The 57,671-nt window shown below is 34.7% G+C and carries 41 protein-coding genes and 1 tRNA gene (1 of these 42 running past the window's edge); 23 read left to right on the top strand and 19 right to left on the bottom strand.

The window, feature by feature from the left end:
- The 4 genes from Q1A01_RS13655 to Q1A01_RS13640 all read right to left on the bottom strand — a co-directional run.
- Positions 1–2,884: the 5' portion of a VCBS repeat-containing protein gene (locus tag Q1A01_RS13655; protein ID WP_299681778.1), read on the bottom strand. 488 nt of this gene lie to the left of the window's left edge; the window shows 2,884 of its 3,372 coding nt (coding positions 1–2,884); it begins with the start codon at positions 2,882–2,884; its stop codon lies off the left edge, out of view.
- 6 nt (positions 2,885–2,890) lie between these two features.
- Entirely contained in the window at positions 2,891–6,190 is a 3,300-nt protein-coding gene (locus Q1A01_RS13650) for a VCBS repeat-containing protein (protein WP_299681776.1), read from the bottom strand.
- A 92-nt stretch (positions 6,191–6,282) separates the two neighbouring features.
- Positions 6,283–7,902, bottom strand: coding sequence for a RagB/SusD family nutrient uptake outer membrane protein (locus tag Q1A01_RS13645; protein WP_299681773.1), 1,620 nt, complete (start codon positions 7,900–7,902; stop codon positions 6,283–6,285).
- A gap of 17 nt (positions 7,903–7,919) precedes the next feature.
- Positions 7,920–11,069 (bottom strand): TonB-dependent receptor, encoded by a 3,150-nt coding sequence (locus tag Q1A01_RS13640; protein ID WP_299681770.1) that lies wholly within the window; start codon positions 11,067–11,069, stop codon positions 7,920–7,922.
- Positions 11,070–11,431: 362 nt separating this feature from the next.
- Here Q1A01_RS13640 and Q1A01_RS13635 point away from each other — a divergent pair, with 362 nt between their 5' ends.
- The gene (locus Q1A01_RS13635; protein WP_299681767.1) at positions 11,432–12,658 is read left to right on the top strand and encodes an NAD(P)/FAD-dependent oxidoreductase; all 1,227 of its coding nucleotides are present in this window, start codon (positions 11,432–11,434) and stop codon (positions 12,656–12,658) included.
- Positions 12,659–12,950: 292 nt separating this feature from the next.
- Here the strand turns inward: Q1A01_RS13635 and Q1A01_RS13630 are convergent, their stop codons facing one another.
- On the bottom strand, positions 12,951–13,427 hold the full coding sequence (locus Q1A01_RS13630; protein ID WP_299681765.1) for a TspO/MBR family protein: 477 nt from the start codon (positions 13,425–13,427) through the stop codon (positions 12,951–12,953).
- 93 nt (positions 13,428–13,520) lie between these two features.
- On the opposite strand from Q1A01_RS13630, the gene Q1A01_RS13625 reads away from it, so the two are divergent.
- Genes Q1A01_RS13625 through Q1A01_RS13615 form a run of 3 tightly spaced genes read left to right on the top strand, consistent with a single transcriptional unit; the run spans position 13,521 to position 16,497 of the window.
- Entirely contained in the window at positions 13,521–14,597 is a 1,077-nt protein-coding gene (locus Q1A01_RS13625) for a diphosphomevalonate decarboxylase (protein WP_299681762.1), read from the top strand.
- Positions 14,598–14,626: 29 nt separating this feature from the next.
- Entirely contained in the window at positions 14,627–15,565 is a 939-nt protein-coding gene (locus tag Q1A01_RS13620) for a mevalonate kinase (protein ID WP_299681760.1), read from the top strand.
- A gap of 26 nt (positions 15,566–15,591) precedes the next feature.
- Positions 15,592–16,497, top strand: a complete 906-nt coding sequence (locus tag Q1A01_RS13615) for a geranylgeranylglycerol-phosphate geranylgeranyltransferase (RefSeq protein ID WP_299681757.1) — start codon at positions 15,592–15,594, stop codon at positions 16,495–16,497.
- Positions 16,498–16,512: 15 nt separating this feature from the next.
- On the opposite strand, the gene Q1A01_RS13610 is transcribed toward Q1A01_RS13615, so the two are convergent.
- Positions 16,513–17,277, bottom strand: coding sequence for a TIGR03915 family putative DNA repair protein (locus Q1A01_RS13610; protein ID WP_299681754.1), 765 nt, complete (start codon positions 17,275–17,277; stop codon positions 16,513–16,515).
- 13 nt (positions 17,278–17,290) lie between these two features.
- Positions 17,291–18,574, bottom strand: a complete 1,284-nt coding sequence (locus Q1A01_RS13605; protein WP_299681751.1) for a putative DNA modification/repair radical SAM protein — start codon at positions 18,572–18,574, stop codon at positions 17,291–17,293.
- A 132-nt stretch (positions 18,575–18,706) separates the two neighbouring features.
- Here Q1A01_RS13605 and Q1A01_RS13600 point away from each other — a divergent pair, with 132 nt between their 5' ends.
- The gene (locus Q1A01_RS13600) at positions 18,707–19,672 is read left to right on the top strand and encodes a carbon-nitrogen hydrolase family protein (RefSeq protein ID WP_299681748.1); all 966 of its coding nucleotides are present in this window, start codon (positions 18,707–18,709) and stop codon (positions 19,670–19,672) included.
- Positions 19,673–20,190: 518 nt separating this feature from the next.
- Here the strand turns inward: Q1A01_RS13600 and Q1A01_RS13595 are convergent.
- Entirely contained in the window at positions 20,191–20,808 is a 618-nt protein-coding gene (locus tag Q1A01_RS13595; protein WP_299681745.1) for a biopolymer transporter ExbD, read from the bottom strand.
- 233 nt (positions 20,809–21,041) lie between these two features.
- On the opposite strand from Q1A01_RS13595, the gene Q1A01_RS13590 reads away from it, so the two are divergent.
- The 7 genes from Q1A01_RS13590 to Q1A01_RS13560 all read left to right on the top strand — a co-directional run bounded on the left by Q1A01_RS13590 (position 21,042) and on the right by Q1A01_RS13560 (position 27,365).
- On the top strand, positions 21,042–21,866 hold the full coding sequence (locus Q1A01_RS13590) for a pseudouridine synthase (protein WP_299681743.1): 825 nt from the start codon (positions 21,042–21,044) through the stop codon (positions 21,864–21,866).
- A gap of 43 nt (positions 21,867–21,909) precedes the next feature.
- Positions 21,910–22,629: a glycosyltransferase gene (locus Q1A01_RS13585; protein WP_299681740.1), complete on the top strand. Its 720-nt coding sequence runs from the start codon at positions 21,910–21,912 to the stop codon at positions 22,627–22,629.
- A complete protein-coding gene (locus tag Q1A01_RS13580) occupies positions 22,622–23,239 on the top strand; it encodes a lipid-A-disaccharide synthase N-terminal domain-containing protein (RefSeq protein ID WP_299681737.1) in 618 nt (205 codons plus the stop codon). The genes Q1A01_RS13585 and Q1A01_RS13580 overlap by 8 nt, the downstream gene beginning before the upstream one ends.
- Positions 23,232–24,881, top strand: coding sequence for a glycosyltransferase family 39 protein (locus Q1A01_RS13575; RefSeq protein WP_299681734.1), 1,650 nt, complete (start codon positions 23,232–23,234; stop codon positions 24,879–24,881). Before Q1A01_RS13580 ends, Q1A01_RS13575 begins: the two co-directional genes overlap by 8 nt.
- A gap of 18 nt (positions 24,882–24,899) precedes the next feature.
- On the top strand, positions 24,900–25,292 hold the full coding sequence (locus Q1A01_RS13570) for a hypothetical protein (RefSeq protein ID WP_299681731.1): 393 nt from the start codon (positions 24,900–24,902) through the stop codon (positions 25,290–25,292).
- Positions 25,292–26,179: an alpha/beta hydrolase gene (locus Q1A01_RS13565; protein ID WP_299681728.1), complete on the top strand. Its 888-nt coding sequence runs from the start codon at positions 25,292–25,294 to the stop codon at positions 26,177–26,179. The genes Q1A01_RS13570 and Q1A01_RS13565 overlap by 1 nt, the downstream gene beginning before the upstream one ends.
- 94 nt (positions 26,180–26,273) lie before the next feature.
- A complete protein-coding gene (locus Q1A01_RS13560; RefSeq protein WP_299681725.1) occupies positions 26,274–27,365 on the top strand; it encodes a hypothetical protein in 1,092 nt (363 codons plus the stop codon).
- A gap of 9 nt (positions 27,366–27,374) precedes the next feature.
- Here the strand turns inward: Q1A01_RS13560 and Q1A01_RS13555 are convergent, their stop codons facing one another.
- From Q1A01_RS13555 to Q1A01_RS13540, 4 genes are read right to left on the bottom strand one after another with little or no spacing between them, the layout of a single operon-like run.
- Entirely contained in the window at positions 27,375–28,763 is a 1,389-nt protein-coding gene (locus Q1A01_RS13555; protein WP_299681722.1) for a glycosyltransferase 87 family protein, read from the bottom strand.
- Positions 28,760–30,250 (bottom strand): cellulose synthase family protein, encoded by a 1,491-nt coding sequence (locus Q1A01_RS13550; protein ID WP_299681719.1) that lies wholly within the window; start codon positions 30,248–30,250, stop codon positions 28,760–28,762. The genes Q1A01_RS13555 and Q1A01_RS13550 overlap by 4 nt, the downstream gene beginning before the upstream one ends.
- Positions 30,250–30,942 carry a glycosyltransferase family 2 protein gene (locus Q1A01_RS13545; RefSeq protein WP_299681716.1) on the bottom strand — a complete coding sequence of 231 codons (693 nt, stop codon included), beginning with the start codon at positions 30,940–30,942 and terminating at the stop codon, positions 30,250–30,252. Before Q1A01_RS13545 ends, Q1A01_RS13550 begins: the two co-directional genes overlap by 1 nt.
- A 14-nt stretch (positions 30,943–30,956) precedes the next feature.
- Positions 30,957–31,439: a hypothetical protein gene (locus Q1A01_RS13540; RefSeq protein WP_299681713.1), complete on the bottom strand. Its 483-nt coding sequence runs from the start codon at positions 31,437–31,439 to the stop codon at positions 30,957–30,959.
- 158 nt (positions 31,440–31,597) lie between these two features.
- Between Q1A01_RS13540 and Q1A01_RS13535 the strand changes: the two genes are divergently transcribed.
- From Q1A01_RS13535 to Q1A01_RS13520, 4 genes are all read left to right on the top strand, one after another.
- Positions 31,598–32,722, top strand: coding sequence for an FAD-dependent oxidoreductase (locus Q1A01_RS13535; protein ID WP_299681710.1), 1,125 nt, complete (start codon positions 31,598–31,600; stop codon positions 32,720–32,722).
- A gap of 137 nt (positions 32,723–32,859) precedes the next feature.
- Positions 32,860–33,477 carry an HAD family hydrolase gene (locus Q1A01_RS13530; protein WP_299681707.1) on the top strand — a complete coding sequence of 206 codons (618 nt, stop codon included), beginning with the start codon at positions 32,860–32,862 and terminating at the stop codon, positions 33,475–33,477.
- An 8-nt stretch (positions 33,478–33,485) separates the two neighbouring features.
- Positions 33,486–33,944, top strand: a complete 459-nt coding sequence (locus Q1A01_RS13525) for a 3-oxoacyl-ACP synthase (protein ID WP_299681704.1) — start codon at positions 33,486–33,488, stop codon at positions 33,942–33,944.
- Positions 33,945–33,956: 12 nt separating this feature from the next.
- The gene (locus tag Q1A01_RS13520) at positions 33,957–35,036 is read left to right on the top strand and encodes a T9SS type A sorting domain-containing protein (RefSeq protein ID WP_299681701.1); all 1,080 of its coding nucleotides are present in this window, start codon (positions 33,957–33,959) and stop codon (positions 35,034–35,036) included.
- A 168-nt stretch (positions 35,037–35,204) separates the two neighbouring features.
- On the opposite strand, the gene Q1A01_RS13515 is transcribed toward Q1A01_RS13520, so the two are convergent.
- The 3 genes from Q1A01_RS13515 to Q1A01_RS13505 form a co-directional block, all read right to left on the bottom strand.
- Positions 35,205–36,419, bottom strand: coding sequence for a two-component regulator propeller domain-containing protein (locus Q1A01_RS13515; RefSeq protein ID WP_299681698.1), 1,215 nt, complete (start codon positions 36,417–36,419; stop codon positions 35,205–35,207).
- A gap of 251 nt (positions 36,420–36,670) precedes the next feature.
- Positions 36,671–41,308, bottom strand: coding sequence for a TonB-dependent receptor plug domain-containing protein (locus tag Q1A01_RS13510; protein ID WP_299681695.1), 4,638 nt, complete (start codon positions 41,306–41,308; stop codon positions 36,671–36,673).
- A 4-nt stretch (positions 41,309–41,312) separates the two neighbouring features.
- Positions 41,313–44,126 (bottom strand): carboxypeptidase-like regulatory domain-containing protein, encoded by a 2,814-nt coding sequence (locus Q1A01_RS13505; protein WP_299681692.1) that lies wholly within the window; start codon positions 44,124–44,126, stop codon positions 41,313–41,315.
- A 324-nt stretch (positions 44,127–44,450) separates the two neighbouring features.
- Here Q1A01_RS13505 and Q1A01_RS13500 point away from each other — a divergent pair, with 324 nt between their 5' ends.
- On the top strand, positions 44,451–45,026 hold the full coding sequence (locus Q1A01_RS13500) for a class I SAM-dependent methyltransferase (RefSeq protein ID WP_299681689.1): 576 nt from the start codon (positions 44,451–44,453) through the stop codon (positions 45,024–45,026).
- Here Q1A01_RS13500 and Q1A01_RS13495 read toward each other — a convergent pair.
- Together Q1A01_RS13495 and Q1A01_RS13490 are read right to left on the bottom strand one after the other, a co-directional pair.
- Positions 45,003–45,962: an ABC transporter ATP-binding protein gene (locus tag Q1A01_RS13495; protein WP_299681686.1), complete on the bottom strand. Its 960-nt coding sequence runs from the start codon at positions 45,960–45,962 to the stop codon at positions 45,003–45,005. The genes Q1A01_RS13500 and Q1A01_RS13495 overlap by 24 nt on opposite strands.
- An 81-nt stretch (positions 45,963–46,043) precedes the next feature.
- Complete coding sequence (locus tag Q1A01_RS13490) at positions 46,044–47,069, bottom strand: LacI family DNA-binding transcriptional regulator (RefSeq protein ID WP_299681683.1); 1,026 nt, start codon at positions 47,067–47,069, stop codon at positions 46,044–46,046.
- Between the two features lie 180 nt (positions 47,070–47,249).
- Between Q1A01_RS13490 and Q1A01_RS13485 the strand changes: the two genes are divergently transcribed.
- From Q1A01_RS13485 to Q1A01_RS13465, 5 genes are all read left to right on the top strand, one after another.
- Positions 47,250–48,560: a trehalase family glycosidase gene (locus Q1A01_RS13485; RefSeq protein WP_299681680.1), complete on the top strand. Its 1,311-nt coding sequence runs from the start codon at positions 47,250–47,252 to the stop codon at positions 48,558–48,560.
- A 166-nt stretch (positions 48,561–48,726) separates the two neighbouring features.
- Entirely contained in the window at positions 48,727–50,331 is a 1,605-nt protein-coding gene (locus Q1A01_RS13480; protein ID WP_299681677.1) for a sodium:solute symporter, read from the top strand.
- A gap of 10 nt (positions 50,332–50,341) precedes the next feature.
- Positions 50,342–51,469 carry a glycerate kinase gene (locus Q1A01_RS13475; protein WP_299681674.1) on the top strand — a complete coding sequence of 376 codons (1,128 nt, stop codon included), beginning with the start codon at positions 50,342–50,344 and terminating at the stop codon, positions 51,467–51,469.
- Positions 51,470–51,691: 222 nt separating this feature from the next.
- Positions 51,692–52,918 (top strand): metallophosphoesterase, encoded by a 1,227-nt coding sequence (locus Q1A01_RS13470; RefSeq protein WP_299681671.1) that lies wholly within the window; start codon positions 51,692–51,694, stop codon positions 52,916–52,918.
- 66 nt (positions 52,919–52,984) lie between these two features.
- The gene (locus tag Q1A01_RS13465; protein WP_089369633.1) at positions 52,985–53,284 is read left to right on the top strand and encodes a thioredoxin family protein; all 300 of its coding nucleotides are present in this window, start codon (positions 52,985–52,987) and stop codon (positions 53,282–53,284) included.
- Between the two features lie 7 nt (positions 53,285–53,291).
- Here the strand turns inward: Q1A01_RS13465 and Q1A01_RS13460 are convergent, their stop codons facing one another.
- Together Q1A01_RS13460 and Q1A01_RS13455 are read right to left on the bottom strand one after the other, a co-directional pair.
- Complete coding sequence (locus tag Q1A01_RS13460) at positions 53,292–53,957, bottom strand: polysaccharide deacetylase family protein (protein WP_299681665.1); 666 nt, start codon at positions 53,955–53,957, stop codon at positions 53,292–53,294.
- A 1-nt stretch (position 53,958) separates the two neighbouring features.
- Positions 53,959–57,270: a DUF2723 domain-containing protein gene (locus Q1A01_RS13455; RefSeq protein WP_299681662.1), complete on the bottom strand. Its 3,312-nt coding sequence runs from the start codon at positions 57,268–57,270 to the stop codon at positions 53,959–53,961.
- Between the two features lie 152 nt (positions 57,271–57,422).
- On the opposite strand from Q1A01_RS13455, the gene Q1A01_RS13450 reads away from it, so the two are divergent.
- Positions 57,423–57,495: transfer RNA gene (locus tag Q1A01_RS13450), tRNA-Gln, on the top strand.
- The last annotated feature ends 176 nt before the right edge of the window (positions 57,496–57,671 follow it).

The raw sequence follows: 57,671 nt of genomic DNA, 5'->3' as shown, positions 1-57,671 counted from the left end.
GTCCCGTAAGTTCTTTCTTTTGATGTAATGGATAATCCTTTCCATCTTTATGAAAGGTGGTGATTTGCTCTATGGTACCATTATTATCAAAGTCATTAATGTACATTTTCATAGGAGCCCCTTCTTCAGGTTTGTAATGAATATTGGTTCCTTCATTTCCTAATACTAGGTCAAGGTCTCCATCGTTATCAAGATCTGATGCCTCTAAGGTATTCCACCATCCGTGTACATCATCTAAAGAGCTTTTCATAGCGGTAAGACGTCTTCCATTATTTTTAAATATTTTGGTAGTTCCCCATTCTGAAGTAACCACAAGATCTTCTTTTCCATCCTGATCCATATCTGCCCAAAGTGCATCGGTAATCATTCCTGCATTTTTAAGAGGATATGCAATGCGCTCTGTTGCATTTGAGAATTCTCCATTTCCTCTATTTTCAAGGAAAAGGTGTTCCGGATCAATTCCATATACTGCAATCACACTTCGAGAGCCTACAAATACATCCATGTCGCCATCTTGATCAAAATCATAGGGTGCAATCACAGACATATTCTGATATGCAGAAGGGATGGTGTTTTCCGCTTTCGCGAAAGCGCCCTTACCATCATTTAGATATAAACGAAGACTATAATCTGTCTTCGTAGTCACTTCATTACCACCTGAGCCTACCATCAAATCTAAATCGCCGTCATTATCTGCATCAAAAAATGCTGCTGCCGAATCTTCATAATTAGCATCTTTTTTAAAGGCAGCATTCGTGGGTGCTTTGGTTAGTTTTCCATTTCCTTTATGTAGGTAAAGTGTTCCCGCTTGTTTTTTAGCTCCGCCTATAAATACATCTTCATGACCATCACCATTTATATCTCCGATAGCTAATGATGGACCTTCTTGAGATAGTTTTTTTGCAATGAGACCTTCGTAATCAAAGTCACTGTACTCATTTTCTTTATGAGTATCTAATGACGTATTTGAAATTTCATTAAAAAGTGTTTTTGCTTTTGTAGACGCAGGTACTTTATAGGTGTCAGTTGCTTCTGTAATTTGCAGTTGAAGCGTTTGGTTGACTGTAAGATTTTCAAAACGCTGTGTTTTTTCATTAGGCCAAATCACACGTAACGAATCTATCTTTTGAGAAGCTCCTAATCCTATGGTCATGGTATGTTCCATAGAAGATTGGAATCCTCTAGAAGGAACAAGTTCCTGGATATACGTTTGACCTCCATGATATAAGCGTACGGTAGTGCCTATTGCAAAAGGATTTTTCTCGGCGCCTTTAAATTTTAATTTAATATAGTTGTGATTTCTTTCTTTGTCGGTATTATTTCTATAAACAAACGATGGCATGTTTACATTATTTACGACAAGATCTAGATCTCCGTCATTATCTAAGTCACCATAGGCAGCACCATTAGACATACTTAAAATTTCAAGTCCCCAATCTTTGGCCTTGTTTTTAAAAGTAATGTCTTTTTGATTTTGGTAGGCATAATTAGAAAGTGGCTTTACAGGCATTTTATTAATAATAGTGTCTAATACTCTAGTTTCTCCTGTGGCTTTACTTTGAATAATCTCGTTAGCAAAAAAGTCTACAAAATCTAAGTCTGTAAGATCATGATTAATACCATTAGTTACATAGATATCGCGATACCCATCATTATCCATATCAAAGACCAATCCAGACCAACTCCAATCGGTGGCTTCTACACCACTATGATACGCTACTTCAGAGAAGGTGCCATTACCATTGTTTACTTGTAAGGTATTTTGAATAAACTGCTGGTAGAAATCGTTACGTTGTTTTCTCTTATACACATTATACCCGTCAAATTCCATGACAGATTTCACACGTTCTTCTCCATCAGGAAGCATGTCTGTAATAAAAATATCTTGCAGTCCGTCATTATTAATATCTGAAATATCAACGCCCATCGCAGAGAGTGATAGGTGAGAAGTCCATTTTTTTATTTCTTCAGTAAAAGTACCGTCTTGATTGTTAATGTATAAATAATCACGCTCAAAGAAGTCATTTGAGATGTAGATGTCTGGATATAAATCGTGGTTAATGTCTGTAACCATCACGCCTAATCCAAATCCAATAAGGGAGCCATAAATACCAGCTTCTTTGCTTACGTCTGTAAAAACCCCATTGTCATTACGCATGAGTAGATCACCAACCCCTCTAAACTGGCTATCTACATTTTCCCAGTCTTGAGCACGTTTGTCACGCTGTCCTTTGTTTCCTAAACTACTTACAGGAACATTACTGTTATTTAAGATATATACATCTAAATCTCCATCTTTATCATAGTCAAAAAAGGAGGCATGCGTAGAAAACCCCGAAGTCGCTAAGTTGTATTCTTTTGCTTTTTCTGTAAAGGTCAGATCTCCGTTGTTAATGTATAAATCATTATCATGGTTATCTGCCTCTAAATTTCCAGCATTACTCACATAGATGTCTAATAATCCGTCTGCATTTACATCGGCCATAGTTACTCCTGTAGACCATGCTTTGTTACCTTCAATACCTGCTTTTTCTGAAATATCTTCAAAAGTAAAATCACCTTTGTTTAAGTAAAGTTTATTTTTCTCCATATTGGCTGTGAGAAAAATATCAGGAAGTCCATCATTATTAATATCTCCAATAGAAACCCCACCTCCATTATAGAAGTTACGGTATTTGAAAATATTAAAATCTTTTTGGTTTTTTATGTTGTTTACAAAATCAATACCTGTTTCTTCTTTAGATAGAAGTGTAAATAAAGGATTTCCTTCTGTTGCAGTCTCTTGCTTTTCGTTTTCTTTTTCTTTGGTAGTCGAAGTACATCCTATGATGCATAGAGCGAGGAGTGCTCCGATAACGGTTTGGTATGTGAATTTAACTTGCATATGCTATTACTTCTCTTTTTTTAGAAATATAGGAGTATCGTTATTACGTCCTACGACATAAAAAGTACGATCTGTTATTTTAATTTTTTGGATACTTCGGGAAGCCCCGTTGATATCATAATTCTGATCAGAAAGTGTCGTGAATCCACCTTTTGTATCGTTTTTCAAAAATAAGCCATGAGAGCCATCTAGCCTACCTAATTGTGTACTTATTTCATAGTTGTTACCCACTAAAAGGGCATCTAAAAAGCCATCATTGTCAAAATCTTCAATCAGTATGTCTTGAACCGTAGAAACTTGTGCTAAGAATGGTAATTCATTTGCTTGGAAAGTATCGTTTCCTTTGTTTTCAAAATACATAGATGCAAATACATATGCTTCTTTTGTTTCTGACTCTTGTAACTTCTCTTTACCAAGTAGTTTTTCTATATCTGCTTTAGCGAAAGCGTTATAAGAAAGGTATTTTTTGTTAAGTAGAGGGAGCTGTTTTACGAGTTCATCTTTTGTAGCAATGGTGGTTTCTATCCCTTGATAGTAATAGGTGACGATAGGGTCTATTTGATTATTGTCATCAAAATCATTGCGATACAAAGTGACAGGTTCTTCTAACGTAGGTTGTAAACGCGTATTTAGACCCCAATTACCAGCGATGATATCCTGATCTCCGTCATTGTCAAAATCGGCTACTTTAATACTATTCCACCACCCATGTGTGCTTTCTAGTCCTTTTGTTTGTTGTAGCGTAAGGGAGGAGCCATCATTTATAAAGATGGAAATAGGCATCCAATGTCCTGCAACAATCGCATCTGGATATCCATTGTTATTAAGGTCTTTCCAAGTGATATCATATACATTGCCTATATTTTGAAAGTCTTTTGCATAGGCCATAGTGATATCTTCAAAATGTCCTTTTCCGTCATTTTTGAATAGATATTGTGTAGGGGTTTTTCCAAATTGATGCGGGACTACATTTGCTGTGATGGCAATATCCATATCTCCATCATTATCAATATCTATTGCAGTTACTTTAGAGGCGTTGATAAAAGTCTCTTTAAATTGCTCTTGATCTCTCGTAAGTATATTTTGTGATGTAATATATAATCGAGGTGTTAGTGGTTTTCCACGTTTAAATTCATTGCCACCGCTTACAATAAGTAGGTCATTGATTTGATCACCATTGGCATCAAAAATGACAGCATGTGTATCTTCGTGTATTTGTGTGTCTTTTGCGTCAGGCAATTCTTGTGATTGAAAAGCACCTGATTCGTTTTGTAACCAAATTTGTGATGACTGCCCTTTGGCACCTAATGTAATGATATCTTCTATTTGGTCATTATTAAGATCTCCTGTTGTTATATAAGGACCTGAATTGGTACTTGCATATGGAATTAAAGGTGTACGGGTAAATTCTATAGAAGTGGCATCACGGTGTTTAAAATCTATTGGAGAAGATGTATTTGTAATCAAAGAAGTTTGCGAATGTTCAGGGTATGTATATGTGTTTTCTTGTGAGTTTTCATAAGCGACTACAATACGTTGATTTGCTTTAATGTTTGTAAGTGTTTGACGTTTTTGGTCAGACCAGATTATTTCTAAAGAATCCACAAGTGTATGACTTCCTAAACCAACGAGTAGGCTAGGAGGGGTAGCAGAGAGATAACCTTCTGTAGTGTGGTTTTCAAAAAACTGTTTTTGTTTTCCTTTATATAGAATCACTTTAGCACCTATGCCTTGAGTATTTGTAGTACTTCCTTTGAAATGTATCTTTAAATAGTTGGTAGTACTACTGTCTTTACGTGTTGTATTTTCTAGAATGAATGCATTTTGATTGACGTTATTGACAACAAGGTCTAGATCTCCGTCATTGTCAAGATCTGCATAACTAGCGCCATTGCTAAAGGAGTTTTGTGCTACTTGCCATTGGTTACTTACATCTTCAAATTGTGCATTTCCAGTGTTTTTATAAAAGTAATTTGTTGTTTTCTTTTCGGGTAATTCGTCAATGAATTTAAGTTCTTCAGCACTCATACCTTGACCTAGTTTTTGTTGGATACTTTCATTTGAGATGAAATTGACAAAATCCATATCATTTGTTGCGCCTTGTATACCGTTTGTAATGTATATATCCTTATGACCGTCATTGTCAAAATCTGCAATAAGTGGTGACCAAGACCATTCTGTAGCAGAGACGCCACTTAGAAAAGCTGTTTCTGCATATTTGCCATTGCCTAAGTTAAGATGCAATGTGTTTTGCATAAACTGAGGTTCATATCCATTACGAAGCTGATTCTGAAATATAGGATAGTTATATTCTGCCCCAGAGACTTTTAATGTGTGTAAATCTTCTGGTAACATGTCTAGTGACATAATATCTGGATGTCCATCATTATTGATGTCGCTGATCGTATTTCCCATAGAAAAATGAGAACTATGACCCAATGTTGATTGTGTAGAGTTTACTTCTACAAAAGTTTTGTTTTTTTGATTGATGTAGAGGTAGTCATTTTCAAAGAAATCATTACCTAGGTATATATCTGGATAGCCATCATTATTTACATCTGCTATAGAAATACCTAATCCATACCCTAATCTGCTTTGAAAGATGCCAGAGGTATCTGTAACATCAATAAATTGACCATCTTGATTTTCTAGTAATTTATCGCCGTATAGAGAATCCTTTTTAGTACGTAGTGTTCCTTTTCCGTAATTACTATTAGGGTGTAAAGAATGATTTAAGATAAATACATCCAAATCTCCATCTGCATCATAATCAAAAAAAGTTGCTTGTGTTGCAAGACCTTTTAAGGCTAAATTATAATCGGCTGCTTGTTCTTTAAATGTAGGATTTCCATTAGTGTCATTTCCTTGATTTACATACAAAAGATTTGCTCCTTTTAAGTTTAGATGTCCATCTACTTTGGATATATAGATGTCTGTACGTCCATCATTATTAATATCTACTGTCGTAACTCCTGTTGTCCATCCTTGATCATTTTTAATACCTGAAGAAGTCGTGCTATTTTCAAACTGTAAATTGTCTTTATTGATATATAATTGATCGGCTTGTTGATTTGAAGTGAAATAAATATCATCTAAACCATCATTATTGAAATCAGCAATAGCGGTACCTGCTCCATTATAAAAATAGAGGTAGTTTAAGATATTAAGTTCAGGTTGGTTTTGTACAGTATTTGAAAAAGAAATACCAGAATTTTTCACTCCAATAAACTTAGGTTGAAGTGTTGTTTTTTCTTTACATGAAGCAAAGAGTACTACAGTGGCAAATATTAAAAATAGGGGTTTCAATACAATTCTAAAATACAATTTTACTAAAAGAAATAGAAATAAAAAAGAGGGTTGAAACAACCCTCTTTTTAAGCTTAATTCAAAATTTAGGTTTAGTAACCTGGATTTTGTGTCAAATTAGGGTTAAGAATAACTTGACTTGCTGGAATTGGGAATAAATTTAAGTTCGTGTCACCTACAGCATCTGGGCTCTTAAGTTCCCAATCTCTAGTAAATTGACCAAAACGAACTAAATCATTTCTTCTCCAAAATTCAGCGTATAATTCACGTCCTCTTTCGTCTAATAAATCTTGTTCAGTTACTGCTCCTAACGGTGCAGCTCCTCTAAGAATACGTAACTCATTTACTTCTGAAGTAGCGTCTCCACCACTACGTAACATTGCTTCAGCTCTCATTAAGTGAGCATCAGAAAATCTAAAGAATATCTCATGTCCAGTAAACCCTCCATAACGTGGGTTGTACTTTAACATACGAATACCTGTAACTTCACTGTTGTTAATTAAGCTAGAAGCTCCATTTCCATCTACGAAGTCTCTTTCGAAAGCTAATGGTGCTCCTCCTCTTTCAGAAAGAGGTGATCCATCAATTTCATATTGTTGACCAATTAAGAATCCAAATCCTATGTTTGATCCAGCTTCAAAACCTGGGAAGTTTCCAGACTCTGTAGTTCCAGCATCACCTGTAAAAGGTACACCTGCTGTAGGTACAAATCCACGACGCTCTTCTTGACCACTTCCTGGTACATTCGTGTTAGGATCTCCTTCAAATAAATCATAGTATTCAGCAAGTGTAGAGAATCCATTCCAACCACCTCCAGCAATTTCTGGTGCCATGTTGTAATGTAATCCGTTCCAAATTCTGTTTCCTACTCCAGTTGGGATAAACCAAATTGTTTCGTTGTCTAATTGCTCTCTGAAAATATCAAAGTATCCAGATACAAGTCCGTATCCTTCACCCTCAATATCGTTTACTAAAGAAACCACTCGGTTCATGTCTGCACTATCAGGCGATGTTCCAAGGTAAATATGCTTGTTTAATAAAACTTTTGCTAATAAGTAACGAGCAGCAGCTTTATTTGCTCTACTGTTTCCAGATCCTGGACCACCAGCAGATAAGTTAGCTATTGCAGCATCAAGATCAGATACAATCTGATCAACAGCTTCTTGTCCTCTTAATACGATAGGATCAACAAAGATGTCTAATTCTGGATCTCTTACTGGTACTTGCCCGAAGTTATCTAAAATAACCCACATTCCTAAAGCTCTTAGGAAATGTGCATCTCCTGCTTGCTCACCAGTTAAGGTTGTTAAAGGAGATAATAATTGTGCTCCTTGGAAATGTAGTGTGTTCCACTGATTCCATACATTAGTAATAAATGAATGCTCAGGTGTCCAATTGTGTTGGTGCAATTGTCTCCAGATACCATTATCTCCCCAGTCTGCTCCACGAGTAGGGATAAGATGTGCATCTGTAGTAACTTCACTTAGTGCAAACGTATTTGCTTGATCTCCAATAAGTCCATTTAAACTATTGTAAGAGTTTCCAATAAATGATGCTGGGTCTGTTACCCCTTGGAATCTAGAATCATTAGGGTCAATAATAAGTCCGTCTACACCTTCTACCTCTAGATCAGTACAAGAAATGACTGATACTAGGGCAAAAACTCCTAAGAGTACCTTAGGCAGATTTTTAAAGATTTTGTTTCGTTTCATACTTCTTTTTTTATTTGTTAAAATCTAGCATTTACACCTAGAGTAAATGTTCTTTGTCTTGGGAATGCTGCATAATCTATACCAGAACCTGGGATAGCTGAAGCATTAATAGTACCTGTGTTTACAGAGATTTCAGGATCTAATCCACTATAATCAGTAATAATAAATAAGTTTTGTCCTGTAAGAGATATTCTTAATGAATCAAAGATTCCATCTTCGCTCACTGGCCAATTGTATCCTAAAGATGCTGATTGTAAACGTACAAAATCTCCAGCCTCTAAGAATCTAGATGATACTGCTACTGTTGCTGCAGGGTTTTCTGCAGGGTTGGTAGCTGCTTGTGTTACGTTTTTACCAATTAATAATCCAGCTCTTGTAAAGAATGCGTTATCAGTAGCATTATATACAGAGAATCCAAATTGTCCATTAAAATATGTTGATAAGTCAAATCTCTTGTAACGAGCATTTAATGATAAACCTGAAGTTATTTCAGGAATAGCAGATTCTCCTACAAACGTTTTATCTGAATCTGGATCACCTACACCATCACCGTTTACATCTCTATATGTTGGGTTTCCGTCTCCGTCAAATCCTGTAAATTCAGCAAGGAAGAAAGAACCTAATGGCTCTCCAGCCTGTAAACGCTGAGCAAAAGCACCTGTTAAACCGTTACCGTTAATAGGACCTAAGTCTATTACTAAGTCTGTATCTTGAACTTCGTTCTTGTTAAACGCTACATTGAAACTAGCAGAAAAACCGAAATCATCTGTATCGAAGAAATCATAATTTAAAGCTACTTCAACTCCTTGGTTTAATACAAGACCATCATCTAAGTTACCAAAAATAACTGGTTGCGTTGCTGGTGCAGCAGGAGGTCTTGATAAAAGTAAATCTCTTGTTTCTTTACGGTATACGTTAACAGTACCATTGAAACGATCGTTATTAAATCCGAAATCTACTCCAACATTAAAGTCAGTAGTTTCCTCCCACTTTAAATCTGGGTTTGGATCTCCTTGGAAGAATGTACCAGGAATACTGTTACCATTACCTATAATAGTAAAGTCATTAGCAATACCTGCTCCTGCAAGTCTTTCTACTTGAATAAAGTTTGCAAAAGATAAACCTTCTTGGTTACCAACAATACCTGCCCCTAAACGTAATTTAAGAGTTGAAAAAGCATCTCCAATGAAATCTTCTTCGTGTAATTGCCATGCAAATGCTCCTGAAGGGAAATATCCATAACGCTCATTTTCACCAAACGTAGTAGAACCATCCGCTCTAAATGTTCCAGTAAATAAATATTTGTCAGCAATCGTATAGTTTGCTCTTACAAAGAAAGACTGAAGTTCATCTGTATTGTCAAAATTTCCACCTGTATATGCAGAGAATAAACGATTTACGCTAGGAAGTGTTTGTCCAGTTGTAAATGGATTTTCAGTATCGTTAGGATTAAATGTACTTAAGAATGTTCCGTCAGCACCATATCCGAAAGTTTGAATACCTCCAGGAGTTACTCCTTGGATTAAACCAAATTGATTCTCTAATTGACCTAAAGTTCCATCTAAGTTAGAAGAATTAAAACCAGCTCCTTGAGCAAAGAATCCTGAACGAGCAAATTCTTGATAAGAATAACCTCCAACAACACTTAAGTTTGAATTTGAAAATTCTTTGTTATAAGATAATGTTGCTTCTAATAATGAATTTTCCTGATCAAAAGTATTGAAGTTACCACGACCTATACCAGATACACCGTTTAATCCAATAACATCAGATCCGAATGCAGAAGTAGTCGTTGTATTATTTTCATCATAACCTACAGTTACTTTTGCGTCAAGTTCTTCAGTTATGGCATATGTAGCAGATAAGTTTCCTAAAAATCTATTAGATCTAGATCTTCCTAAGAAGTTCTCTAAAAGACTTACAGGGTTTAATACGTTACCTCCTGGTGTAAAGTCAGGATCAATAGGAGCTGTTGGATTCTGAGTAATAGATGCTCCAATTAAATCTCCAGTAGAACCAGCACCTCCAGATACAGGAGCAAATTGATCATTTACTCTAGCGATACTAAATTGACCACTTAATGTCAATTTATCATCAAGAAATTTGTGAGTTATGTTTAAACGACCAGCAATACGCTCTTGATCTGTATTTTCAACAACACCAAATGTGTTTGCATATCCGAAAGAAGCTCTTAAGTTTCCTCCTTGATAACTTTTAGAGTAACTTAAATCTGTTCTTCTAGAGTATGCAGTACGTGTATAAAAATCTTGGAAGTCAGAATCAGATCCGAAGTCAAGTGCAACAGGATCGTTACCTACTTCTGCGATATTTTCTAAAAATGCGTCTCTACCTAATAAGTCATACTCATTTGCAGTATTAGCAACACTTACAGATGTGTTAATGTCCCATATACCTTTACTAGCTCCACGACCAGCTTTTGTTTGAATGATAATTACACCATTTGCTCCACGAGATCCGTAGATCGCTGTAGCTGATGCATCTTTAAGAATAGAAATACTTTCTATATCATTTGGGTTTAAGAAACTAAGTGGGTTTCTTGAAGCTCCTCCACCAATTCCAGCTACGTTTACAGCAGGTGCTGCACCAGAAGTTAATGGTACTCCGTCAACTACAAATAGAGGGTTGTTTCCAGAACGTATGGAATTGTTACCTCTAATGTTTACTACAATAGCAGCTCCAGGCTCTCCAGATGTTTCTGAAATTTGAACTCCGGCAGTTTTACCTTGAATTAATTGTTCAGGAGATTGAATAACCCCTTGGTTAAATTCTTCGGAAGTAACTGATGCAACAGATCCTGTAGCATCTTTAACTGTAGTTGTACCATATCCAATTAATACCACTTCATCAAGCGCGTTATCTAAAGATAATGTTGCGTTTACAGTGCTTCTTCCTCCTACAGCAATCTCTTGCGTAGAATATCCTACATAACTAAATACGAGTATAGCATCACTTGCTACATTATTGAGAGTGTAGTTACCGTCAAAGTCGGTAGTAGCACCATTTTGGGTGCCTTTTACAATTACGTTTGCACCCGGCAGAGGACCATTATCCTCTGTCACTGTTCCAGAAACTGTCTGGGCAGTTGAAATTCCCGCAAAGAGAACCGCGACAAACAGCAGCATACTTTTAAGTAATACTTTCTTCATAAGATTCTTGTTTAAAATTAGTTTGCTTAGTTTAAAAAATTAGCGTTTATATCACTTTATAAGCGCCTAATTTATGTAAAATTTACGTTAACGCAACAAAAATACATCGTTAAAGTTACGAAAACGTTTTCGTGTTTAAAAGGCTTTTTGTATTGTTTTCTGTGAAAATTTTAGTGTTTTTTTTGATGAGTTCTTAAAAAAGAATAGTCTATAATATCAAATTTGTAATGAGTTATAGATTTATATAATATCAACGATAAATTATAGTAACATAATTTTCGTTAAAATAAACTTGATGTTTTTAAAAAAATAAATGGAGCTTATCTTCAAAATGGCAACGTATATTTGTGTAAAAAGTATTTTTGAAGACTACGGTATTGCATAAAGATATTATTATAATAGGAGGAGGTGCTGCAGGTTTTTTTACAGCCATTAATATTGCTTCAAGAAAACCAGATGTTTCTATTCTAATTTTAGAAAGAGGTAAAGAAGTATTAACAAAAGTTCGTATTTCTGGAGGCGGTAGATGTAATGTAACCCATGCCGAATTTGTTCCAAAAGAATTGTCAAAAAATTATCCTCGTGGAGAAAAAGAACTTTTAGGGCCTTTTCATACATTTATGACAGGTGATACCATTGCATGGTTTGAAGAACGAGGAGTGTTACTTAAAATAGAAGAAGATGGTCGTATGTTTCCAATATCTGATTCTTCTACCACTATTATAGATTGCTTTTTAAAAGAAGCAAAAAAATATGATATTGAAATCTATAAGAACCATTCCGTTCAAAAGATAGAAAAAAATGATATTCATTGGCTTTTAGAAACTTCTCAACACCCTTTTACATGTGATACATTAATTGTAACTACAGGTAGTAATCCAAAAATGTGGAAGCAATTAGAAACATTAGGACACACAATAACACCAGCAGTACCTTCCCTATTTACGTTTAATAGTAAAGATAACCGTATAAAAGATTTAATGGGGCTTTCTTCAGAAGCCTCTGTTAAGATTTTAGGAACAAAATTACAATCAGAAGGGCCTTTACTTATTACGCACTGGGGATTGAGTGGTCCTGGTATTTTAAAACTTTCTGCTTGGGGTGCTAGAGAGCTGGCTGCGATGAATTATCAATTTACTATTAAAGTTAATTGGTTGTTATATGAATCGCAAGATGATGTGATGGCTCTATTAAAAGAGTATAAACAGTCATTAGCAAGACAATCTCCTTATACCTATACGCAATTTGATTTGCCTAAAAGACTTTGGCAAAGCTTACTTACAGCTTCAACTATTAAAGAAGGAGCAAAGTGGGCAGATCTTACAAAAAGTCAATTACAATCTTTGAGCAAAGAACTTACTGGTGGTATTTATGAAATAAAGGGGAAGAGTACATTTAAGGAAGAATTTGTGACGGCAGGTGGAGTCAACCTTAAAGAAGTTAATTTTAAAACTTTTGAAAGTAAAGTGCAAGATCATCTTTATTTAGCAGGAGAGGTCCTTAATATCGATGCCATTACAGGAGGATTTAATTTTCAAAATGCGTGGACAGGAGGGCATATGATAGCAGAAGCTATTACAAATAAGTAATGTGTGATATACACTTTAACCCGCATTATGCAATAGAAAATCTATTCCGTCTTGAAACTGCTGTAAAATATATCACTGCAATACGTTTTTAAGTTTAACCATAGCGATGCTATGCTAAAACTCAGAAAATGCCATATTTTATTGCTGTTTCAACCCTCATCATGAAGTTTTATTGAATAATGCGGGTTTAATGCCACTCTCCTTATTAGTCATGAACCTGCCTGCCTGCTGGTCTCACAAGTTCGCTTTCGCGAAAGCGTATAAAGAAAATAAGCCAATTATTTTATACTATTTAATTCAATCTCCAAATCTCAAAGTTGAGCACTGTCGCAAAAGAAACCCAACAAGCATAAGGAATTAGTAAATAAGCAGCGCGCTTGTCTACCACTTTAAACCATTTAATGGTAAATAGTATCAATACAAACAACATCACAATATTGATGAGTGCCCATGATGGTTTTTTCATTCCAAAAAATAAAATACTCCACATCGCATTTAAAATCAATTGAAAACCAAAATGGTATAAAGCAGTTTGCACCCATTTATGATAAAACCCTTTATTCCATACTAAGGCAACTGCAATTCCCATCATAATATATAGGACTGTCCAAACGGGACCAAAAATCCAATTAGGAGGATTAAAACTAGGTTTGTTAAGTGTGACATACCAATCTGTAATACTAGATTGTGTAGCTACGGCACCAATACCACCTATGGAGAGGCAGACTATTACCGAAATTAAAATTCTTATGAGGAGGCGTTTTTTCATTTGGTTATACCAATTTATGAAAAAACTCCTAAAGATTTCCATACAAATAATAGAAAGACAACAGTTATCTTTGCCAAAACCTATATATAGTATATGTCTGAAGATTCTTTTGTTTTAAATTCAAATATTCCTGTAGTGTCTGCAGGTTCGGTGTGTTGGCAATCTCCTAGTAATATCGCTTTAGTTAAATACTGGGGAAAACATGGAGAACAACTACCTCAAAACGCTAGTATAAGTTTTACGTTAAGTAATTGTCATACCATCACAACCTTGGCATATACTCCCAAAGAAACGGCTGGATTTGAATTTGAAGTATATTTAGATGGAACTAAAGAAGAAGGTTTTGAGCCAAAGATTGCTAGCTTTTTTAAACGCATAGAAAAATACGTCCCGTTTATAACGAGTTACAGTTTTAAGATTGAAACATCCAATTCGTTTCCACATAGTTCGGGAATTGCCTCTTCTGCATCTGGAATGAGTGCGTTGTCCCTATGTATTATGGATATAGAACGCCAACTTTCTCCTGAAATGACAGAAAGCTATTTTATGCAAAAAGCTTCCTTTTTATCTCGGTTAGGTTCAGGAAGTGCTTGTCGAAGTTTAGAGGGGCCACTCATCGTTTGGGGAGCGCATCAAGATATTGCAAATAGTAGTGATCTATACGGTACAGAATACCCTTATGAAGTACATGCTAATTTTCAAGATTATCAAGACACGATCTTATTGGTAGATAAAGGAGAGAAACAAGTAAGTAGCACTGTAGGACATGGGTTGATGTATGGGCATGCTTTCGCGAAAGCGAGATTTAATCAGGCATACGACAATTTAGTTCAGTTAAAAACAGTATTGCAATCTGGAGATTTGGATGCCTTTATTGCTATTGTAGAAAGTGAAGCGCTCACATTACATGCCATGATGATGACGAGCCATCCTTACTTTATATTAATGAAACCTAATACACTAGAAATCATAAATCGCATCTGGGCATATAGAGAAAAAACAGACTCAAAAGTATGTTTTACACTAGATGCAGGAGCAAATGTACATGTGTTATATCCTCAAAAAGAAACTGAAGAAATACACCTTTTTATAGAAAACGAATTGTCAAAATTTTGCCAAAACAGCCACTATATTAATGATTGCGTGGGAAATGGAGCAAAAAAATTGTAAATTTGTATATACTAAGTTAACCTACAACTATGAAAGGCCCCTTATTTTATTCTAAAATTCTTCTTTTTGGAGAATATGGAATCATTAAAGATTCAAAAGGACTCTCAATTCCTTATAACTTTTACAACGGAGCACTTAAATGTGATGGTAACACATCAGAAGAAGCGCTAGATTCCAATGAGAAGTTAACTCAATTTGCGACACACTTATCAACATTATCACAGTCTGAAGATGTACTTGTTCAGTTTGATATTGAACGTTTGTCTCAAGATTTAGCCAAAGGAATGTATTTTGATTCTAGTATTCCACAAGGATACGGTGTGGGAAGTAGTGGTGCTTTAGTAGCCGCTATTTATGATAAATACGCTACTGAAAAAATTACAGTATTAGAAAACCTAACGAGAGAAAAACTTTTAAAGTTGAAAGCAGTTTTTGGAGCGATGGAATCTTTCTTCCATGGAAAATCTTCAGGATTAGATCCTTTAAATAGTTACTTAAGCTTGCCTATTCTTATCAATAGTAAAGATAATATTGAACCTGCTGGTATTCCTTCACAAGAACAAGAAGGAAAAGGAGCTGTGTTTTTATTAGATAGTGGTATTGTAGGAGAAACAGCTCCTATGGTAAATATCTTTATGGAAAACATGAAGCAAGAAGGTTTCCGTAACATGCTTAAAGATCAGTTTGTAAAACATACAGATGCTTGTGTAGATGATTTCTTAAAAGGAGATGTGAAATCGCTTTTTGGAAATGTAAAGCAACTGTCTAAAGTGGTTTTAAGTAACTTCAAACCAATGATACCAAAAGCATTTCATACGCTTTGGAAACAAGGTATAGAAAGTAATGATTACTATCTAAAACTTTGTGGTTCTGGTGGTGGTGGCTATATTTTAGGGTTTACCCAAGATATAGATAAAGCACGTAAAGCATTACATGCACACAAACTAGAAGTTGTCTATAATTTTTAACAGTACCCTTTACAAGGATTTTTTATATGCTTTCGCGAAAAAATAAACGAACACTTCTTAAGATGTTTAGTTTGTTTTCTGTCGTGAGAGGTTATAATATTTTGGTGATTGTACTTGCCCAATATCTTGCGTCTATATTTATACTATCCTCAGGTAGAACATTACGAGAAGTTGTTTTTGATTTAAATCTTTTTATGCTTGTTATTGCTTCTGCGGCAACCATTGCTGGAGGCTATATTATTAATAATTTTTACGATTCAGAAAAAGATTTCATTAATAGACCACGTAAAACAATGTTAGATCGATTGGTAAGTCAGAATACCAAACTCTCTTTTTATTTTGTACTCAATTTTCTAGCTGTCATTGCAGCGAGCTATGTGTCATTTAGAGCAGTAGTATTTTTTGCGATTTATATTTTTGGAATCTGGTTGTATTCTCATAAGTTAAAGAAGAGGCCTTTTATAGGGAACCTTACGGCAGCTATACTTGCCATTACTCCTTTCTTTGCTACCTTTTTGTATTACAAAAACCTCGATACTGTCATTTTTGTACATGCTAGTTTTTTGTTTTTGGTGATTGCAATGCGCGAACTCACAAAAGATTTAGAAAATTTAAAGGGAGATTTGACACAAGGGTATCGAACAATTCCTATTGTGTTTGGAGAAAAAACATCCAAATGGATGCTAACGGCACTTGCAGGTTTTACAGTGATACCCGTTTACTTTTTAATCAATCACTTTGAAGTAGGGTATATGGATTTTTACTTTTATGCAAGTGTGATTGCATTACTTCTTTTTTTAGGAGCCTTATGGAAATCACAAGCAAAACTTCATTATTTATTATTACATAATATTTTAAAGTTTATTATTGTAGCAGGTGTTTTTTGTATCGTCCTTATCAAACCTAATGAATGGTTACGATTTATTACTTAATCGTATACTGCAGATTTAAGAAGGTCTTTTCTCGCTTAAATACTTCCAGTATCTTTTTGGGACATGCTGTAGGTGTAATCTCATGTTTTTTCTTGATGCAATATTGGTACTCTTAAAATAGTTTTGCCATAATGCTTCGTATTGTAGTTCTTCTTCTGTAAAGTAAATTGTGGCTTTTGATGGTGTATTAATATCAGATGCGAGGGCTAGTTCAATAGTTTCTACTGTGTAGAGGTCATAATAGATACCGTACTTTCGGTTGAGATCGTAAATCAACCATTTTTGATCTGCATATCGCTTTTTAAAATGAGTTGAGATTAAGGGTAAGACATTAAAATCTGGTGCTACTGTGGCAAAATAGATACCGTCCTTTGTTTCGCGAAAGCGTACAAAAGCATCCATACGATGTTTTTCTCGCCCTACCATTTTAACTGTTTTTCGTATCTGAACTACGTCAAAATCAGTATAGTCTTCTATAGATGTTTGATGTTTAAAAAGTTTTATAATATAAGAGAGTAGTGTATTTTCAATGCCTTCTTTCTCACTTAAAAAAGCTCGGTAGATAGCTGTTGTGGTTTTGGCCCCTCCAGTTTGTTTGAGGCCTTTCCAAACTCGTTCTGCCTTTATAGGATCTGTAATGATAGTTTCTTTCGTGTCAAAAATAGAGAGTGCATTATGATGATTAGGAACAATAGATAACGATGCAGGTTTTTGCTCATAATACTCAAACACACAAGAGAGAAACCCTTCAAAAGTACTGTCATATCTGTAAATAGCCATGGTGATATTGGTATTATATAACAAGAGGCGTTTGTGTGTCAAATAAGTTAAGTTGGTTGCTATATGCTTTTCTAAACTTACTAGCACTCTCTTGCATGATTAGGCTTTTGAGTTGACCAGGTGTTCTGTCTTTTGTTTCAAAATCTTTAGAATCACAGGTAATAAAATATTTAGCTCTATTCATTGCGATACCTATATTTTTGAGATGTTCCCAATTGAGGTTTCGGTATTTTCGTGCGTGTATGATCTTATGTACAGATCGCATGCCTACACCAGGAATACGAGCGAGTACATGCTTACTGGCTTTATTAATATTTACAGGGAATTTATCAAGATTTCTAAGAGCCCAACTCAGTTTTGGATCTATATCTGCATCGAGATTGGGATGTTCTTTTGTGAGTAATTCTTTGACATCAAATCCATAAAACCGAAGTAACCAATCTGCTTGGTACAACCTATTTTCTCGTAACATAGGAACTTCTGTGCCGATAGAAGGCAAACGATCGTCATAACTTATAGGGATATACCCAGAGTAGTAGACGCGTTTCATGTGAAAGTTTTTATAAAAATGAGCACTTGTATACATGATTTGTGCATCGGTTTCGCCAGTGGCTCCGATAATCATTTGCGTGCTTTGACCAGCAGGGGCATATACGGGTGTGCTCTTAATGATTTTCTTTTCACTTTTATATTGAATGATTTCGTTTTTAACCTTTAGCATGGGTTTTATAAAGTCCTCTCTTTTTTTATCAGGAGCTAGTAGTTTGAGTCCAGATACGGTTGGGATTTCAATATTGACAGAGAGTCTATCTGCATATAGACCTGCTTCGCGCATTAGTTCATCACTAGCGCCTGGAATCGATTTGAGGTGTATATACCCATTAAAGTTTTCTTCTTCTCGCAACTTTTTTGCTACGGCAACAAGTCGTTCCATGGTATAATCAGGACTTTTAAAAATACCACTACTTAAAAACAGTCCTTCTATATAGTTTCTGCGGTAGAAATTAATCGTTAAATCAACAACCTCCTGAACTTTAAAAGCGGCTCTCTTGATATCATTACTTTTTCGAGTGACACAATAGGCACAGTCAAAAATGCAATGATTCGTCAATAGAATTTTTAATAAAGAAACACATCGTCCATCTTCGGTATAGCTATGACAAATACCCATGCCGCTACTATCTCCTAATCCTTTGTTTTTATTTGCACGTTTGCTTCCGCTAGAAGAACAGGAAACATCATACTTTGCTGCATCTGCAAGGATATTGAGTTTTTCTTTAATTCGATCAAAGTTCATGGAAAAGGATTTATTCCAAAAATATGGAATATTTCTACATTTCATGTATGTGCTATGAAATTTAACGTTTTTCGCGCAAGCGAATCCTAATAAAAACGACTGTCAATTTTGTATTTTTAGAAAAAAATTTGAATGACAATACCAGAGAATCATCTTAAAATTGCCATGGCACAAATTGCTCCTGTCTGGCTCAATAAACAAGCAACTTTAGAGAAAATTAAAAAATCCATTACTGAAGCCGCTCAAGAAGGAGCAGAGCTCATTGTATTTGGAGAAGGTGTACTACCTGGCTATCCGTATTGGTTAGCACTTACAGGTGGCGCCGAGTGGAATAAAGATGTGGTGAAAGAACTGCATGCACATTATGCTCGTAATTGTGTTGATATAGATGCAGGAGATTTAGAGGAAGTGTGTGCGCTTTCGCGAAAGCATAACATAGCCATTTACTTAGGTATTATTGAACGTCCACAAGATAGAGGTGGTCATAGTTTATATGCCTCATTGGTCTATATAAATCAAGAAGGGGAGATACAATCTGTACACCGTAAATTACAACCTACCTATGATGAACGCTTAACATGGGCGCCTGGTGATGGTCATGGATTGCAAGTACATCCTTTAAAACAATTTACCGTTGGCGGATTAAACTGTTGGGAAAACTGGATGCCGTTACCACGTGCAGCTTTATATGGGCAAGGTGAAAACTTACATATTGCCGTTTGGCCTGGAAGTGATTACAACACCAAAGACATCACCCGATTTATAGCAAGAGAGTCTCGTTCTTTTGTGGTGTCTGTATCCAGTAGAATGCTTAAGTCAGATTTTCCAAAAGACACACCTCACTATGATGAGTTGGTAAAGAATGCGCCAGAATTGCTGTCAAATGGAGGGTCTTGTATTGCTGGGCCTGATGGAGAATTTATCGTACATCCAGATATCACTACGGAAGGGAATATATACCACACTATTGATTTTAATCGAGTGTATGAAGAACGACAAAACTTTGATGCGGTAGGACATTACTCGCGTCCAGATGTCACACAATTAAGTGTGAATAGGGAACGTCAGAGTACGATTAAGTTGTCTCCCTCATCCTAGCCTTCTCCCAGGGGTAGAAGGAACTTTTTAGGGGTGTATAACATTAAAAATAGAGTAGTACTCTAAAATAGAGCAGTACTCTATTTTTAGTTTAAAGGAACATATTATTTACAATTAAAAGTTTCTCATCTCTTCTACACCTCCCTAACCCTCCTTTTTAGGAGGGAATACTCATACGCATATTCTGAAATTTCCCTTCTAGTAAAAAGGGATTAAGGGGTGTGTTATTTTGTCTAAATAACAGAAGAATAATAAAAGTAATTGTATCTAAAACTTAGAGACAATAAAATAACCTCCCTAACCATCTATTCGACAGGATCTGTAAAACGTCATCTTAAAAAAGATGTTTTTGTAGATGTATTTTAAATTATATTTGGAATCATAAGGTGGTTGAGTGATTTTCGCTTTTCGCGAAAATAGTATCGAAACTACCGAATGCATTAAAAAACAAACACCCGTTCAATGAATGATGGTTGTTCACTGACGGGTGTTTTACACTTGATGATTAGTGTATTCTTTTAAATTTCTCGTTTTTTCGTTTGAGCATCTGTAATTAAAAGTGGGTACAGTTCTTTGATCTCTTTTAGTTGCGCTTTTGTTTTTTCGATATTTCCTTTATAACGACCTTCTTGTACTTCCTTGTTTACGGTTGTGAAATCGTATCCGAACAAGCGTTGCGACTCTCGATTGCGAAGGGTATTATAGGCTTTTGCTAATTCATTTTGTAATAAGATATATGCATTATACGCAGATTTTCTATTAGCATCTATAGCAATCACTGCTTTTTTGGGGCTGTCTGATGATAAAGGGTCACGATCACCTTTACAATAACTACAGTAAAATTCGTCATTGCTATTTGCGCCCCCATTATCAATAAAATCAAACGCTATTTCTGAGATCTCATCGATGGGTGTTATGGTTTCATTTACGAGAAATTCTCCTTCTATATTTATAAAAATAGGAAGGATGTTTTTTTCTTTAACAGGTGTTGGATCAGGATTTGTTTCTATAGGAAGAAATCTAGCAATGCCTTTGTCTTTATCAATGGTGGTGGTGACTAAAAAAAAGATAAGCAGTAAAAAGGCAATATCTGCCATAGATCCTGCATTTACTTCGGGTGCATTTCGTTTTGACATAATGTGATGGTTTAAAAAAATTAATAAAATAACATTCCTTTGGTTGGTGTTTTTTTATCAAATGGTTTCCTATCGGTAGTAATCTGTCTTAATTCATACAATCATCTTTTTGAATGTATAAGATGATTATTTCCAATTCGTATCAATAGATATGCCATAAAATAGTTTCAAAGTACTTTCGTAGTTTGTATTTCAGAGTTTAAACCTACCTTTGCACCTAAATAGAAAGTATCATGAGTCAAGGAGCATCTCGAAGCAGAAAAGGAAAACAGAAGACCACAAGAGAAGGCTATCAAAAGCAGGCAAAGTCAAAAAAAGTGACGCCTAAAAAAACACCTCAAAAGAAGGATGATGGAACGATGCGTTTAAACAAATACATTGCAAATGCTGGTATTTGTTCACGACGTGAAGCCGATATGTACATTTCTATAGGAAATGTAACTGTAAATGGGAAGATTGTTAATGAGATGGGGTACAAAGTGCAGATAGGAGATGATGTGCGTTTTGATGGACGTCGTATTAGCCCTGAGGAAAAGGCTTATGTGCTTCTAAACAAACCCAAAGGGTTTGCAACAACAACAAGTAATGATAAAGGAAATACGGTAATGGATCTTGTAGCAAAATCTACAAGCTCTCGTATCAAACCTATAGGAAGATTAGGGCGTAATGCGACAGGATTATTATTATTTACAAATGATGAACAAGTACATCAACGTTTTACAAATTCCAAAACGGGAGTTGCTAAATTATATCATGTAGAGCTCTCTAAAAATGTAAAAGCAGCAGATATTGAGCGTATCAATGAAGGACTTACAATAGAAGGGAAGAGTATCAATGTAGAAGAAGTTAGTTATGTAGATGGTGCTCCTAAAAAAGAAGTCGGACTTAAAATTAAGCATACAGGTAATAGTGTGATACGCACTATTTTTGAACACTTAAATTATGAAGTGGTAAAGATAGATTGTGTTACGATTGCAGGTCTCACTAAAAAAGATTTACCAAGAGGTCATTGGCGTCATCTTACAAAACAAGAAGTCATTAATTTAAAAATGGTATAGTTTTTTAGAAAAAACTATCTTGCGACAAACTAACTTTATCCTAATGTCGTATCGACTTACTATTGTAGTTCCTGTATATAACGAAGAAGACAATCTTCAGCGTGTAGAAAAAGAGTTTCTAGCGTATTTTGAAATTGCGGCTGTAAAAAGCAAAGTCCTTTTTGTAAATGATGGGTCTAAAGATAAAAGCCAAACACTTATAGAAGATATCTGCGCTCGTAATGACAGTTTTACCTATATTTCTTTTGTGAAGAATGCAGGATTAAGTGCTGCAATAAAAGCAGGGTTTGATTATGCAGATACAGATCTAGTGGGCTATATAGATGCCGATCTTCAAACGACTCCAGAAGATTTTAATAAGCTATTGAATGAAATGGATGATTGCGTATTAGTAACTGGAGTACGCGCCGACCGTAAAGATAGTTTTGTAAAAAACATGTCTTCTAAAATTGCCAATGGAATCCGTCGCGCATTTACACATGATGGAATGGATGATACGGGATGCCCGCTTAAAATCATAAAAACAGATTATGCAAAACGTATTCCTATGTTTAGAGGATTACATCGATTTTTGCCTGCTATGATTTTACTCCAACATGGGAAAGTAAAACAAGTACCTGTGCGTCATTTTCCGCGTATTGCAGGAGAGGCAAAGTTTGGACTTTGGAACAGGTTATTAGGACCACTTATGGATTGCTTTGCTTATCTCTGGATGAAAAAGAAGTATATTAATTATACCGTAGAAAAAACAAGCCGTGGATAAATTTTCCATACTTGCCATTATTGCACAACTCCTTTTTGGCGGAAGGATGTACTCACAATGGATTCTTTCAGAAAAACAAAAAAAATCAGTAACCCCACTTTTCTTTTGGTGGTTAAGTTTATCAGGCTCTTTTCTATTATTTATTTATGGGTATTTGCGTGTTGATTTTGCTTTAATGCTAGGGCAGGTACTTACCTATTTTATTTACATACGTAACTTACAAATACAAGATCAATGGGCAAAAATACCAGCCTGGAGTCGACTCTTATTTTTTTTGATCCCTATAGCCATTGTAGTATATGGGTATAATAATGGAGATTATGATATTAAAAATCTTCTTAATAATCCTGATATCGCTCAATGGTTATTAATACTTGGCGTTATCGCACAAATAGTTTTTACACTTCGTTTTGTATACCAATGGCTCTATGCAGAAAAGCATAAAGAAGCCATATTACCTTTAGGTTTTTGGGTGATTAGTCTTATAGGAGGGCTTATGACATTAACTTACTTTATCTTTAGACAAGATATTGTGTTGATTATTTCTAATGTAATGGGCGCGATTATCTATGTGCGCAACATTATGTTATACAAGAAAAAGCATGATTGATATTTATAAAAAGCGACCCATACTTACCATTATTACGCTGGTTGCATTATTACTATTGCCATTTTTAGATGTCATGGAAGTCACCATTATGGAAGCACGTAATTTTATTACTGCTCGTGAAATGCTGACAGATGATCATTGGATACTCACTACCATGAATGGCGAAGCTAGGTATCAAAAACCACCACTTCCTACATGGCTAACGGCAATTTCGGCGATGTTATTTGGTGTAAAAAGTATTTGGGGATTGCGACTTCCTGCTGTACTCATGGTGATGTTATTAGGAATTATGTTGTATACGCTTTCGCGAAAGCTTACCCTTGATAAATCTCATAGTTTGTATAATGGTCTGATAGGAGTTACCTCTCTTTATATTATTCTTATTGTCTTTGAAGCTCCTTGGGACATTTATGCACATGCATTTATGCTCGTTGCTATCTATGGGATTGTGCAATTATTTAAAAACGACACCATTTCTTGGGGATATGGATTACTCGCTGTTTTAGGTATAGGATGTTCTGTATTAAGCAAAGGTCCTGTATCTGCTTATGCATTATTATTACCCTTTTTGATTTCTTATGGGATTATATTTCGAAAATCTACGACTACTAAAAAGTGGGTGTTGTTTGTAGGAGTTCTCATTGTGGGTTTGGTTATTGGGTTTAGTTGGTACCTTTATGTGCGATATGCAGATCCAGAGACATTTGCGGCTATTGCTTCTAAAGAAACAGGAAATTGGACCAGTTATAATGTACGTCCTTTTTATTATTATTGGAGTTTCTTTACACAAAGTGGCCTTTGGACAGTACCTGCATTTATAGGATTGCTATATCCGTATTTAAAAACACGTGTTTCTAATCTGAAGGTGTATCAGTTTACATTGCTATGGACGCTACTAGTTGTGGTATTGCTGTCTGTGATTCCAGAGAAAAAATCAAGATACCTAATGCCTGTTTTAATTCCATTGGCAATGAATACAGGATTTTATATTGAGTATCTCATACGTCGCTTTAAGGAGTTAAAAGATAAACGAGAGACGATTCCTGTCTATTTCTTTTTTGGGATATTAGGACTCGCTTTTATAGGAATTGCTATCGCTATTATTTATCTATCTCTTACTGAAACAACGATGCGCATACCAGTTATTACATATTTCTTTGTGGGGGTTTTAGTGAGTATAGGTGTGTTATTATGTATGCGACTGTATCAAAAGTCAATAGGGCATGTGTTAATCATCACCATCATAGGACTTATCATGCTTGTATATAGTGCAGGTAGTTTACGAAAACAACATATGATCACAAACCCTGCATATGCTAATTTTGAAATGTTACAAGAGAAAGGGGTTTTAGAAAAAGGAATTCCATACTACTCTTATCAAAGAACTACTCCAGAAATTATTTGGTCAAAAGGAGGAACTATACCTGTAATCTATCACTTAAATGATATTGAAGAAGATGCCTTTTATATAATCGCACCTCATGAATATGAGCATGAATTGACACTAAAGAAGAATCAAAATACTAAAGGATATACTGTAGTAACTAAAACTCCACTTCGTATAGATGTAAATGCAGAACCTTCTGATGCAAGAAGCCATAAAGACAGAAAGATAGGGTATGTGTATAAGTTGGTTAAATGAGAGTAATAAAAAACTTGTATGATATTTAGCCCAAGGAGACTTTTGTTAATAGATGGATTGGGAGCAATACTATCAGCTTTTATGCTAGGAATAGTACTAGTCAAGTTAGAAAGTATGTTTGGGATTCCTCCTTCTACGTTATATTTTCTCGCCATACTTCCTGTGTTTTTTGCCCTTTTTGATTTCTATTGTTACCAAAGAAAGAGCAATAGTTTAGGTAGATGCTTAAAGATGATTGCGATACTAAATTTGTTGTATTGTTGCTTATCTGTAGGAATTGCGTTTTATCATATAGAAACGATTACAATTATTGGGTGGTTGTATATTTTAATTGAAATTTTAATTATAATAACACTTGCTGTATTTGAACTTAAAGTAGCCAAAAGAATAGCTATTAAAAATAATAAATAATGAAACAAAGCTTCACCTATTATATTACGTTATTTATTATTAAACTAAAAGGATTAAAAAAAGACTTTAGTCAAGACCCAATAGATTATAAAAAAATACGAAAAGAAGATGTTCGACAACCAAAAGGAGCGTTCTTTAAGAAGCATCAAACGCGTACATTTACTATTTTAAATACCTCGATTACAGAGATTACGTCAAACAAGGCTTCAGGTAAATTAGTATTGTTTATTCATGGAGGTGCTTTTATATCAGGCCCAGCAAAACATCACTGGGATACTATAAAGACAATCGTTAGTCAAACAAATCATACCGTCTGGATGTGTGATTATCCAAAAGCTCCTGAAAATACGATTTCGCTGATATCTCAAAATATAGACGAGGTATATAATACAGCTCTAAAAACATATAGTGCACATCAGATTTCTTGTATTGGAGACTCTGTAGGAGGTACATTGATTACAGCTTTAGTTCAAAGATTAGTTCAAAAACACATGGAATTACCTGCTAAAGTTATTTTAGTCTCTCCAGTAATGGATGCTACATTATCTAATCCAGATATAGATAAAGTAGATCCTCTTGATCCGATGCTATCTAAAAAAGGAGTGCTTAGTGCAAAGCAAATGTGTGCAGAGAATAATGATTTAAAAAATAGTATGATCTCCCCATTGTATGGAAGCTTCGAAAATTTTCCTCATACTATTTTATATGTAGCAACACATGATATTACCTATCCGGATCAAAAATTAACCATTGAGAAATTAATAAAAACCAATACTCAGGTAGCTATTATTGAAGGGGAAAAGATGCCTCATATTTGGCCATTCCTTCCCGTAATGAAGGAAGCAAAAAAAGCATTAAAGCAAATCATTGATAGCTTGAATGAATGATTTTCTGATGGAAGAAGCTATAAAGACAGAAAGGTAGGGTGTGTGTATAAGTTGGTCGCAAGTAATAATAATATAAACTAAGCAATAGATTTCTATGAGTGTAGTATTTGGATGGTATAGTTTTAAGGTAAAATCATATTCAGTAGATGAATTAGAGCTTAAAAAAGAAGAATGGGGAAATGTGACTTTTGAGGTGCGTCAAAAAGTATTTCACTTATTTTGGCTTCCTTTTTTTCCTATAGGAAAGTCATATGCTTTACGGAAAAATGGAGAATTATATGAATTGCCAGAATATATTATAAGTAGGATTAAAGGAGGAGATAAAATTAAAACACCCTGGTATTCTTTCTTCATCCCTGTTGTTTTAATTGTCGGGTTAACTGGTTTTGCGTTATTCATGAGTATTTCTAAATATTATATGAATCGAGAACGATTTAAAGAACGTGAAGCTTTGTATGAGGTAGGACTGAACGAGGTCCAAAATAATATCGAAAATTTACTACCAGGCGCTTATTTGAGAATTAAAGATTTGAAAAACCTGTATAATCGTGAGATAACTTTTTTAAAAGTTGTAGAAAAGAAAGATGATGCATATGGTTTTCTAGTAGTAAAAACAAAAACTCCTAACTATAGTCAGAAGAAGATTTATTTTGAAGAAGTACTATCAGATACCATAACCTATACTGTAAAGGAGTTGAAAAAAGCTATTTGTGCTGATTATGAATTGATTGAGGATAGAGAGCCCTATGGTTTTAATTTTTTTGGAGATAATATTCTATATATCATAGATAGAATAGAATATTTTGATAGTCCTATTATTTATGGTGGAATAGAGCGATATTTTTGGAGAACAGACAGAGAAGAAGAATTTTATTATAGTAGTAGTCAAAGAGGTGGTAGAGATAATCGTTCTTGGCTTCTTACGTTTGATTTGCAAAATTTTGGAGCTCCTGCAAATCTTGTAAAGATTGAAAATATATCTCATGATATAGAATGGATAGATAGTCTACCTATGCGTTTTAATAGTTATGAATACGAAAAAGATATTCCGATTCAAGGAATGACAAAGACAGATCTTAGCGATACCATATTCAAATCAAGACTCACTTTTAGGGATTCATTAGATAAAGAATATGATTTTGTAATTGAAGCGGATAGATTTCATTTTAAAATAACAAGAGATTAAATACACTTGTTATACAATAATAGGCTTCTTACTTTTTCTAAAAACTTCCCAAAGAAATACGCTCAATACAACTAGGTATTCGGTAGCAACGAGCCATAAATTTTCCTGAAAACCTTCTGGACCATAGGCTGAGTAACTGAGTATAATCGTAAAACTCCACACCAATGGGAAACGATACCTTGTAAATACACATAAAATAAGGGGCGTTGCTACATACCAAGGATGTACCGTGGTCGAGAGTAAAAAGTAAAAAGAGATCCCCAGAAGTATGGCTGTGATCGTGGCTTTAAGCGTTCTGTTTTTTCTAAAGAAGGCTAAGATTAATAAGAATCCTACAACATAGCGTGGTAATAATGGACCTACATCACCTATGATATTCCAACCAATAACTTTAAAACCAATCCATCGTATCACATAATAGATACTCGCATTGAATTCAAACTTCTTAAACCAAAGTGCAATAGAGGCTCCAAAATTTTCGGCAAATTCACCCGTTAAAAAGGGTGCAAAAGTAAGCGCGACAGTTCCCAAAACGATGAGGTAATATAAAGCGGCTTGCTTCCAACCTTTCCATGAAAGAAATAGGTTTTGTCCCTGTGTAGTTTTTCGCGAAAGCAAAAATTGAAATAGTAATGGAAGGAATAATAAGGGTAATAATTTTACAGAGATGGAAAGTGCTAATAAGACAGCACTTCCAATCCATTTTCCTTTATGTAGCAAATAGAGAGACCATACTACAAAAAACAACATTACAGATTCAAAATGTAAGTTGCCTGTCATTTCTATAATGATAAACGGATTGAGTGCATACCAGAAAATAGCATGAATAGGGAGGCCCATTCGTTGAAGTAGTTTTTTTCCGAGTATGATGGTACCCATATCGGCAATGAGGATCAATACTCTAAATACGATAGCAGCGCCTGTAATACTATTACCGGAAAAAAGTCCTGCAATAGCAAAACATACTTGATTAATAGGTGGGTAGTTGGTGTAGTGACTTCCATTGAGCTCTCCCATACCTTTGTAGAGTGCATCGGCTTGTGATACAATATCCATTGTGCCAGACTCCACATAACTCAAAGGAGTAGTTAGGTATGGGTTGAGGCCTTCTAAAAGTAACCTGCCGTCCCATATAAAACGATAAAAGTCTTGGGATAGATTTGGGATTACAGGAAGAAAAATAAGTCGAAATACAAAGGCGATAAAAGCTAATAGCCAAAAATCAGTTTTTCCTAGTTGTACTATTTTGTAAAACAGAAAAAACAACGCACCATATAAGGTGAATAATTTTATAAAATCATCACGTACAAGATCATAAGCAAATACCCAATAGAATACTAGCGACAGTAAAGCAAAAAGAAGCGGAAGTTTATGATATTTCCAAATCTGTGCAATCACACTTTGGAGGTTAATGATTTAAAGAATACAAATCCAAAACCTATAAATAGCATAAGGTGAAAAGGGAATAATCCGAAATCTCCACCTTGATCTCCTACGATAAAAGCGCTGTACATTCCAAAAGCAAAATAGAGCATAAGGGCTCCTTCAATGAAAACATTTAAAGAGACTTTCTTCTTAAGGTATTTATTGCCTTTCCAGCCATCTTTAAGATTACTTATATTAAATTTTGGTGTACGTATAAAGTCGCTTCGCTTTCCAATATGTCCTTCAATGACTGCGATAGAATTGTGTAATGAGAACCCCATTGCAATACTGAAAAAGGTGAAGAACATGCCTATATATCGTATAAACTGTTTAAAACCTCCTCCGTATATATTCTTAAACATATACCAGTAACAGATAAAGAAAATTACCGTACTCATCACAAAGAAACTCATGACGACAAAGTAGGTTTTAAGGTGTCCGTATTCATTTTTGATATACAGCATAGGAATACTTAATAAACCAACGATCAATACATTTAAGAACATGGTACTGTTTAATAAATGTAGTATACCGTGGAATTTTGTCTTCGTAGATAGGCTTTTACTCTTGACTACTTTTGAAGCCATTTTTTGGAAGTTTTCTGCTCCTCCTTTATTCCATCTAAATTGCTGTGAACGTGCGGCACTAATGACTACAGGTAATTCTGCAGGTGTTTCCACGTTTTCTAGATACTTGAATTTCCAATTTTTAAGTTGAGCTCTATAACTTAAATCCAAATCTTCTGTAAGCGTATCTCCTTCCCAGTTTCCTGCGTCAATGATACATTGCTTTCGCCATAGTCCAGCAGTACCATTAAAATTGATAAAATGTCCTCTGCTATTTCTACCTACTTGCTCTAGTGTGAAATGGGCATCTAAAGCAAATGCTTGTACTTTTGTGAGTAGTGAATAATCTCTATTAATATGCCCCCATCGGGTTTGTACTACACCAATATTGCGATCTATAAAATACGGTACCGTACGTTGTAACCAATTAGGCTCAGGAAGAAAATCGGCATCAAAAATAGCAATAAACTCTCCTTTAGCATCTATAAGTCCTTCCTTTAAAGCTCCTGCTTTAAAACCAGATCTATCTTCACGAGTTACATGTTTTATATCAAGTCCCGTTTTTTGTAATCGTTCTATATGTTCTTTTGTAGATTGTAAAGACTCATCTGTACTATCATCTAGTACTTGAATCTCTAATTTTTCTGCGGGATATTCTAAGAGCGCAATGTTATCTAATAGTCGTTCCATTACGTATAACTCATTGTATACGGGAAGCTGAATCGTTACATAAGGGACTTGCTCTGGGTCAGATAAGTCAAATTTTGGTGCATCATCTTTTTTGCGTTGTGCTCGCAAATAATTGAATAACAAATTAAGTTGCGATAAGCTATATGCAAATATGATTAATAACGAAATGGTGTAAATCGTGATGATTATGAGTTCTAACAGCATTATTTAAAACTATATTTAAATATCCAACTTAAAATTTTTATGCCAGCAAAGATAGCACCTTTTACGGTTCCTGAAACCTTAGAAACCCCAATACGATTACGGTATTTAACAGGGATTTCTGTGTATTTCATTTTCTTTTTTAATACCTTAAGTTGCATTTCTACTGTCCAACCATAGGTTTTATCTTCCATCTCTAATTCGAGAAGGCTTGTATATTTCATGGCTCTGAAAGGGCCTAAATCTGTAAAACGAGCTCTAAAAAAGAGGCGCATTAAGGTCGTGGCTAGCCAATTTCCAAATACTTGTGGAATGGTCATGGATCCGCTTTCGCGAAAGCGTTTATCTCTCGCCCCAATCACCATATCACATCCATCTTCCATAATAGGCGTAATAAGCAATGGTAATTGCTCGGGATAATCACTATAATCACCATCTAAAAAAACAATAATATCTGTCTTGTCTTTTGAGTTGGCTACGTATTCCATTCCTTTCAAACAGGCATTTCCATAACCAGGCGTATCTTCTCTCAATACGGTGGCTCCCGCTTTTTTTGCAACTTCATCTGTTTGATCTGTAGAAGCATTGCTTACCACAATAACTTCTTGTACAGTATCTGGAATATCGTTAATGACCAGACCTATAGAATCTTGCTCATTATAAGCCGGAATAATAACTTTGATGATGGGATTCATAATAGGTGGCAAATCTAGTACATCTTTACATCAGGGTTGTCACGCCTAAAACTACTAATGCTGGTCCACATACCTTTGTACACATCTTTGGTGTATTTCTCGACCTTTACTAGCTTGTTTTTCTGATAGATTAAACTAAATCCGTTTTTCTTATTGTTTTGGTATTGTGTTTTACGTTTTTCTTGGGTTGCAAGATCGTAAAAAATCCACCAATTTTCGGCGATTCCTTTTTTATAATGCCCTTCTCGGGTTAAAGAACCGTTTTTATCGTAGTAATACCAGTATGCTGTTTTATTATTTCCTTTATAATGCCCTCTTGAAGCAATTTTTCCATTTTCATGATAATGGTACCAATAACTTGTTTTTTCACCACTCATCATCCATCCTTCAGATTTCAGATTGCCATTTGCATAGTATTCTTTATTATACATTCGTACAGCTCCTTCATTTGTAGAAGGTGAAGCCCATAAAAATAACACGAGTAGAAATGATGTCATGATGATGTCGTTAGGCTTGCTTAGACGTAACTATTTTACAAGGCTAACAGAAAAATATTTTTTTGTTTGAGAGATGTAAAAAAGAAAGTAGAGATCCTCTACAAGAAAACTATATAAAGTGAAGGATGATGCTTATTTTTACTTAAAGCTTTACGCGTATGAGTTTAAGTTATTGGGAATACAAATCATGGTTGTCTGCTATTGATTATACTATTGTAGGAAGTGGTATTGTAGGATTAAATTGTGCTTTACGCTTGCGCGAAAAATTTCCCAAGGCGCGTATTCTTATTTTAGAAAAAGGCATGTTGCCGCAAGGTGCGAGTACTAAAAATGCTGGTTTTGCTTGTTTTGGAAGTATTTCTGAAATTCTCGACGACCTTACGTCACATTCTGAAGAAGAAGTCGTAGCACTTGTAAAGCAACGTATAGATGGTTTAGCACTATTGAGAGATACCGTGGAAGATACTGCTTTAGGATATCAAGAATTAGGAGGTTATGAACTGTTTACAGAAGAAGATGAGGTATTCTATGAAGATTGTTTGCAAAATATAGATAACATAAACGAATTACTATATCCTATTTTTAAGGCCCCTGTATACAGTACAAAAGAAAATGTATTTGGATTTGAGCATATTCAAAATCACTATATCTATAATGCTTTTGAAGGGCAGATTGATACAGGTGCTATGATGGAGCGTTTATTGCAACTTGCTATTCAAAAAGGTATCAACATTATGAATGGTGTACAGGTAGAGGCTTTCGAAGAAAAAGAGAATGCTGTGCTGATTCGTGCAAACAAGTTTTCTTTAGAGAGTAAGCAATTGGTATTGGCAACGAATGGTTTTGCTTCTCAGTTAGGCTTACAAGAAGTAAAACCTGCGAGAGCACAAGTATTGATCACAAAACCAATTCCAGATTTGAAGATAAAAGGAACTTTCCATTTAGATAAAGGGTATTACTATTTTAGGAACATAGATAATCGTATTCTTTTTGGAGGAGGTCGTAATCTAGATTTCACCACCGAAGAAACCACCGATTTAGGACAGACAGCTTTAGTTCAAAATAAGCTTGAAGAGATATTAAAAGAAGTGATTTTACCAAACACCTCTTTTGAAATAGATAGACGATGGAGTGGAATTATGGGTGTAGGAACGCAAAAGAAACCTATTGTTAAGAAACTCTCTCATCGCATACACGCTGGCGTTCGCTTAGGTGGAATGGGAATAGCGATAGGTAGTCAAGTGGGAAGAGATTTGGCTGATTTGGTAGTAAGGTGTGACTAATTAATGATAGCCCATTGTGGGATGGTTGTTCTTTTGTTTTTGTAATTTTTGGATACAAAAAGAAAAGAACTTTCCGTTACTCTCTTTCTAAAGATTAGTAGTAAATGTTTAACCCGATAAATTAATTATTATAAATAATGAATAATATTAAAATTATAGTTTTTGATTTATATAATACTTTAATTGAAATAAAAGAATCAAATAATTTTTTTTTAAAATTATTTAAAACTTCTAAAAATGGTTTTGGCTTAAATGTAATCGCATATTTAGAACTTATAATGACAAGAGAGATCGATGATGTAATGACTATTTTACCAATTGAATTTAAAGAATTGTATTATAAGAATGAAGTAGATTTAGAAAAAGAATTAGATTCAATCGTAGTTTATAAAGAAGTTTTTAGTGTGCTTGAGGAATTGAAGAAAGATTTTCAAATTTTCCTAATTTCCAATTTAGCGTCACCTTATAAAAAGCCTGTTTTTGAAACTAATCTTTATACGTATTTTGATGGTTTGTTTTTTTCTTGTGATTATGGTGCTTTAAAACCAAATGAAAGAATATTTAAAGAAGTTGAGAAATTCACAGGAAATACTAAAAATGAAATAGTCATGATTGGAGATTCTTTTAAATCGGATGTTATAGGCGCAAAAAATATAGGATGGAAGTATTTAAAAATAAATAGAAGAGAAAAACTTTTGAAAGAATATGAGATTAGTGATCTAAGTCAAATAAAAAAGCAAATAGATGTAATCTGAAAAAATCTATGAAAAAACAAGCATTAAAAGAAGCACTATTTAAACACTGTCAATCTCAACTGGCCGTTAGACGCGCAGCGGTAGATAACATACTAAAGAATGTGGCGCTATCTCTTAAAGAAGAAACCAAAAGTTCTGCAGGAGATAAGCATGAAACAGGAAGAGCAATGCTTCAGTTAGAAAGAGAGAACGCTGGGAAACAATTGGCAGAAATAGAAAAACTAGAAGCAATATTACAACGTGTTTCTACAGCTATATCCTCTGGGCCTGTCCATTTAGGAAGTGCTGTTATGACTTCACAACATAATTATTTTATAAGTATTCCTGCAGGACAAATTACAGTAGATGGTACTCTTTTTTTTGCTATTGGCGCAACCTCTCCTATAGGTCAGCGTCTACTAAGTAAAGAAGAAGGGGATGAAATACGCTTTCGCGAAAGCGTATTTACCATTACATCCGTTTTTTAGAATACACATTCTATGAAAAATATACTTTCTGTTTTCATTTTCTTACTCACCGTACACGTGTTCTCTCAAACCCCAGTATTGTTTTATGAAGATGGAAGTGATCATTTAGGACCGATAGAAATTAGAAATGATTATGTGTATTATATCGCACAACAAGAAGGCCTTAAACAAGTAGCTTTATTAAATCCAACCGAAGCACAATTACTGGTGAATATAGAAGAGATTCCGAGAGATATAAAATACTTTTTTTGGAACCCTGACGAATCCTACGTGTATTTTGGAGATGTTTTTAATTGGTTTAAAGCGCCATTTGATACTGCCGAGATTAGTGATGCTAGCTTGTTTATGGATTTTAATAGTCAGCAGTTATATGATCTTAAAGTATATAATGATGAATACTTCTTTACCTTTTCTGATTTTGGATCTTTATTTTTTAGACTTACCGACATAGACCCTTATGGAGATGGAAGTATATTTGGCGATAGTGGTGTCCATGTAAAAAATATTGCAGTAGCAGATGATATTATATATTATGATGAGGGAACTAGATTGCATAGAGCAGAAATCTCTTCTTTTAATACTACAAAAGAACTACTTATAGATGTTGGTGCATTTATAGATCAATTGGAAGTACACGGTAATTTAGTATATGTGTTATTTAGAGACAGTAATTCCATTACTATTTTTGATACGAGTCAGTCAGCTCCATGGATATTTTCAAGAACAATTACACTAGATCCAGAAGTGTATCAAATTGAGAATATCACACTGCATGACAATAAATTATATTTTACAGATAATGTTCAAGGAGCGATCTTCTTTTTTCCAGAAGAGGTATTGTCTGTTAAAAATACTTCGGTGCTATCTGATATTCTTATTACCCCTAATCCAGTAGCAGATATTTTAACACTTCAAATGCAGGGCCTAGAAAAACTGCATATTCTGGATGTAAACGGACGCATTATTACTACGTATATAGAAGATACGATGCATACGTACTTGGATGTGAGCTTCCTCGCTAAAGGAATGTATATTGCTCATTTTGTAATGAAGGATGAAAAAAATATATTTAAGCGTTTTATAAAAAAATAGAATGTGTGATGCTTCTTAGGTATTACAATTACTATTCAATAAATGGGAATAAGGTTGGGTACGCTTTCGCGAAAGCGTATTTAGAATAGATGCTATTTACTAAACAGATAAAGGTGTCTCCAATGTATCTTGTGAAAACACCTTAATTTGAATGAATAGGGATAGGTATTACTTTTTAATGATTTTTATGGTCTGCGCTTGTTGATTGATCGCTAAGATTTCTGCAAAATAAACTCCTGATGAAAGTGTTGACATATCAACAATTGTTGTGTTTTCCTGCGATGTAATAAGTTCACCTAATATGCTGTATAGGTTTACTTTTAAGACTGCTGAAGCACCTGGAGCTTGTATCGTTAGCTGATCTTGAACTGGGTTAGGAAATATAGAAAATGAGGTTAAGTTTTCTTCTTCAGTAGATAAAGACCCTGCGTTAAGAACACTTACTCCTTCAAAAGTTCCAAACCATATATTGCCTTCATCATCAGCTTCTATGCCTCTTATGCCACTACTTAGGAGTCCATCACTTTGGTCTAATACCAACCAGTCTGTACCGTCAAAACGTGATGCACCAAAACCTCCTCCAAACCATACATTTCCATCATTGTCTTCAGCTATTTCTCGTATGTTATTTGAAGCGAGTCCATCTACGGTAGTGAATATGGTAAACGAGTCACCATCAAACCGTGTCAAACCTGTATCGCTAAATCCCGAACTGAACCAGATATTTTCGTTTTGATCCTGAAAAACTCTGCTTAGTTCATTAGAGGCAAGTCCGTCTTCTACAGTAATATTTGTAAATGTTGTACCATCAAATCGAATGGCACCACTGTCTGCAGTGCTAAACCAAAAATCACCATTAGTAGTCTGAATAACACCTGTAAGTGCATTAGATGATAACCCATCTTCTATAGTGTAATTTGTAAAAGTTGTTCCATCAAACATAGAGGCACCACCGCCTGTGGCAAACCAAATGTTACCATCTGTATCCTCTATAATATCTTCTACATTTGAACCTGCTAATCCATCAGCCGTAGAAAATTGTATCCAAGTTGTCCCATCAAACATGCTTACACCATCGTCTCCAAAAAAAGGAACACAGCCAAACCAATAATTTCCACTGCTATCCTGAAAGGAAGAGACCATTGTATTACTGTGCGGACCGTCTTCTGTTCCGAACTGAGTCCATTCTGTCCCATCAAATCTACCAATACCTGGCGTATCGGGTTCCGTCCAACCAACACACCAAATGTCCCCATCAGTGTCCTGAATGATTTCATAAATGACACCAGGAATAACACCATCTGCTACTGTATAATTTGTAAATGTTTGACTATAACCTATAAAGGTTATGAATACTATAATGAAAGATAATTGTGTTTTCATGTTGATTTGTTTTTAGATTGTTAAAAACAAATATCTTTTGGCTTTTGTGAAACGAAGTTTACTTTTATCGACATTTACGAAGCCCCGATAAAATACTATGAGTTCCCGATCTATTTTTACAAACCAATTTTGAATTAAAAATAGATCCGCATAATGCCCTCCTAAAAACATATATGCGGATCTTCCAACAAACCAACTAAACACTCTTTTTAACCTACATTATGTATTATGAAGGTGTATCATAAATGACATTATTTTTCTATTTCAATTTGTGTTCCTTTGAGCCAGTGTTTGTATTCTTCTCCATAATAAAGGTATACTGCGCTTGCAGGTGCAGTATAAGATCCCGCAACTTCAGCTTTTAAGTCTATCGCAATTTTTTTCTTCTCAAAGCGATTAAATGTTCTCCAATAAATGACAAGGAAATTTTCTGAAATCTCATAAAAATCAATTTCTTTCTTTTCTACTAGTTCCTTGAGTTGCCAAATTTGTGGTGTAGCTCCAGAAGGTATTCCTATGATGGAAGTAACCATTCCAGTAGGTTTTGAGTCTGTGTTTTCTACAGTAACATTCATTCTGATGTTGTCACCTACTTTTATAGGTTGAGAAACGATTTCTGTAATGAGTTCTAATGATCCTTTCGCTTTTTCTTGTGGAGTACTACTTTCCCAGTATGTATCTATACTGTATGGAAGTACTATTTTTGTATCATCGTAGCGTATGTTAATAGCTAGTTTTCCTTGAGACATATTTTCTCTGGCAATAGGAATTTCCATCTTACCAGTGGTGTTTTTATCAATTTTATAAGATGTTTCAGTGCCGTTATAGGATACATATATAAGCGGATCTGAATTTTTAGTTGCTTCTTTTTGAGTTTTTGCAAATGCAATCAATGCTTTTAATGATAATACCGTTGCTTGTGTAGATCCAAAACGACCATAGGTACGTTGTTTAGAAATGTAATTAATACACTTGAAGATAAGTTTCTTATCTGGTTTTTCTTCTTTTAATAAAGCGCTTGTAATAAGTGCAACAGTTTCTGTTATTTTGTCACGGCCGTAAGAGTGCGTTATTGTTTGTTCAATAGGGAGTTCTTTAAAAGAAGTATCCTTTATAACTGCTTTTAGCTTTTCTATAAGTTGCAAGGACTCGTTTTTTCTACCCATTGCAAATGCAGCATTTACCATAAGCGCCATTCTATAAGTATCTTCAGAAGTTAATGCCTCCTCTACACTTGTATTAAATTCTTTAGAGATTTGATAGTTAAGTCCAGCATTAGCAAGCGCATAGATGATATAAGCGTTTGTAATATTTTTAGAAACTTTTGAAAAACCAGAGTGTCCATTATTGCCGTGAAATCCTCCTTTATTGTCTTTGTGTTTTAATAACCACGTTGTCGTTCTATCAATGAGTTTTTGATCTACATCGGGATATATTTTTTTCATGTCTGTAAATTCAAGAATACCATAAGCCGTTAAACCATCATCGGCGGGAGCTTCTCCAAACCAATCAAACCCTCCGCTTTTTACTTCATAACTTTTTAGCTTTCTATAACCTTTGCGTATATATTGCATGGCTTTTTTTTCTGCTTCTGGATTTGAAATACCCATGTCTTTAAAATATTGCATGACAAGTACATTGGGATAGATGGTAGCTGAGGCTTGCTCAAAACAACCATATGGTTTACGTATTAATCCTTCTATTCCATCAAATACTTGTGCTGTAATATCTGTGTATATAGTGATTTTTCCAGTTTCGGAAGAAGGGATATAATCTTTAAGATCTAATGTGTATGAAGCAGATTCTAAGCTAGAAACACTGGCTTCATTAGGAAAGAAAGGAGATGTGATAACTACTTCTTTACTAATAGCATCTTTGTAATTTTCGGTGTCAGCAGTAATCACAATACGACTAGATGTTGTTATTGCTGTAGGGATAATAGAAGCGTAGATTACTTTAAACCCTTTGGCAGGAATAGTGATGTGATCTTCAGAAGGGAAATCTAATAATGTTATAGATGATGGAAGCTCAATGTTGACTTTTGCTTGAATAGCTTTGTCTTGTTTGTTTCTAATAGTAATTGGAATTTGAACCGTATCTCTTGTTGATAGATATGGAGGAATCTTTACGTCTAGATTCAGTAATTTTATTGTGCTAATATCTGTCTCCGAACGTCCCAATGCGCTTGTGTGGCTAACGCCTTCAGTTGTTATTTTAAAAGAAGTTACAGCATCTGATGTGTAAAATTTAAATGTAGCTTTGCCTTCATTATTCGTTTGAACTACGGGGTTCCAATAAATGGTATTTCTAAAGTCATCACGTTGCTCAGGAATGACGGCATTATTATATATAGGCATGTAGAAACGTTTGCTTGTATTATGATATACCTTATTTCTATACGTATTTAAGTTTTTAATCGCATAGGTAACATCAGGGTAATCTTTACGCCATCTCTTTTTTATACTGTAACGATGAGTTTTATTCTTTGTAGTAATGACAATCACTCCATTTCTACCTGCAGTTCCATATAGTGTGGCTGCTGCTAGCCCTTTTAAAACATTGACAGAAGCTATATTTTCTGGGTCAAGATCTAAAAAACGACCTCCATTAACTTGAGAAGATGCGATAGATGAATAATCAAAAGGAACACCATCTACTATGAATAGTGCTTGATTGCTTCCAGAAACACTATTGTAACCTCTTATAACAACATTGGTAGCACTTCCAGAGGCTCCGCTTTGCGAGGTGATGTCAATACCAGATACTTTTCTAGAAAGTAAACGTGCTAAATTACTTTCGCTTTGAAATTCTATCTCATCAGAATTTACCTCACTTACAGCATAACCTACTGATTTTTTTTCTCTTTTTATACCATAACCAGTAACGACTACTTCACTTAGGGCATTCTCAGATGCTAGTAATGATGTAGATGCATTTGCGTTTACAGCAAACTTCTTTTTAGCTGTTTTTTTATTGATGTTGTTCTTGTTTTTATTACGAAGTATTTGTCTTGTTTTAGTGTCCAAATATCGATTGTTATTTTGGCTGTAGGCAAATGATTCTTGCGTGCGGCTTATCGGTGCTGAGTCATGAATAAAAAGAGGGGTTTTGTCATCTGTATACGCAATAAGTGTATAGTTACCATATGGGTTGTTTGTGTTTAATTGAAATTGAGCCACGCCTTCTTCATTTGTTTCAAGCGTCCAAACGTCGTCACTATACCTTTTAGTAAGAAGTAGTTTGGCTTTTACTGGATTGTTTAATGAATCTGTTATAAACACCCTACGTAATGCGGGTATTTCTGGAGCAAAGGTTGCTTTTGTGATTTCAGGAGGCATCGTTTGTAAATAAGATCGCCATCCATGTGTGAGAAGTAGATATTCTAAAGCCTTTTTCGCCTTCTTTTCTTTAGCATCAAAGTAAAAATTAGGCTTGTATATAGATCCTTGTAATTCTGATGATACTAAAAAGTAAGATTCAATAGTATCTTGTCTGTCATCTGCAAAACTGAGCAATGCATTGTCAGCAACAGCTATTGATAAATTTGCGGCAACAGGTTTGTCTTGTACAGCTGTTTTTACTGTAACGACTACGGAATCTCTTAAGTTATAGTGTTCTTTATCTACACGAACTGTAATATCTAACGCTTTGTCGTAGTTAACAAAAACAAGTCGTTCTGAAACAATTTGATCATTAGAGGCTATCAATGAGAATTTTGTAATTCCTCTAGCAATGGAATCTACAGGAACTTTAATAATTGTTTCCTCGGAATTTACTTTTACTGTGGTTTCATAACATTGTTGTAATACATCAGAAGCGACAAGTTGTAATTCTTGAATTGAGGTGCTATGTATCGTAAAAGTTGCGATGTTATTCTCTAAAGATGCTAAGTGAAGTGTAGTTCCTTCTTTCTGAATCTTCTGTATAGGATATGCAATCGTAGATGTAAAAGGTTTTGTGATGAAAGCAGTATAGGTTTCATTTGATTTTGGAGTAAGTTCAAAACTTCCCATACCATTGTGAAAGCTTTCAAAAGAAGTTATTTCTTCTCCTTTTGAGTTTTTGATAATACCACTTATGTCTGCAGGCTTTCCGTATGGGTTTAAAGCTTTAAAGGCAATGGTGTTTTTATAGCCTTCTAAGGCATAACCACTTTCTGGCATAAATTGTAAATCGATAGCGTCTAGTGTAATAGGAACGCTACGTGCAATAGATTCTATATTTCCTTCAAAAGGGATTTGTGCCTGTACAATAACATCTGTAGTCGATAAATCTTCAGGAAGTGAAGTCTTGAGGTTAAGAAGACCTTCTTGGGTTGTGGACGTAATTTCTTTAGAAACAATTCTTCCATCTATTGCAAGGGTGTATGTACACGGGATGCTTTTAAGTGCGTTGTTTTCTAAATCTTTTATAATGAGTTTTGCATGCACGACACTTCCAGGACCATAGGCCTCTTTTTCAAAATCAAATTTTAATTGTAAACGAGGTTGAATAATTTTTTGAACTGTAATATTTTTAGTAAAAAGTGCTTCTTCTCCAAAGTTTTTAGACCATTGTGTATACGCTTTAATGGTATATGTGCCACCTACCCAAGATGCATCAATTAGAAATTCACCATAGGTATATCCATCTTCTATAGATAGGTTTGATTTTTTAAGTACAACTCCTTTGGGAGAAACGAGTTCTACAATAATTCCCTGACTTAAAAGCGTAATGTCTTGATGTGCATTAGTAATATACCCTTTAAACCAAATGGTTTCTCCAGGAAAATAAAATGGACGATCTGTATGTAAATATGTTTTCTCTATACGATCTATAGGTTCAAAAAACTGTCCTGTAACAGTCATCGAACAAAAGAATAAAAGGATGAGTATATATAGATTTTTCATGGAGTTATATTTTTAAATTGACTTTAAAACCTATTTCAGAGACCAAAGGAGTATTGAAGAAGTTGAGAGCTTGTGCGCTGAGTCCATCAAATAGAGAAGTGTATGGAGAAGCACCATCATACTTGGAATAGGTAAGTAGATTATGTCCATATAGGATAAGTCTTATAGATTTGAATGTCTTGTATTCATAACCCTTTTTGGGTTTTATAAAATCATAAGAAATCGTTATGTCATTTAGATTGATATAAGTGCCATCTACAATTCCAGATTCTCCTACTCCAGAAAAACCATAGCGTGTCCACCTATTTGAAAGTACATCTTGATTTGGGTTTAGAAAATTAACTGGTGTTGTGTTGATAGTTCCGGAAGTATTTACGCCTTCAAAAACAAACCCTTCTGTATTTCTTAGTTGTGCAGACTCTTGAGATCTCCCAAAGTAATTAAGTACTTGCTGTGTGCCATTCCAAATGTCTCCACCTTGTCTCCAGTCTATTGTAAAAGCTATTTGTAATTGCTTTCCTATTTTAAAATGGTTGCTAAGTCCAACTTGAAAATCGGGTGTGGGATCTCCAATTATTTGTAAGTCAGTTTGTACTATTGGATATCCAGCATCGTCAATAACAACTTGATTGTTAGTATTTCTTTCAAAAGCAGTCCCAACAATAATCCCTGCAGGCTGTCCCACAATAAGGTTCTGTCGAATGTTAGAAAAACCACTAATAGGCACTCGGGTAGTATTTGAGTTTATTTTTGTGACATTGGTTCTGTTTTTTGAAAAAGTAATTCCAGTGTGCCAATGCAATTTTTCTTTACGTATGTGATCAATACCTAAATGAATTTCTATGCCTTTATTTTCTACGGTAGCTACATTAGCAAGTGTATAATTAGCATCTAGTACAGGAAATACAACATTGCTTCGCGTTTCTGCAAAAAAGTTAGTGTCCAGTGAAAAATGATTTCTAAAAAAACGGAAATCATTCCCTATTTCAAATCGAGTAATATCTTCTAGTTGTAAAGAGCCTTCCGTAAATAAATCATTATTTGCAGTGTATGTAAGTGTGTTTTCAGGTAAGAAGTTTAAACTGTTATGACTTGTATTCCCATAGAGTAAAGGGCTATTTGCATTAGAGAATGAATATCCTGTGGAGACTCCCCAATAGTTTATGAAATTAAGAATATAAAGTTCATCTAATACGTGTTTTAAATTGGCAAATAGCTTCACGCTTGGTTGCCATAATGCATCTTCTTGAAGTGTAGAGATATAACTCGTATTCCCTAAAGTGAGATCAAGATCTTGATAATCAAAAATAGGAATGCCAAAAGTAATACTGTTTAAAAGTTCATAATTAGTGCGTTGCGGAGTACGCTTTCGCGAAAGCGTATTTAACCCTACAACTTCATTAAAATCATAATCTAGTTGCTCATTTGATATAGAAAAACGTGATAAACTCATAATGTCTATCTCTGAGATTATAAAATTTGTAGTAAACTTTGCAAAGCCTTCTACTTTTGTGTTGTGTATCGTTTTTTGAGAAGCATATCCGTCAAGAAAACCAGCAGTAGCATTAGGGAGACCAAAACGCTGTTTGTGGTTATTGTATGTAAATGAACCTCCTAATGTAAGTTGTAAATCGCCTGTAAATGGTCTTTTGATAGCAACAGCTGTAGATAAACTTGAAGTACTGGATTTGTTTCTGTGCGTATCTAATAACCAAAGTGGATTGTTGTATATGTTTGGGGCAAAACTGCGTTGTGTTCCATCTGCTAATGCAATTCCTTGTGTGGTATCAAAACTAGATGGAGTGATGTAATTTTGGAATAGTAAGAGGTTCTGAAAACCATTTATGTTGGGTTGATTATCAACAGTTGATCCGAATTTTATACTAGAATCTAAATTCCATTGCTGACCATTTCTTGAGTAATTTGCTCCTGCAAGAATATTTTGAGTATTCTCTCTTCCAAATACGTCTTTAATAGTCGCATATTTAAAGTTTCCACTAAGAGAGCGGAAGTTTTCGTTATCTATAGAGAATCTGATAAAATGCTCATCTCTATGACTATTCTGGAATAAGGTGTTTGTGTAAGGAATAGCGTTATTGTTTGCGTCTCCTAAAGGGATGAGACGACCATTCGTGTCATAATCATAAATGCTATTGTCAAAACCTAATTCAGACAAGCGCGGTCCAAATGAAAATACAGTGCCAGTCTCTGGACCTTCCCAGTCAATACCATTAGATCCTTGTGCAAAAATACGTTGAAGCTTTGGTAGATTCTTATCTTGAATAAATCGTTGTGCTGATCCTCCTATATATTCAATTTCATAGCTGTAAAACCGAGGTCTTTGCTGGTATATTTTTACCTCTTTATCAGTAGTTTTAAATTGAGCAATGCGATAAAGGTCTTTGCCATATCCATAGTGTTTTTTCTTTATGGGGTCTTGGTCTTTTGGGTTGAATATGAGTTTCTTGGGTAAGGAGCGTACATTCTCTTTATAATCTTCATGTCGCATAAGACGAACAGGCTTAGATTTTACAAGAAGTATGGCTTCTTCATATACGTCACTGAACATATTTTCAGTGACTAAGATTTCTCTAGTTTTATAACCTATATAACTGATTACAAGAATATCTCCTACACTACATTCTATGGAGTAGATGCCATCAAAATTGGTCACTGTACCGTTTTGAGTTCCTTTTACAAGAATAGTAACACCGGGAAGTGGACCATTTTCTTCTTCTAGTATACCAGATACAGTTCCTGTCTGAGAAAATAAAGTAGTACAGCATATCACACATATAAAAACTAAGATTTTTCTCATGGGTTAAATGGTTATTAGTTGTGACCAAAAGTAATTTTACCCTAGGGAGATAAAAACAAGTAATGAGGGAAGTATCCTTTTGAGTGAGGGAAGTGTTTTTTGCTAATTCCATTTTTTAGTGAGATCTGTAGTCTAGCACCCTTTTTTAAAATGAATAGGCTGTAAATTATGTGGCCAATATATATTAGAGTACATTCGCAACCTAACTAACCTCCCTGATTATAAATGAATTATTTTCTGATGTACCTTGGAATTGCTGTATTCTTAGGTTTCTTGACTCATTATGTCTTAAAATTTATAAAGCATAAATCCTTATATCCATTTATGCCATTTAAGTATAATTTTAGAAGAAGGAGGGTTACCTTTGATAAAACACTCTCTTTATTATCAGAACGAAACATCAAAACAATCATAGAGACAGGAACCTCTAGAAAAGGATTGACCAATACAAAAGGAGATGGAGCAGGAACTTTTGTGTTTGGGAAGTGGGCAAAAGAAAATGATGCAAAATTATTCTCTGTAGATATTAATGGAGATGCTGTCAAAGAGTGTAAAGTAGAAGTAACACATCAAGAACTTCAAGATACAGTCACTGTGGTATTAGATGATTCTTTAAATTTCTTAGACGCATTTGAAGATACGGTAGATTTTCTATACTTAGATAGTTATGATTATTGTAAGGTAGATACAGTTATCCAAGAGAAAAGCCAAGAACATCATTTAAAGGAATTTATGGCAATTGAACAACAATTGCATAAAGACACGATTGTACTCATAGATGATTGTGGCTTACCTGGCGGCGGAAAAGGAAAAACAGTAGTTCCTTATATGGAACAGAAAGGTTGGGAAGTATTAATAGACGCTTACCAAATACTCTTAGTTCATAAAGATAGTCTTTAAGGTAAGTTGTATCATATCATTTGTGGTATGTGGTTTTGAAGATTCAAAAAAGATCGTGGTGTCTTTATGTATACTCTCTATTAAGTAGTATCCTCCTTTAAAATAACATTGTTGGACAATAACCTCTAGTCCAGAATTAGCTTCCATAAGTTGATGAGGGTATATAAGAGATGTCTTAGAAAGATCTGTTGCTGATGGATCAAACCAATGAGTGGGAAGTTCATTTACTTCCCCAAAAAGCGAAGCGATATAATGTGTTTTAGGATTTTTATATAACTCTTTTGTAGTCGCATTTGCAATAACTTCTCCTTCTCTAATAACAATTGTTTGATCCATGTAAGATAAAATATCTGTGCTATCATGCGTGGCAACAATACAGGTAATGTGTCGTTTTTTGAGATATGAAAAGAGTTTTCTTCTCAACCTATTTTTTCTAAAATTATCAATATGAGAAAAAGGTTCGTCTAATAATAGGATTTTTGGCTCCTTTGCGAGTGCTTGTGCGAGTGCTACGCGTTGTTTCTGTCCTCCTGAAAGTGTTTTTACATGCGCTTTCGCGAAAGCGGACATCTCCACCACCTCCAATAACTCCTGTGTGCGTTGTGCACTTTCTTCGGGATATAAACGGGAAAGGAATTTTTGTATGTTTTCTTCCACCGAAATGAAAGGCATTAAATCAAAATCCTGTGATAAATACTTGATAAAAGGCATTCCCGGTACTAGGTTGTCTTTAGGGCCTGTAATCTGAGTATCCTTCCAAAAAATAGTGCCAGTATCGGTATCATAAAGACCATAAATTAATTTAAGTAAAGTCGTCTTTCCGCAGCCACTTTCCCCAATAATAGATACATGAGTTCCTTCTTCTATCTGAAGATTTAGATTCTGTAAAGAGAATCGATCTGAAATGGCATAAGAAACATTAGTGATACGAAGCATATAGGTACAAAGGTAGCTGTTGTCGTACTTTTTTTACCTACTTATATCGATTTTTTAGGAAATTGAAAACAGTAATCATCTCTATACTTTAAAAGAAGAATCTCTAACGATAAGATGTGTTTTTACGGTAACTGTTTTTGTGGTTATTTCATTTTTGTTGCTTTCAATCTCTTTGATTAAATACATGACAGCTGTTTTTCCGATTTTTTCACCAGGTTGATCTACAGTCGTAAGTGATGGTTGTATGATGGTAGCATGTATAGAATTACTAAACCCTACAACAGCAATCTCTTCAGGTATTTTTATGTTGTATTTATGCAAGGCTTTAATAGCTCCAATAGCAGCCGTATCTGTAATCGCAAAAATTGCATCAGGTCTTTCTTTAAGACTTAATAATATATTGGTCATCATACGCCCTTTGTATAATGAAACATCTTCTGTGCTTAAGATTATTTTTTTATCAACTTCAATATTATGTTCTTTGAGAGCTCTTAAGTATCCAGCAAATCTTTTTTCTGAATTGAATGAGTTTTCTGTTTCTTTTATAATAGCAATACGTTTTTTACCAGTATTAATGAGATGTTCTATCGCATTAAAAGCAGCTATTTCTTCATCTACTACTACTTGTGTACATGGAATTTTATGAGAGACCTTATCAAAAAGCACCAACGGAACTGTATCTAAAGTGTTCAGAATACTATCTACAGATGTTGTTTTACGTGATAAAGCTAATAAGATACCATCTACTCCAAACTGACTCATAGTGCGTAGCATTTCTGATTGTTTGTTTTCATTGTTGTTAGACTCTGAGACAATGACTTTATAACCTTTTGTTTCTGCTTCTTTAAGAATGCCTTTTAGAATCGTAGAGGTAAAATAGTGCGCAATATTAGGAACAATTACCCCTAAGATATGACTTCGTTGTGTTCTAAAACCCTGCGCAAATAAGTTAGGAGAATAGTGTAGTTTTTCTGCAAGTTGCTGTACCTTTTCTTTGGTAGCATCACTAATATCCGGGTGGTTATTTAATGCTCTTGATGCCGTAGAAATAGAGATGTCTAACTTTTTTGCAATTTCTTTAAGTGTCGTTGCTTTTCGTTTATTCATAAAATTAAAGATAAGTCAAAAAAAGAATTTTGCAATTATTCCCGCAAACGTTTGAATAGGTTTTTAAAGCTATTTCTGTAATGCCAATTAGATATTCTTATAATTTTAAGTACTCCTTAAAAATATGGAAGATGCAATACATAATATGGACGAGCCATCTTTTTTTGAAGTGTGTTATATATGAAAGAAACGTTACTAGAAAGAGCAAAACAGGTATTAGATGCAAACTATCAAGAAGGTGGATTTACCATTCCAAGTAAAGGACTATATCCCTTTCAGTGGAAATGGGATTCAGGATTTATTGCGATAGGATTAGCACATTATAATACCACAAAAGCAAAGCAAGAAATTGCCACATTATTAGATGCGCAATGGGAAAATGGATTTGTTCCTCATATTGTTTTTCATAATGAGAGTGATACCTATTTTCCTGGAGCAGATTTTCATCAATCTCATTTACATCCCTTATCTTCAAAGAAGTATAAAACTACCGGAATGACGCAGCCTCCTGTATTGGGATTTGTGCTTGAAGAAATGATGCGTATTTCAAAAGATGATAGTGATATGCTCTCTTTTATAACAGTACATATTGATAAGGTATTTGATAATCATGTGTATTTCTATAAAAACAGAGATCCTCATCAAGAAGGATTAGTCTATATCTATCACAATTGGGAATCGGGAACAGATAATTCTCCAGTTTGGGATGAGATATGGGAAGGTATTGATGCTCCTGAATATACTTTTGAAAGAAGAGATACTACACATGTTGACCCATCGCAAAGACCTTCAAATAGAGAATACAATCACTATTTGCATATTATCGAAATTGCAAAATCTCATCAGTATAACGATCAAAAAATAGCAGTACATTCTCCCTTATTAATACAAGATCCTCTTTTTAATGCAATGCTTATTAAATCTAATGAATCTTTAATAGCGTTATATGAGCGTATTGGGAATAATGAAGAAAAAATTGCTTATCTCAAAAAGTGCCAAGCTAAAAGTATAGCAAGGTTTAATGAAAAACTATTTGATGAGACATTAGGAGCTTATATCTATTATGATTTGAGAAATGATCAACCCATGCCCTATATTACCTCTTCTTCTTTTGCTCCTTTGTTTGCTGGGATTCCTAATGAAGATCAGGCAAAACAACTTTTAAACGTATTGTTACAAAAATTTAGAGGAGAGGAGCAATACCTCTGTGCTTCTTTTGATCCAACAAGTACTTTATATAATCCTAAAAAATATTGGCGAGGTCCTATATGGATGAATTTGAATTGGATTCTTTATAAAGGACTCAAGCGATATGGTTTTAAAGAAACTGCAAATACAGTAAAAATGGATTCTATTAGTCTTATAGAAACTTATGGTTTTTATGAATATTTTGATGCTAGAAAAGAGTTGCCATCTGGAGATAGTAGAGCTTATGGAGGAAATAATTTCTCTTGGAGTGCAGCACTTTTAATTGATTTATTACATGAATGATTTTAAAATATATGATATGCGCTTTCGCGAAATTGAGCCTACGAGACCTGCCTGTCGTTAGGCAGATTCACAACCTTAGGAAGAGTGAAACGTTAAAGCGTATGAAAGAATACTCCTTTTTAGGATGAGGAAACAAATGTATACAGCTAATTGATAATCAGCTATTATGAATTATTTAGACTATCTAGTTATTGTTATTTACTTAATAGGATTTTTGGGACTTGGATATGTTTTTAAGGAAAATAAAACCTCTAGTGATTACTTTCTTGGGGGTAGAAGTATCTCTTGGTTGCCATTAAGTCTGTCTACGATGGCAACACAATTATCTGCCATTAGTTTTATATCTGCTCCTGCATTTGTAGGTTTAAAAGATGGTGGAGGATTGCAATGGCTTACCTATGAGTTTGGAGTGCCACTCGCTATGGCTTTCTTACTTATTGCAGTATTGCCTAGCCTATATAAATCAGGTATCGTAAGTGTGTACGAGTACTTAGAAAAACGATTTGATGCATCCTCAAGATTGTTAATCAGTTTTGTATTTCAAATAAGTCGCTCTGTAGCAACAGGTGTTATGGTGTATACCATGGCACTTATTTTACAAGCAACGATCGGATTAGATTTCTGGATATCAGTAGCTATTATAGGAATCATTACCATGATTTACTCTTTTCAAGGCGGAATGAAAGCTGTTATTTGGGGAGATGTGATACAAATGACAATATTATTTCTAGGCATTGTTATATGTCTTTTTTATGGATTAAGTGAGTTGGGTGGATTTGATAATTTCTTGACGCATGTAGATAAAGATAGAATCAACACGGTAGATTTCTCTAAATGGGGATTTAATAATGCTGATGGGAGTGATGCATTTGGATTCTGGCCTATGGTGATAGGAGGATTCTTTTTGTATGCTTCCTATTATGGAACTGATCAAACACAATCACAACGATTACTATCTGCTAAGAATATGCCTACTCTTAAGAAGCTATTATTAGCCAATGGCCTTTTTAGATTCCCAATTACGTTGGTGTATTGTATTATGGGGTTAGTACTAGGAACATTGTTATTTCAGGATACAAGTTTTCAAGTAGCTATGGAAAATGTATATCAAGCTAATATTGGAACACTGGAAGGGAAAAAAGCAGATTTGATGGTGCCCGTTTTTATTATTCAATATTTGCCTAATGGAGTGATAGGTATTTTGATAGTCGCTATTATGTCGGCAGCAATGTCTTCCTTGAGCTCTACAGTTAATTCACTTTCGGCTGTGACTATGGAAGATTTTATAAAGCGTTTCCAACCAAATATGGATAATAAAAAGTATATAAGTACGTCAAGACTTTTGTCTGTATTTTGGGGTCTTGTATGCTTGTTTTTTGCTTTTTTTGCAGGGAATATAGAAGGAACAGTCATTGAGGTGATCAATAAAATAAGTTCTGTTTTTTATGGCCCCATCTTAGCGGTATTTATGCTAGCAATCCTTACTAAAAAAACACATGCCTTAGGAGCAAATATTGGTATTGTAGTTGGCGTACTATTTAATGCCTACTTATGGCTATATGTACCCGAAATATTCTGGTTCTGGTGGAATGCATTAGGATGTATTATGACCATTGTTGTAGCATTAGGGGTGAGTTATATTATTAAAAGAGAGGTGAAAGAAAATGTGGAAGTGGTGTACCATTCTGGTAAAAAAGAAGTACTATTACTCGTAGGATATTTTGTATGTATTTTAATATTTAGTTTGATGTTACCTACCTTGTTAGGATAAAATAAAAGAAATGAAATTTGTAATCGCTCCTGATAAATACAAAGACTCGCTATCAGGTTTTGAATTCTGTGATGCTGTAGAAGAAGGACTTCAACGTGTTTTTCAAAACGCCGAAATTATTAAAAAGCCACTAGCAGATGGAGGGGATGGTACCATTGCAATCATAGGTCATTATCTAAATGGGAATACGCAGAGGGTAGAGGTAAATGATCCGTTATTTAGAAAAATAGAGGGCAGCTATTTATATAATGAAGCCTCTGAAACTGCTTTTGTAGAGATGGCAGAAGCCTCAGGATTAAAATTACTGAATCAAGAGGAACGTAATTGCATGTATACAACTACCTATGGTACGGGAGAACTTATTGTAAATGCCATACAAAAAGGAGCGTCTAAGATTATTTTAGGTATAGGAGGAAGTGCTACTTGTGATGCGGGTATGGGTATGGCACATGCCTTGGGGTATGATTTTTTAGATGCACAAGGAAACGTATTGTCTCCTATAGGAGCAAACCTTATCCATGTAGCACACATAAATGATTCAAGAGTACTGCCAGAATTGCATGATATCACATTTCTAGTGGCTTGCGATGTGACAAATCCGTTGTATGGGTCTAATGGATCGGCGCATGTGTATGGATCACAAAAAGGAGCCTCAGAAGCTGAGGTACTAGCATTAGATAAAGGCTTAAGAAACTATGCATCTATAGTGAATACTCTTGTAAATAATCATGTGCAAGAAATTGAAGGTGGCGGCGCTGCTGGAGGAATGGGTGTAGCAAGCTGTGTGTTTTTAAAAGCAACACTTACTTCTGGAATTGACCTGATAAAAGAATTGGCAGGTTTTGAAGAAGCTGTTCAAGAAGCCGATTGGATTATTACTGGAGAAGGACAATTGGATGAACAAACCATCTCAGGAAAGACCATTTCCGGAGTATTAGAAACTGCAAAAAAACATAAAATACCTGTAGCTGCTCTTTGTGGGAGTATCGATATATCTATACAGGATCAAGAAGATCTAGGATTAACCTATGCGACTGCTATTACTTCAGGAGTTATGACACTTCAAAAAGCCATAGCTCACAGTTATGAAAACCTTGTGATGGCTAGCTATAATTTTGCAAGAGCTCTTAAATCATAAACGTTTTATAATTAGGTGTGTTTAAGAAAGATGTTCAAAAATATGAATGATATGATATATACGCTTTCGCGAAATCGATCTTGTGAGATTCACGACCATAGGGAGAGCAAAGCGATAAAGCGTACCTAGAAATTATACCATTTATGATTAGGATTTGGTTAAATAAACGTGAAAAGATAGCACACTCAGAACGGACATCTTATTTTTGTTAAAATTTGTTTAATGGTTCGTTTCATTTTATTTATCGCAATTGTTATTGCACTTGATATATATGCCTATCAGGCTTTTCGGTTTTTAGTAAAAGGAAAATGGGGAACGATCTTATATTTTCTTATTACAGCGCTTGTCATAGGAGGACTTATCTTTCAAGTTGCTACAGGTGATAGACGTAGTTGGTCTGCAATGACACAGTTTTTTATTGTGACATTTATTATTATGATAGTCTCTAAAATCATTCTTATTGCTGTGATGTTTGGAGAAGATATCTTCCGACTCGTAGAAGGTGTCTATTATAAGTTATCTGGTAAGACTACTTCTTATTCAATTCCTTCCAGACGTAAATTTGTAAGTCAGATTGCTCTAGGTTTAATGGCAGTTCCGTTTGCCTCTATTCTTTATGGGGTTATTAAAGGACGTTATAATTTTAAAGTACTGAAATATACCTTGCATTTTGAAGATTTGCCAGATGCTTTTGATGGCTATCAAATCACGCAGATAAGTGATATTCATAGCGGTAGTTTTGATAATAAAGAAAAAGTATCTTATGCTATAGATCTTATTAATGAACAAGACAGTGATGCAATTTTCTTTACTGGAGATATGGTGAATAATTTTGCTAGTGAGATGGAACCTTGGATAGATGTTTTTTCTAAACTAAGTGCAAAAGATGGAATGTATTCAATTTTAGGAAATCATGATTATGGTGATTATTATAGGGGTTGGAGTTCTAAAGAAGAAAAGCAAAATAACTTTCAGAGATTAAAAGATATACACAATGAAATTGGGTTTGATTTAATTCTTAATGATAGTCGTTTTATCGAAAAAGATGGGCAACGTATAGCACTAGTGGGTGTAGAAAACTGGGGAGCTGGTTTTAAACAAGAAGGAGACCTTAATAAAGCTATAGGAAACATTACTTCAGATGATTTTAAAGTATTGCTGAGCCATGATCCATCGCATTGGGATCATGAAGTAGTCCCGCATAAAGATCACTTTCACTTAACTTTAAGTGGCCACACTCATGGGATGCAATTTGGAATAGAAATCCCTGGTTGGATAAAATGGAGTCCTGTAAAATGGCGTTATAAACGTTGGGCAGGCATATATGAAGAAAAAGGACAATATATAAATGTGAATAGAGGATTTGGATATTTAGCTTTTCCTGGAAGAGTTGGGATATGGCCAGAAATTACTGTGATAGAGCTTAAAAAAGGTTCAAAAACAGCATAGTGAAGATAAAATGGTATATTTGATAAGGATATTCCTCCGTTCATTAAGTACTAAATCGTAAAGGTTATGTCAAAATTTGGCGAATTAATAGACTTAAACGTTCCCGTGTTACTGGATTTCTATACAGAGTGGAATGAAGATTCTGTATCTATGCATCCTGTACTAAGGGATGTAGCGGCTGCTATGGGTGACAAAGGGAAAGTCATCAAAATAGACGTAGATAAAAATAACAAGCTTGCAGAAGCACTACGTATTAAATCACTACCTACACTTATTATTTATAAAAATGGCGAAATGAAATGGCGCCAAAGCGGAGAGCAAGATGCAAATACCTTAATAGGTATTATGCAGGAGTATGCTTCTTAGTAATTACTCACATAGGTTTAAAACAATATCCGTTTTCTAGAAAATAATCAATGACTTTAGGAAGTGCATACTTCATGTTTTTTGATGCTTTTACACTGTCGTGAAAAACAACTAAGTCACCACTTCTAGTATGCTTTATAATGTTCTGTAAACATTGCTCTGGTGTTGTGGAAGCTTCCCAATCATAAGCAACAGTTCTATACATGATGATTTGATAGCCCTTTTTACGAAGTTGTTTAGCTTGTTTCCTTTTTATTTTACCATAAGGAGGTCTAAAAAGAGGAAAGCTTGGCGACTGCTTTTCTTCTAAGTGTAATGCGTGAGTTATCGTAGTTTCTGCTAATGCAACATCATAAACATATTTTTCTGTAGTGTGTTTCCATCCTTTTAGATGGTGTTGGGTGTGATTGCCAATGGTATGTCCATCGTCAAGGATTTGTTTAAAAACCTTTGGGTGTTTTTGTACATTATCTCCAATACAAAAGAAAGTAGCTTTTATATCCTTTTGCTTAAGAAGGTTTAAGACCCATGTTGTTACTTCTGGAATAGGACCATCATCAAATGTTAGGTATATTGTTTTTTCTTTAGAAGGTTTATCCCATATATACCAAGACGGGTGCATCCATTTTATAAACGAAGGTACCCGTATAGGAAGTGGGATAAATAACCCCATATTATTGTTTTAGAATCGTATCGCTTTCAGTAGTGTCTGCTGGTATAGGAATAGATTCATCGCCAAGTATATCTTCTATACTTTCAATGTTTTCTGGTTCTTCATCGTCATAAAAGAAAGAAAATGCACGTAAATAATCATTAAACTCTTTCGCCTTCTCTTCTACAAGTTCCTCGTCTTGATTGGCTACTATTAAGTCTATAAGGCTTCTGTACTTTTCTATGTTTGTAATAATTTCTTGAGCATAATCATATTGTCTGCTTTCAGAAAGACCACTAAAATAGGTGAGCTGCTCTTGATATTTTGTAGCAAGTTGTTCCCAAAGATCCCTTGCTTTTTGTGTTTCTCCAACTTGATAATACCCACTAATATAAGGTTCTAACAATGTATAGAATTCAAAGATATCTACAGGCATTTTCTCCATAGCAAGGTCCATGAGTTCTTTAGCTTTTTCAGGATCATTTTCTATAATAAGTTGTTCAACAACACGTGCTATATTACCACGATAGGTAATTGCATTAGAACGTGTCTCACGATCGTGGTAAATATCTGGATCACCACTATTACCCCAGTACCAGTTTTTGATGATTTCATAAGACTTCTCAGAATCTATACGTCCCATGTCATATGGATTACGTTTGTCTACAGGTGTATAAATTGGAACTAGTTTAAAGCAAACTCCGTCAAGTTGTAGGTAATCTTTCATCCATAAGTAATCATCATCTCCAAAACTACCTCCTGTAAAGTAAATAGGGCGCTCCCAGTTATTAGTAGCAAGAATATCCATCATAAGAAGTCTATTCTTATATAGAATATCGCTCTTTAATTCGATATCAATATATGGTACAATCTCTTCTGCATCTCTTTCAGGAACAATATTGTTACTAAGTACTGTATTTTTATCTACAGGGATTCTTATTTTTTTACTTGGAAAAGTATTGACAAGCTTTCCATTTCTGAGTTCTTCTTGTGTTCTAGGATCATCAAGTGCAATCCAATTCAGCCATTTGTCAACAGCAGTAATATCATCTCCATCTTTTTTAATAGGAGCATAAAAAATAGCATCACGGGTACCGTAGCGGTATTTTTCATGCGTAAGAGTGCTAGGTACAGGATCACTTTTAAATGCTTTACGTTTCATTTGATCCATATACCAATCTGTATTAATAAGACTGGTATTTACAACACGCACATCTGTACGATAGCCTTCAATCTCTTGCACGTACCAAAGTGCAAATGTATCATTATCACCTATGGTAAATAAAATCGCATTCTCATCTACAGAATCTAGATATTTCCGAGCCATAGCAAGGGCTGTTTTACGTCCAGAACGATCGTGATCATCCCAATTTTCTGTAGCTAATAATACAGGTGCTGCAAATAAACAAATAACCATAGCAACGGGAACTGCTATTTTTGGCTTGATAACATCTTTTAAGATGTCAAACAATGCATATGCGCCAAAGCCAATCCACATGGCAAAGACATAAAAAGATCCTACAAGTGCATAATCACGCTCTCTAGGTTCAAAAGGCCGCTCGTTTAGATATACTTTAAGCGCTAAACCTGTAAATAAGAAAAATACAAGAAGTACTACAAAATTCTTCCAGTCTTTACTTACGTGAAATAGAATCCCTAATAATCCTAAAAGCAATGGTAAAAAATAATAGGTATTACGTGCTTTGTTTTTTGTTACATCCGAAGGTAGATTATCCTGCGGACCTATAAATAAACTATCCACCCAATTGATTCCACTAATCCAGTTTCCGTTAAAATCATCTCCTTGTCCTTGAATATCGTTTTGACGTCCGGTAAAGTTCCACATAAAATAACGCCAATACATATATCCAAACTGATAACTGAACATATATGAAATGTTATCTCCAAAAGAAGGCTTTTCTACATCTAGGTAGTATTGTCCAATTTCACTTTTTAGGAATGCATTATATCCTTCATAGTCTACTTTCCCTTGAGCATAATCTAACTTAAATTGCATGACAATATCTTGTAATTCAGGTTCGCCAGCATATTCTGCTTTAATGCTAAAATCAAGAGGTCCAGTGTACTGCATGTAATTTGCATTGTGTTCTGGGCTCCACATACGAGGTAAAAATGCTTTATGTGCATCGTCAAGATTCTGGCCTGCATTACGCCATTCATTTACAACCACATATTTTCCTAATTTTTCATCCTTTTCATATTTCTTTTTTTCGTCTACATAGGGATTGTCAGGGTCTAGTCCTGAGTAATCAGAAGTAAACTGAGGTCCATAAAAAAGATGTGTTTCTGGATATTGCTCACGATTATAATACGCTAATAATTCACGCGCATTATTAGGGTTGTTTTCATTAATAGTCGTTCCAGCATTGGCTCTAATAGGTAACATAAGCCAACTTGAGAATCCTATGAATATAAATAATATACATAGCAATACCGTGTTTAAAGCAGGCTTGTTATGCTTTCGCGAAAGCGTAAACCCATAATAAAAAAGTCCCGCTAATAATAAGGCTGCGATAATAGTACCGCTATTAAATGGTAGCCTGAGTGTATTGACAAAAAATACTTCTAGATGCCCAAATATGGCAAGTGTATATGGTAATAAGAATTTAAAGATAAATAGTAATACAGCCACTACAACGACAAGTGCAATAATGAAATTTTTTGCAGTAACCTCTTTTGTGTTTTTAAAATAATATAATAATCCTATTGCTGGAATAGTAAGAAGTCCCATGAAGTGAATTCCAAATGACTGTCCTACAATAAATGCAATAAGAATAAGCCATCTGTTACCACGTGGTTTGTGCATGTCACGTTCCCAAAGTAAGCCTAGGTAAAATAATAAAGAGAGGATAAAAGCGGCAGGCGCATATACCTCTGCTTCGACAGCATTAAACCAGAAACTATCTGTAAAACTAAAAGCAAGTGACCCAATAGCAGCGCTTCCAAGTACTGCATATTGCTTGGAAGTAGTCATTACTTCTGTGTTGATGTGTAATAATTTTCTAATTAATAAGGTAAGTGACCAAAACATAAAAAGAATGGTGAAGGCACTTGTCAAGCATGAAAGATAATTTACAGCGAGTGCGATATAGGTGCTATCTGGTGCAAAAATAGAAACAAAAGCTCCTAATATTTGGTAAAGAGGCGCTCCAGGAGGGTGACCTATCTCTAATTTGGAAGATGTTGAGATGTATTCTCCAGCATCCCAGAAACTTGCTGTAGGCTCCACAGTAAGAGAGTATACAAGTAATGCGATGGCAAAAACACTCCATCCGACTATTTTATTCCACTTCTTAAAGTTGAATTCTGTCATGTTCTTATTTTTTTTGCAATGTGGCGAAGTTAAGAATATCAGCCAACTTCAGCGTTAATTTTTTCAAAACGTGTAAAAAAGTTGTAATATTTTTCAAAATAAGTTTGCATACCAAAAAGTTTGGTTTAAATTTGCATCCGCTAACACGATATTGGCCTATGGTGTAACTGGCAACACGTCTGGTTTTGGTCCAGAAGAGTCTAGGTTCGAGCCCTAGTAGGCCAACTTAAAAACCCTCAGAAAATAAAAGTTCTGAGGGTTTTTCTTTTTTTGTGTAAACGTAAAATAGTGTTGAGAAGTTTATCTAGCGCACTGTCAAAGGAAACGGATCAAGACCAATTGTTGTGTTTATGCAAATATTCTAGTTAATCTAAAGAGGAAGAATTCTACATTTTTGACAC

It is taken from the genome of uncultured Dokdonia sp. (assembly GCF_947492815.1).
Lineage (GTDB): Bacteria > Bacteroidota > Bacteroidia > Flavobacteriales > Flavobacteriaceae > Dokdonia.
The sequence above is the reverse complement of the archived record's forward strand: the minus strand, read 5'-3'. Positions and strand labels throughout refer to the sequence as shown.

Bases quoted from the DNA above. Each gene is read 5' to 3' on its own strand.
- Q1A01_RS13565 (WP_299681728.1), top strand. From the start codon at position 25,292: ATGAAACAAAGCTTCACCTATTATATTACGTTATTTATTATTAAACTA.
- Q1A01_RS13520 (WP_299681701.1), top strand. From the start codon at position 33,957: ATGAAAAATATACTTTCTGTTTTCATTTTCTTACTCACCGTACACGTG.
- Q1A01_RS13620 (WP_299681760.1), top strand. From the start codon at position 14,627: ATGAAAGGCCCCTTATTTTATTCTAAAATTCTTCTTTTTGGAGAATAT.
- Q1A01_RS13550 (WP_299681719.1), bottom strand. From the start codon at position 30,250: ATGCTGTTAGAACTCATAATCATCACGATTTACACCATTTCGTTATTA.
- Q1A01_RS13505 (WP_299681692.1), bottom strand. From the start codon at position 44,126: ATGAGAAAAATCTTAGTTTTTATATGTGTGATATGCTGTACTACTTTA.
- Q1A01_RS13500 (WP_299681689.1), top strand. From the start codon at position 44,451: ATGCCATTTAAGTATAATTTTAGAAGAAGGAGGGTTACCTTTGATAAA.
- Q1A01_RS13575 (WP_299681734.1), top strand. From the start codon at position 23,232: ATGATTGATATTTATAAAAAGCGACCCATACTTACCATTATTACGCTG.
- Q1A01_RS13490 (WP_299681683.1), bottom strand. From the start codon at position 47,069: ATGAATAAACGAAAAGCAACGACACTTAAAGAAATTGCAAAAAAGTTA.
- Q1A01_RS13455 (WP_299681662.1), bottom strand. From the start codon at position 57,270: ATGACAGAATTCAACTTTAAGAAGTGGAATAAAATAGTCGGATGGAGT.
- Q1A01_RS13545 (WP_299681716.1), bottom strand. From the start codon at position 30,942: ATGAATCCCATCATCAAAGTTATTATTCCGGCTTATAATGAGCAAGAT.
- Q1A01_RS13590 (WP_299681743.1), top strand. From the start codon at position 21,042: ATGAGTCAAGGAGCATCTCGAAGCAGAAAAGGAAAACAGAAGACCACA.
- Q1A01_RS13470 (WP_299681671.1), top strand. From the start codon at position 51,692: ATGGTTCGTTTCATTTTATTTATCGCAATTGTTATTGCACTTGATATA.
- Q1A01_RS13530 (WP_299681707.1), top strand. From the start codon at position 32,860: ATGAATAATATTAAAATTATAGTTTTTGATTTATATAATACTTTAATT.
- Q1A01_RS13475 (WP_299681674.1), top strand. From the start codon at position 50,342: ATGAAATTTGTAATCGCTCCTGATAAATACAAAGACTCGCTATCAGGT.
- Q1A01_RS13645 (WP_299681773.1), bottom strand. From the start codon at position 7,902: ATGAAACGAAACAAAATCTTTAAAAATCTGCCTAAGGTACTCTTAGGA.
- Q1A01_RS13630 (WP_299681765.1), bottom strand. From the start codon at position 13,427: ATGAAAAAACGCCTCCTCATAAGAATTTTAATTTCGGTAATAGTCTGC.
- Q1A01_RS13465 (WP_089369633.1), top strand. From the start codon at position 52,985: ATGTCAAAATTTGGCGAATTAATAGACTTAAACGTTCCCGTGTTACTG.
- Q1A01_RS13480 (WP_299681677.1), top strand. From the start codon at position 48,727: ATGAATTATTTAGACTATCTAGTTATTGTTATTTACTTAATAGGATTT.
- Q1A01_RS13600 (WP_299681748.1), top strand. From the start codon at position 18,707: ATGACAATACCAGAGAATCATCTTAAAATTGCCATGGCACAAATTGCT.
- Q1A01_RS13605 (WP_299681751.1), bottom strand. From the start codon at position 18,574: ATGAACTTTGATCGAATTAAAGAAAAACTCAATATCCTTGCAGATGCA.
- Q1A01_RS13485 (WP_299681680.1), top strand. From the start codon at position 47,250: ATGAAAGAAACGTTACTAGAAAGAGCAAAACAGGTATTAGATGCAAAC.
- Q1A01_RS13615 (WP_299681757.1), top strand. From the start codon at position 15,592: ATGCTTTCGCGAAAAAATAAACGAACACTTCTTAAGATGTTTAGTTTG.
- Q1A01_RS13610 (WP_299681754.1), bottom strand. From the start codon at position 17,277: ATGGCTATTTACAGATATGACAGTACTTTTGAAGGGTTTCTCTCTTGT.
- Q1A01_RS13515 (WP_299681698.1), bottom strand. From the start codon at position 36,419: ATGAAAACACAATTATCTTTCATTATAGTATTCATAACCTTTATAGGT.
- Q1A01_RS13460 (WP_299681665.1), bottom strand. From the start codon at position 53,957: ATGGGGTTATTTATCCCACTTCCTATACGGGTACCTTCGTTTATAAAA.
- Q1A01_RS13625 (WP_299681762.1), top strand. From the start codon at position 13,521: ATGTCTGAAGATTCTTTTGTTTTAAATTCAAATATTCCTGTAGTGTCT.
- Q1A01_RS13560 (WP_299681725.1), top strand. From the start codon at position 26,274: ATGAGTGTAGTATTTGGATGGTATAGTTTTAAGGTAAAATCATATTCA.
- Q1A01_RS13570 (WP_299681731.1), top strand. From the start codon at position 24,900: ATGATATTTAGCCCAAGGAGACTTTTGTTAATAGATGGATTGGGAGCA.
- Q1A01_RS13585 (WP_299681740.1), top strand. From the start codon at position 21,910: ATGTCGTATCGACTTACTATTGTAGTTCCTGTATATAACGAAGAAGAC.
- Q1A01_RS13535 (WP_299681710.1), top strand. From the start codon at position 31,598: ATGAGTTTAAGTTATTGGGAATACAAATCATGGTTGTCTGCTATTGAT.
- Q1A01_RS13540 (WP_299681713.1), bottom strand. From the start codon at position 31,439: ATGACATCATTTCTACTCGTGTTATTTTTATGGGCTTCACCTTCTACA.
- Q1A01_RS13595 (WP_299681745.1), bottom strand. From the start codon at position 20,808: ATGTCAAAACGAAATGCACCCGAAGTAAATGCAGGATCTATGGCAGAT.
- Q1A01_RS13525 (WP_299681704.1), top strand. From the start codon at position 33,486: ATGAAAAAACAAGCATTAAAAGAAGCACTATTTAAACACTGTCAATCT.
- Q1A01_RS13495 (WP_299681686.1), bottom strand. From the start codon at position 45,962: ATGCTTCGTATCACTAATGTTTCTTATGCCATTTCAGATCGATTCTCT.
- Q1A01_RS13510 (WP_299681695.1), bottom strand. From the start codon at position 41,308: ATGAAAAATCTATATATACTCATCCTTTTATTCTTTTGTTCGATGACT.
- Q1A01_RS13640 (WP_299681770.1), bottom strand. From the start codon at position 11,069: ATGAAGAAAGTATTACTTAAAAGTATGCTGCTGTTTGTCGCGGTTCTC.